Consider the following 42766-nt stretch of genomic DNA (forward strand, 5'->3'; position numbering starts at 1 on the left):
GGGCGAAGACCTCCAAGGCGCCGATCTGGTAGGCCACTTCGGCCGCCAGCTCGTCGGGCGGCACGTCCATCGCGCGCCGCCCGAAGCCCGCCAGGTCGCGGTAGGAGACCTGTGCGCCGATCCGTACCCCGCGCTCGGCGGCCAGGTCGCACACCGTGCGCATGGTGACCGGGTCCCCGGCGTGGAAGCCGCAGGCCACGTTGGCGCTGGTGACGACGGACAGCAACTCCTCGTCGTCGGTCAGGTGCCAGCGGCCGAAGCCCTCGCCGAGGTCGGCGTTCAGATCGATGGAGGTGGTGCTCATCTGCGGAGGTCTCCTGGGGTTCTTGACGGCCAGGTGGTGGCAGGTGGTTGTCGTCGGTCAAGCCACGCGGTACTGCTCGTCCCGGGCGTCGGTGATGAACATCCGGCCCGGGGCGTGCGTGATCGCGAAGGGCGGCCGCGATGCCATCACGGCGGCCTGCGGTGTCACCCCGCACGCCCAGAACACCGGGATGTCGTCCGGCTCGGCGGCCACCGGGTCACCGAAGTCGGGCCGGCCCAGATCCTCGATGCCGAGCCCGGCCGGTTCGCCGCAGTGCACGGGGCCGCCGTGCACCGCCGGCATCAGCGCGCTCTCCTTGATGGCGTCGGCGAGACGGCCGGGCGGGACGGGCCGCATCGACACGACCAGGGGGCCGTGCAGCCGCCCGGCGGGGCGGCAGGGGCGCGCGGTCACGTACATCGGGACGTTGCGGCCCTGCTCGATGTGGCGCAGCGGAACCCCGGCGTCGGCGAGCGCCCACTCGAAGGTGAAGCTGCACCCGATGAGGAACGACACCAGGTCCTCGCGCCACCGGTCGACGACGTCCGTGGGCTCGTCGACCAGTTCGCCGTGCTCCCACACGCGGTAGCGCGGCAGATCCGTGCGGAGATCGGCGTCCGGGGCGAGCGGTGTGACCCAGGAGCCCGCGTCCGTGACGTCGAGCACCGGGCAGGGCTTCGGATTGCGCTGGCAGAACAGCAGCATCTCGTACGCCCAGTCGGCGGGGACGGAGATGAGGTTGGCCTGTGTGCGGCCCGCCGCCCAGCCGGCGGTCGGACTCGTCTCGCCCGCACGGAACGCCGCACGGGCCTGCTCGGCGGTACGGGTCGCGCGGTCGCCCACGCGCGCGTGCTCGATCACAGCGGTTTCCCTTCCTCGCGTCACAGCAGTTCCCTCCCTCGCGTCTCGGGGAGGCCGAACAGCGCGATAACGGCGAGGCCGTATCCCACCGCTCCGAAGACCAGCGCGCCGCCGACGCCCCAGCTGTCGGCGAGAAAGCCGACCATGGTGGGGAACACGGCGCCCACCGCCCGTCCCGTGTTGTACGTGAAGCCCTGTCCCGTGCCGCGCACGGCGGCCGGATACAGCTCGCTCAGGAAGGAGCCGAAGCCGCTGAAGATGGCCGACATACAGAAGCCGAGCGGGAAACCGAGCACAAGGAGAAGGCCGTTGGCCCCGTCCGGGATGTTCGTGTAGGCCAGGATGCTGGCCGCGGAGAGGAACGCGAAGAGCGCGATGTTCCGTTTACGGCCGAGCCTGTCGGTGAGGTAACCACCCGTCAGGTAGCCGATGAAGGCACCGGAGATCAGGAAGGTGAGGTAGCCGCCGGTGCCGACGACGGTCAGGCCGCGCTCGGTCTTCAGATACGTGGGAACCCAGGTGGCCAGCGTGTAGTAACCGCCCTGCACTCCGGTGGACAGGAGCACCGCGAAGCACGTGACGCGCAGCAGCCCCGGCTTGAAAATGGCCGTGAACGACCCCCTGTTCGCGCTCTTCCGGCGCTCCGCCGCCGCCTCGGGGGCGTCGTGCACATTGCGGCGCACATAGATCACCAGGAGGGCGGGCAGCGCGCCGGTCCAGAACATCACGCGCCAGGCGAGGTCGTCGTCCAGGAACTGGAACACCACGGTGTAGACGATCGCGGCGAGGCCCCAGCCGACGGCCCAGGAGCTCTGGATCGCGCCGAGCGTACGGCCGCGGTTCTTGGCGGTGGCGTACTCGGCGACGAGGATCGCGCCGACCGCCCACTCGCCGCCGAACCCGAGGCCCTGGAGGGCGCGGAAGACCAGCAACGTCTCGTAGTTGGGCGCGAAACCGCAGGCGACGGTGAAGACCGCGTACGTGATGACCGTGATCATCAGCGCCTTCACGCGGCCGATGCGGTCGGCGACCACGCCCGCGACGGCGCCGCCGACCGCGGAGACGACCAGGGTGACGGTGGTGAAGAGCCCGGTCTGGCCGCTGTCGAGGCCGAAGTACGCGGCGAGCGCCACCATGCTCAGCGGCAACGTGAAGTAGTCGTAGGAGTCGAGGGCGTAGCCCCCGAAGGCCCCGGCGAAGGCGCGGCGGCCGCGTGGACCGAGCGCCCGCAGCCAGCCGAACGCGCCGCTGTCGTCGATGAGTTCGTTCTGGGGGGCGTGCATGCCGGCGCGTGGGCCCGGGCCTGTCTCGGCCGGGGCGGCCTTGGGCGGTGGGGTCGTGCTCATGGGCACCTCGCAGGAGAGGGACGGGAGGGTGCTGGAGCGTGCGGTGCGTAAGCGTGCGGTACGGGGCGTGCGGTGCGGGGCCGTGGGGTTCAGCCGTGCCGACAAGGTAGAGGATCGTTGAACGATCCCTCAATACCCATGTTGTCTCGTTCTTGTATCTGCGATTGAATCCGGGCATGGCTGAGGGGATGGCTGAAGTGAGCGGACTGGCCGACGACCGTGCGCTCCTCGGGCGCACCAGCACCGCGGAGAGGGTCTCGGACATCCTCAGGAGCCGCATCGCCGAGGGCTTCTTCCCGCCCGGCACGCGCCTGTCCGAGGACAGCATCGGCGGGGCGCTCGGCGTCTCCCGCAACACGCTCCGCGAGGCCTTCCGGTTGCTCACGCACGAACGGCTCCTCGTCCACCAGCTCAACCGGGGCGTCTTCGTACGGATCCTCACCGTCGAGGACGTCGAGGACATCTACCGCACCCGCCGCCTGGTGGAGTGCGCCGTCGTCCGAGGACTCGGTGAGCCTCCGTACCCCCTCGACGCGGTCATGGGAGTCGTCGCCGAAGGCGTGCGCGCCGCCGCCGAGAAGGACTGGACCGGCGTCTCCACCGCCAACATCCACTTCCACCGCGAGCTCGTCGCCCTCGCCGGCAGCGCCCGCACCGACGAACTGATGCGCAGCGTCTTCGCCGAACTGCGCCTGGCCTTCCACGTGGTGGACGACCCGCGCGGCCTCCACGAGCCGTACCTCGAACGCAACCAGCAGATCCTGGAGACCCTGCGGGCGGGCCACGCCGCGCGGGCCGAACGGCAGCTCGCCGCCTACCTGGAGGACTCGCTCGCGAACCTCGTCGAGGTGTACCGGCGGCGGGTGGGCGAGGGCGGCTGAGGCGGACGCGCCGCCGGGCCCGCCCCCGGCGGCGGAGCCGGTCGCTTCTGCGCCGTTTCGACCGTTGTCAGACTGAGGACCTAGTCTGTGCACCGTGACTTCGCCTGCCGTTACGGACACCGCTCCGCCCCAGCTCAGCGCGGGGCCGCGGCCCGCTCTGGGCCCGGCCGCCGACGAGGGCCTGGCGCGCCGCCTGCGCGCCCTGGCCTGCACGGCCCCGCTGCACGACCTCGACGTGCGCAAGGCCAACCTCGCGGGCGAGTACACGGTGTACGCGATGGCCGAGGTGGCCCTGTCCGCCATCGACCTCGTCACGCTCAACATGGACTTCGACACCGGCGCCGATCACGAGCAGATCGTCGCCAGGCTCCTCCCGCGTGTCGCCGCGCAGGCCCCGCAGCGCCCCGCCGCCGAGCACGAGCGCGTGGCCCGCTGGGTCCTGGAGAACCTGATCAACGTCGGCAGCGTCGACCGCGGCTTCCGCGCGGTCTACGGAACCTTCGCACCTGATGGGACATATGTCCGCAGGGACTACGACTTCAAGCTCCTCGAAGAGGTCCCCGGTTACGGCGGCAGCGTCTACCTGCGCACGACCGACGAGGCGGTCAACGTCCTGGTGGGCGCCCTCGACACCGACGTCACCAGCGCCCAGATCGCCGCCGAGGTGAAGCTGGAGGTCCTGATCAGCCGCGGCAGGCTCGCCGACGCGCAGCTCGCCGCCGAACAGGCCCGCTACCGCACCGTGCAGTACTCGGAAACGCTCCGCAAGGCCCTCGACGCCACCCGGCGCAACGTCCGCGCGGTCGACTGGCTCCAGAGCGTCCCCGACATGATCGCGGAGGCGCTCGACCACGTCGCCGACCGCTACCGCCACGAGAACGCGATCCTGACCAACATCCGCAAGGCCCGCGACGAGTCCGAGGACCCCGAGCACAAGCGCCGCGCCGCAGAGCTGGTCGACATCGTCAAGGACTGCATCCGCCGCCACACCCAGCTCCAGTCCCGCCTCCTCGAAGCGGGCCCGCTGTTCCGTGCCGAGCAGGACCGGCAGGCGTTCGCGACGCCCACCGCCCGCGCGGGCCTGGATCTGTACGGTCAGCTCCTCGCACCGCTCCTGCCGCTCCCCGCGGAGCAGGCGACGCGCGTGACGGACGCCTTCTTCGCGCGCGGGACCGGCCTGCGTACGCCCGTGTCCGTCCGGGTCGGGGATCTCGTCGACATACTGCTGACGCCGCCGATGGAGCGGGAGCACCTCGGCGCGGAGATGCCCGAGCCGGACCTGATCGCCACCCCCGACGACAGCCGCTTCAGCGAGGAGCAGCTCGCGAGCGCCATGGAGCTGCTCGACCTGCCATCCGACGCGCCGCGCCGCCTCTCGGGCCTGCTCGCGGAGGCCCGGCTCCGCGACCCCGAACTGCCGTACCTGGTGGCCCTGCTGGCCGTCCACGCGGCCAGCCCGCCGGTCGGCACCGCCTACCGTCAGGGCGAGGAGAAGCTGCTCTTCGCCGTGGACGACGGAACGGAACTGAAGGACGAGGAGTTCGGCGGCGCCGACCTCATCGTCGGCACGGCCCTCCTGGATGCCGCCGGCATGGCGGCCGACCGGAAGGAGGCGGCGTGACCACGACCCTCGTGAGCCGCTTCGGCGCTTTCACCCCCTGCCACCCCGCTGACCGCAGCCGCATCGCCCCGCACCACCCCACCAAGGAGCACACGCCGTGACCGAGCACCCCGCAGAGCACGCCGCGTGGGGCGAGCCGGAGTCGGCCACGGCGCCAGTCGGCCCCGCGCCGCTCACCCCGGGCGACGCCGCGGACGCCGCGCGGCTCGTCGCCTTCGGGCTACAGCCGAAGCTCCAGCCCTCCCGCGACCAGGAGTACGCCGAACTGCTGCGCCGCTACCGCGAGGACCCGCCCTTCGCGCGGCTCGCCGACGCCGTCGCCGCCGGGCTCGGACTCGTCGTGCTGGAGGTGTCCCCGCGCGCGGGGATGGCCGTGACCGCCGCCGAGGACTCCGTCTTCGCCGTCCGCATGGGCGACTACGCCCGCCGCGCCGCGACCGACTCCACCGACCGCTTCCTGCACGGCCTCGCGCACCTCGCCGTCGCCGCCATGGCCTTCCCGCGCCCCGAGGACCTCGCCGACGACGGCTACATCGGCCGCGTCACGGTCAACGGCGTCGACGCCTTCGTACGCCAGGCCTGCCACCGCCTGGAGGAGCGTGCCGAGGAACAGGGCGAGAACACCGACCCCGCCACCGACGCCCCTGGGCTGGAGGCCGCCTGGCGGATCTGGGCGCGGCGCAGCTCGACCGGAGCCACCAAGGACGCCCGCCGCCTCGCCGGCTCGACCACCGGCATCGTCGGCAAGGCCGTCGCCTTCCTCACCGACTCCGGGTTCCTCCAGCGCACGGGCGACGACTCCGGAGGGACGTACCGCACCACGGCCCGCTATCAGTTGCAGGTACGCGACATGGCGGGCAGCGCGGCCATGGCGGAGCTCCTGGAGCTCGGCGTCGTCCCGGTCACCGACGGCTCGGCGACGCTGCTGCCCCCCGAAGACACCGACGACCTGGAGCTGGCCGCCGACGCGGGACTGCCCTTCCACTCCTGACGCCGCAGGCCCGCTTCCCCCACCTCCCCGCCGTTCCCCACGACTTACTTACGACGAGAGTCCGCCGCCATGTACGAGCTGTCCCGGATCCGCCTCTACTCCATCGGTCCGGCCGGTGCGCGCTACGCCGACACCGTGCTCGACCTGCGCGGTGTGGGCGCCGAGGTGCCCGACCCCGCCCCCACCCAGGCGGAGTTCTTCCAGGACGAGCCGACCGGCCCGCCGCGCCGCCCCGCCCCCGCGGGCGTGCTCTTCCTGGAGAACGGCGGCGGCAAGTCCGTCCTGCTCAAGCTGATCTTCTCGGTGATGCTGCCGGGTCACAGGAACACGCTCGGCGGCGCCAGCTCCGGCGTACTGCGCAAGTTCCTGCTCGCCGACGACTGCGGACACGTCGCCCTGGAGTGGCAGCACACCCTGACCGGCGAGTGCGTGGTCGTCGGCAAGGTCAGCGAATGGCGGGGCCGGCAGGTCTCGAACGACCCGCGGAAGTTCGCCGAGGCCTGGTACTCCTTCCGGCCAGGGCCCGGCATGAGCCTGGACTCGCTGCCGGTCGCCGAGTCCACCGCCGTGCGGCCCTCCGCGGAGGGCGCCTCGGGCGCGCAGGGGCGGCGGCGCACCATGAAGGGCTTCCGGGACGCCCTGACCGAGGCGACCAAGGCGTACCCCCACCTCGAAGTGCACTGGGAAGAGATCCACGACCGCTGGAACGAACACCTCGGCGACCTGGGCCTCGACCCCGAACTCTTCCGCTACCAGCGGGAGATGAACGCCGACGAGGGCGAGGCCGCGGGCCTCTTCGCGGTCAAGAAGGACTCCGACTTCACCGACCTGCTGCTGCGTGCCGTCACCGACACCCGCGACACGGACGGCCTCGCCGACCTCGTCCACGGCTTCGGCAACAAGCTGGGCCGACGGGCCGAGCTGATGGCCGAGCGGGACTTCACCGCGGGCTCCGTCGACCTGCTCGGACGCATCGTCGAAGCCGCCGAGACCCGGGCACGCGCGCGTGACGTGCACGCGGCCGCCGAGCGCCGCACGCGGACCCTGGCCCGCCGCCTCTCCGCGCGCGCCGTCGAGGAGCGGGGCCGCGCCGCGACGCTCGCCGAGCAGGTCACCGCCGCCGCCCACACCGTCACCGAGGCCGAGCGAGCCCGCGGCAAGAGCGCCCTGATCTCCGCCGAACTGGCCTACCGCCACGCCTCCTTGGCGCTCACCGTCGCCGAGAAGGCCGCCGCCGCGCAGCGCCGCGAGCTCGCCGACGCGCGGACGCTGCACGCCGCCTGGCAGGCCGCCGAAGCCGTCCTGCGGCACCGCGCGGCCGCCGACCGCTCCGCGCGCGTGGCCGCCGCGATCCGAGAGGCCGAGCGGGACGCCGCCCCCGCGCTCGCCGCCCGCGCGAAGGCCGCGTCCGACCTCGTCCGCGCCCTGCACACCGCCGCCGAAGGCGCCGAGAACGTCGCGAACGAGGAGGAGGAGCGCTCCGCCGCCCTCCAGGAGACCGGCGAGGCCGCGCACCGCGACGCCACCGCCGCCGCCACCGAGGCCCAGCGGGCCCGCAGCGAGGCCGGACACCTCCGCCAGCGTCTCACCGAGGTCGAGCAGGAGACCGCGGAGGCCGTGCGCGCGGGCTGGCTCGACGACACCGCCCCCGACGCCGACCCGGCCCGCGCCGCCCTCGCCGCGAGCGACGCAGAGAAGACCACCGTCGCCGCGTGGGACACCGCGCGTGAGGCCGCCCGCCGGGCCGCCGACCACGCCAAGGAGGCCGCCGCCGCCGAGGCCCGCGCCGAGCTGACCGCCGCCCGCGCCTCCGACGCCGCGACCGCCGCCGAGGCCGCCCACGACGCGGAGCGCCGCGCCGCCGAGGCCATCGCGGGGGACGAGCGCCTCGCCGAGCTGCTGAGCCTGCCCACCGGCAGGAGCGCCGTACCACAGCCGCGCGGCGCCGAGAACGGAGACTCCGCCACAGCGGGAAGCGCCCTCTCCGTAGCGGCAGGAACCGCCCTCTCCGTAGAAGAGCTCGACCGCTCCGCCGACGACCTGCGCGCCCTCCTCGACGACAGCGTCGCCTCCGCCGAACGCCAGCTCTTCGACCTGCGCACCGCCGCCGCCGACGACTCCCGCATCCTCGGCGCCCTCGGTGACGGCGGGCTGCTCCCGCCCGGCCCCGACGTCCTCGCCACCGTCGAGTTCCTCGGCGAGCACGGCATCCCCGCGCTGCCCGGCTGGCGCTATCTCGCCCAGGCCGTCGACCCCGCCGACCACGCGCGCGTGCTCGCCGCCCGGCCCGAGCTGGTCGACGGCGTGGTCATCACCGACCCGGACACCCACGCGCGCGCCCGCGACGCCCTCGCGGACGCCGCCCTGCTGCCCCGCTCGGCCGTCGCCGTGGGCACCGCCGCCGCCCTCCTCGCCCCCACGCCGAGTGAGCAGGCCACGGACAGCAGCGCCGGCAGCGTGTTTCTCGTCCCGCCGAACCCCGCCATGCACGACGAGCACGCCGCCGACGAGGAGCGGCAGGCGCTCCGCGCGCGGGCCGCCCAGCGCGACGAGGAGATCCGCGCGCTCGCCGCCCGCCTCGCCAAGGACCGCGAGCTGGCCGCGCGCCTGGCCTCCTGGCGGACCGGCTGCCCGAGCGGCCGCCTCGCCGAACTCGCCACCGCCGCCCAGGAAGCACGTGCCTTCGCCGAGGAGGCCGAGGCGGAGCTGACCGAGGCCCGCACCGCGCGCGCCGAGGCCGACGAGGCCGCGGGCGAGGCGGCACGCGTGCGGGACGAGCGCCAGGAGGCCGCCCAGCGCGCCCGCCGCGCCGCCGACGCCCTCGCGGGCCTCGCCTTCCGGCTCCGCGAGCGGGCCGGCTGGCAGACCAAGCTGCGCGAACTGGCCGACGACGCCGTCGAGGCCGAGGCCCGCGCCCAGGCCTGCCTGGACCGCGCCCGCGCCGCCGACGAGGACCGCCGCGCCGCCCAGCGCGCCGCCGACGACGCCCGCCGCACCGCCCGCGCGCTGCGCGCCGAGCGCGCCGAGATCGCCGGCGCCCCCGAGGACATCCCCGAGGACACCGAGGCCCCGAAGACGTCGCTGCCCGCCCTCCGCGAGGCATACCGCGCGGCGTCGCAGCTCTACGAGAAGGTGGGCGTCGGCGCCGACCTGCGGGCCGAGCAGGCCCGCGCCGAGAGCGACGAGAGCGCGGCCCTCGCCGAGCTGGACCGGCTCAGCAACAAGGTCCGCACCCGCGCCGCCCTGCTCCTCGAAGGCACCGACGGCTCCGACGGCCCCTCCCGGCAGGCCGCCGCCGCGCGCGCGGAGGCGCAGGTCCAGCTCATCGAGGCCCGTGCCGCCACCGCCAGCGAGCAGCTCGGCCGGCTGCGCGGCGAGGCCGAGCGGCATGCCCCGGAGGACGGCGAGGCCCACACCGAGCTGCCCGAAGAGCTCGTCCCCGCCGACGCCGAGCAGGCCCAGGCGCTCCTGCGCACCGCCACCGGCGAACTGGCCGCGCACACCGAGGCCCTGAGCCGCGCCAAGGAGGCGCACGCCGCACTGCTCCAGGCCCACCGCGCCACGGAGGACGCCGCCGGCGGCTTCGACGAGACGGCCGCCCTCCTGCGGGACCTCCTGCGAGAGCACCAGGAAGACCCCGAAGAGGAGCCCGAGCCCTACCCCGGCACCCTCGAAGAGGCCCGCCAGGCCGCCGCGGAGACCCGCCGGTCCCTGCGCGGCTGCGCCGCCGACCTGTCCGCCGCCGAGGCGGCCGTCCGCGAGGCCAGCGACATACTCGTACGCCACGCGAACTCGACCCGCTACGAGCAGGTCCGCACGCCCGCCCGGCAGCAGATCCGGGAGCTGCCCGCCTCCGCGCTGCCCGAGCACGCCAAGAAGTGGGCCGACGCCTTCGCGCCCCGGCTGCGCGTCCTGACCGACGAGCTGGAGCAGCTGGAGCGCAACCGCGACAGCATCGTCGACCGCCTGCGCGGCCTCGTCGAGTCGGCGCTCGCGACGCTCAGGTCCGCCCAGCGCCTGTCCCGTCTGCCCGAAGGGCTGGGGGAGTGGTCGGGCCAGGAGTTCCTGCGGGTCCGCTTCGAGGAGCCCGACCAGGCCACCCTCGTGGAGCGCCTCGGCGAGGTCATCGACGAGGCCACGCGCGCGGCGGTGAAGAAGAACTCCGACATGCGGCGCGACGGCATGTCCCTGCTGCTGCGCGGTGTCCAGGCCGCCCTGGAGCCGCGCGGTGTCGCCGTCGAGATCCTCAAGCCGGACGCCGTGCTGCGTGCCGAGCGCGTCCCGGTCGGACAGATGGGCGACGTCTTCTCCGGAGGCCAGCTGCTCACCGCCGCCATCGCCCTGTACTGCACGATGGCCGCCCTGCGCAGCAACGACCGGGGACGCGACAAGCACCGGCACGCGGGCACGCTCTTCCTGGACAACCCCATCGGCCGTGCCAACGCGACGTACCTCCTTGAGCTCCAGCGGGCCGTCTCCGACGCGCTCGGCGTGCAGCTGCTCTACACGACCGGGCTGTTCGACACGACGGCGCTCGCGGAGTTCCCGCTGGTCATCCGCTTGCGGAACGACGCGGACCTGCGGGCGGGCCTGAAGTACATCAGCGTCGAGGAGCACCTGCGCCCGGGCCTGCCGCAGCGCGACCCCGAGGACCCCGACGGCGAGACGGTGCACGGGCAGATAACGGCCACCCGGATGTACAAGCGCCCGACGACCACTCCCTAGCGAGCTGCCGCGTACCCCGAGCGTGCCGCTATGTAGCGAGCGTTTTGGTGAGCCACTCGTGGAAGTGCCCGATGTGGTGCTCGGTCGGCACCAGCACCCCGCCCTCGCGGTAGGCGCGTGACGCCATCGCGGGCTGGGTGCGCTCGCAGGCCGCGAAGTCCTGGGTGTTGACCCGGTGGAAGAGCTCCACGGACTTCGACAGGTCGGCGCCGGACGCGACGACGTCGGGTGCGTACAGCCAGTCGCACTCGACGATCGTGCGGTCCTCGGCCGTAGGGAACATCCGGTGCAGGATCACGTGGTCGGGGACGAGGTTGACGAAGACGGCCGGCTTCACGGTGATGGCGTAGTAGCGGCGGTCCTGGTCGTCCGCGACCTCGGGGAGGCGGCCGAATCCCGCGCTGCCGTCGACCGTGAAGCCGCCGACCTCCTCACCGAACGCGGCGCCGTGCCCTACGTAGTACTGCGCGGCGAAGCCGTCGGCGAACTCCGGCAGCACGTCCGTCAGCTCGGGGTGGATCGTCGCGCAGTGGTAGCACTCCATGAAGTTCTCGACGATCAGCTTCCAGTTCGCCCGTACGTCGTACGTGATGCGCCTGCCGAGGGCGAGCCGCTCGGTGCCGTACCGCTCGATCGATGCCGCGTCGCCCAGCCGTTCGACCGCCGCGCCGATCACGGTCTCCTCGAAGGAGGGCGGTTCATCGGCCAGACACACCCACGCGTAGCCGAGCCACTCCCGCAGGGCGACCCTCACCAGGCCGTACGCGGAGCGGTCCACGTCCGGCATCTTCACCAGGTTGGGCGCGGCGATGAGCTTGCCGTCGAGGTCGTACGTCCAGGCGTGGTACGGGCATTGCAGGGCGCGGCGGACCTGCCCGGACTCCTCCGTGCACAGGCGGGCACCGCGGTGTCGGCAGACGTTGAGGAAGGCCCGCAGCTCCCCGGTGCGTGAACGGGTGACCAGAACGCTCTCCCGGCCGACCCGGACCGTCCGGAAGGCGCCCGGCGCGTCGAGGTCGGCGGCGCGCACCGCGCAGAACCAGAGGGCTTCGAAGACGTGTTCCTGCTCCTGCCGGAAGACTTCCGGGTCGGTGTAGTAGTGGCCGGGAAGCGTCGCGATGAGGCTCTGCGACGGGAACTGGGGTGTCGTCGTCACGGTGGCGTACTCCTCAAGCGGGCGCGGCGGTGAGGCGGCTGGGGTCGAAGAGCTCGATGGGGTGCGCGGTGGCGCCGTCCAGGGCCAGGTCGGCGACGATCTCGCCCACCACGGGCACGAACTTGAAGCCGTGCCCGGAGAATCCGGCCGCGACGGTGACCGACCCGGGGTGCGCCGGGTGGCGCGCGATGACGAAGTGCTCGTCGGGGGTGTTGGAGTACATGCAGGTCGCGGCCTTGAGGAAGTGGCCGGGGAGCGACGGGATGAGCCGTCCCACCTGCTCGGCCATCGCGGCGACCTCCTCCTCGTGCACCGTCCGCTCGATGGTCCGCGGAGTGCAGGGCGTGCCCTTGCGGAAGAAGGCGACCTTGGCTCCGAGCTCCGGACCGTCGATGGACGGGAATCCGTACACCTGTACGCCGTGCGCGTCCTCCCAGATGTAGATCGGGTGGTTCTCCGGGAGGAACGGCCGTACTCCGCCGGTCGGCTGGAACCAGTACATGACCTGCCGCTCGATGCTGAACGGCACGCCCAGATCGGTGAGCAGCTCAGGTGCCCACGCGCCCGGACAGATCACCAGGCCGCCCGCCGTGTAGGTGTCCTCCGCGGTGTGCACGCGCACACCGTCCCGGCAGGGCTCCCAGCGTGTCATCGGCTCCTCGAAGTGGAGGTCGGCGCCGTCGCGGGTGGCGAGCTGGAGGTGGGCGGCCACGGTGTTCTCGGGGCGCACGAGCCCCGCCCGCGCCTCGTAGAGCGCCACTTCGTCGTCGTGCGGGGTGAGGGTCGGGAAGCGGCGGCGGATCTCCTTGGCGTCGAGCATCTCGTGGGGCAGGCCCCACCGCTCGGCGGAGAGCAGCGAGCCGGAGACGGGGCGGCTGTCGGGGCGCCCGAGCATCACACCGCCGCACAGGGTGGCGATGTCGCGGCCCGTGTCCCGTTCGAGGCGGTCGTAGAGCTCGTACGCGCGCAGCAGCAGCGGTACGTACGCGGGGTCCTCGAAGTAGGACTGCCGGGTGATGCGCGAACCGCCGTGACTGGAACCGCGGTTGTGCACCGGGCCGAACCTCTCCAGGCCGAGGACGCGGGCGCCGCGCGCGGACAGGTGGTGGGCGGCGGCGCTGCCCATGCCGCCGAGGCCGATCACGATCACGTCGTAGGTGGGGGACACCGGGCGCCTCCTGGCGGCTACGGGTCGATACGGGACATCAGGGGGAGCAGCCTCTCGAACCGGCCGGCGGCTAGCGGCGGATGCGGGTCATCTCCGGGTCGAACAGAGGCTCGACGGCGACCGTCGCCGGCACCTTCTCGCCGAAGTACTCCACGTGCACTCCCGTGCCCGTCTCCAGAGGCGGCAGCCAGGCGTACGCCACGCAGCGGCCCAGCGTGTAGCCGTACGAGGCGCTGGTGACGTACCCGACGGGGGCGCCGTCGACGTAGACGGGTTCCTTGCCGAGGACGACGGCGGCCGGGTCGTCCAGGAGGAGGGCGGTGAGCCTGCGGGTCGGCGCCCCGAGCTCTTCGAGTGCCGAACGCCCCACGAACTCCCCCTTGTTCATGCGGACCGCGAAGCCGACGCCCGCCTCGTAGGGGTTGTGTTCGCTGGTCATGTCGTGGCCCCAGGCGCGGTACCCCTTCTCCAGGCGCAGACTGTTGAAGGCCGAGCGCCCCGCCGCGATCACGCCGTGCGCCCGTCCCGCCTCCCACAGCGTGTCCCACAGGCGCAGCCCCAGGTCGGCGGTGGTGTACAGCTCCCAGCCCAGTTCACCGACGTAACTCAGGCGCATCGCGGTCACCGGGACGTGCCCGATGTACGTCTCCTTGGCCTTGAAGTAGCCGAACGCCTCGTGCGAGAAGTCGTCGCGGGTGAGCGGCTGGACGAGCGCGCGGGCCAGCGGGCCCCAGACGCCGACGCAGCAGGTCCCCGAGGTGATGTCCCTGAGCTGTACGTCGTCCGGGGCGTGCCGCAGCAGCCAGTCCAGGTCGGCGGGGGAGTTGGCGCCCACCTGGAAGCGGTCGGGAGCCAGCCGCGCCACGGTCAGGTCGGAGCGGATGCCGCCTGCCTCGTTGAGCAGCAGGGTGTAGGTGACCGAACCGGGCTTCTTGGCGAGGTTGTTGCTGGTCATGCGCTGGAGGAAGGCGAGCGAGCCGGGCCCAGTGACCTCCAGGCGGCGCAGGGGCGTCATGTCGTACAGGGCGACCCCCTCGCGCGTGGCGCGCGCCTCGGCCGCCGCGATCGGGGACCAGTGACAGGCCGCCCAGGCATCGCGCGGCGGCACCTCGATGCCCTTGGCCAGGGGCGCGTTCGCCTCGTACCAGTGCGGACGCTCCCAGCCGCCGCCCTCCAGGAAGACCGCGCCGAGATCCTGCTGGCGGGCGTGGAAGGGGCTGACCCGTAGGGGGCGCGGCTCGGCCGGGGGCTGGAGCGGGTGGATGACGTCATAGACCTCGATGAACTGCCGTGCGCCGCGCTCGGCGACGTACGCGGGGGAGCGCTGGGCGTCCTCGAACCGGGTCAGCTCGCACTCGTGCAGGTCGAGCGAGGGCCGGCCCTCGACCATCCACTCGGCGACGGCCTTGGCGACGCCCGCGGAGTGCGTGACCCAGACGGCTTCGGCCAGCCAGAAGCCGCGCAGCGCCCGCGACGGGCCGAGCAGCGGCATGCCGTCGGGGGTGAAGGAGAAGACGCCGTTGAAGCCCTCCTCGATCTCGGTCTCCTTGAGGGAGGGCATCAGCCATCGGCACTCCTCCCAACTGGGCGCGAAGTCCTCCTCGGTGAAGGGGTACGACGACGGCATGTCCTCGGCGTCGTCGTACGCGGGCACGGTGAACGGGTCGACGGGCAGCGGCCGGTGGGCGTACGAGCCGATGCCGATGCGGTCGGCGTGTTCACGGAAGTACAGGTCGCGGTCCTGGAAGCGCAGGATGGGCCGCGACGCCTCGGCGTCCGGGCCGGTGACGCCCGCCGTCCCGGGCAGCGGACCCGTCTTCGCGTACTGGTGGGCGAGCGGCAGCAGTGGTACGTCCACACCGGCCATCCGCCCGACCACCGGTCCCCAGAAGCCGGCCGCCGAGACGACGTGGTCGGCGGGGAAGGTGCCGCGGTCGGTGACGACGGCCGCCACGCGATCGCCGTCCCGTTCGATGCCGGTCACGGTGTGCCGGTCCAGAAAACGTGCTCCACGCGCGCGTGCCCGTTCCATCTGCGCCCGGCAGGCGGGCACGGCACGGGCCAGGCCGTCGTCGGGCGTGTACAGGCCGCCGTGGAGCCGGGTCGCGTCGACGAGCGGCCACAGTTCCTTGCACCGCTCGGGGCCGACGAGCTCGGCGCGGACGCCCCACGAAGCGGCGAGACCGGCCTTGCGGTGCAGATCGGCCCAGCGCTCGGGCGTGGTGGCCAGCTCCAGGCCGCCGACCGGCAGGAAGCAGGAGAGCCCGTCGACCTCCAGAGAGGTGAACTTCTCCACCGTGTACGCCGCGAACGCGGTCAGGGTCTTGGAAGGCCCGGTCCGGAAGACCAGCCCCGGCGCGTGTGACGTGGAGCCGCCCGGCGCGGGCAGCGGCCCCTGGTCGAGCACGGTGACATCGGTCCAGCCGCGGGCGGTCAGCTCGTCGGCGAGCGAGCAGCCGACGATCCCGGCGCCGATGACGACCACGCGGGGCCGTGCCGTCGGCCCCACCGTGGCGTGCGCGGCGGAGCGCCTCACAGGACCACCACCGAGCGCAGCACCTCACCGCGCCGCATGCTCGCGAAGGCCTCCTCCACCTGGTCCAGGGTGATCGTCTCGGAGACGAAGCCGCCGAGGTCGAGACGGCGGCTGAGGTACTGGTCGACGAGGATCGGGAAGTCCCGCGTGGGCAGGCAGTCGCCGTACCACGACGACTTGAGGGCGCCGCCGCGCGAGAAGAGGTCGATCAGCGGCAGATCGACCGTCATCTCCGGATCAGGCACCCCCACCTGCACCAGCACACCCGCGTGGTCGCGCATGTAGAACGCCTGCTTGTACGTCGACGGGGTGCCGACCGCGTCGATCGCGACATCGACCCCGTGCCCGCCGGTCAGCTCGCGCACGGCCACCACGGGGTCGGTGCCGCGGGAGTTGACGGTGTGCGTGGCGCCGAACCGGGTCGCCCCGTCCAGCTTCGTGTCGTCGATGTCGACGGCGATGACGCGCCGCGCCCCGGCCAGGGACGCCCCGGCGATCGCGGCGTCGCCGACACCGCCGCAGCCGATCACGGCGACGGTGTCGCCACGGCCCACCCCGCCGGTGTTCACGGCGGCCCCGTACCCCGCCATCACGCCGCAGCCGATCAGGCCCACGGCCTCGGGGCGCGCCGCCGGGTCGACCTTCACCGCCTGGCCTGCGGCGACCAGCGTCTTCTCCGCGAAGGCGCCGATGCCGAGCGCGGCGCTCAGCGGTGTGCCGTCGAGAAGCGTCATCGGCTGGTCGGCGTTGCGCGAGTCGAAGCAGTACCAGGGGCGCCCGCGGAGACAAGAGCGGCAGGTCCCGCAGGGCGCCCGCCAGGCGATCACCACATAGTCGCCGAGGGCGAGATCGGTGACGTCCGCGGCGACCGCCTCGACGGTGCCCGCCGCCTCATGGCCGAGCAGGAACGGGAATTCGTCGTTGATCGCGCCCTCCCGGTAGTGCAGATCCGTATGACAGACCCCGCAGGCCTGCACGGAGACGAGCACCTCTCCGGGGCCGGGATCGGGCACGACGATCGTCCGCACCTCCACGGGTGCGCCCTTCTTCACGGCGACGACGGCACGGACCTCATGGGGCACGGCCAGCCTCCTCTGCGCTTGCGCACGGCTCGACGGCATGGATGCGTACGGCACGGCGGTGCTGTTGCGTAGTGCACGATCGGTTGCGCTATGAGAGACATAGTGGGAACGCCATCAAGAGGCCGTCAAGAGGGCGTGGTCAACCCTTCGCAAAACAGCGGAGGCGTGCCGGAACATGGCCGATACGCGCGTGGGCGGGACCAGGAACTCCTGGTCCCGCCCACGGGGTGCTCTCCGGTCAGAAGCCGTATCCCATCCGCCGGGAGAGCTCCACGGCCGCCGCGACCGTGCGCTTGGCCAGCTCGGTGAGGCGGTCCTCGGTCAGCCGGTACACCGGCCCCGACGCGCTGAGCGCGCCGATCACCTTGCCGTCGTGCGCGCGCACCGGCGCGGCGACCGCGGCGAGGCCCACCTCCAACTCCTCGACGGCGACCGCGAAGCCCTGCCCCACGACGGCCTCCAGCTCGCCGCGCAGCGCCGCCGTGCCGGTCACCGTGTGCTCGGTCAGGCGGGGCAGCGTGCGGGCCAGCAGCCCCTCCCGCAGCGTCGTCGGCAGGTGCGCGAGGAGCACCTTGCCGCTGGACGTGGCGTGCAGTGGCGTGCGCCGGCCGAGCCAGTTCTGCGCGGTCACCGACGCCGGGCCGCGCGCCTGCATGATGTTGACCGCCGCGTCGTCGTCCAGGACCGCGATGTTGACGGTCTCACCCACCTCGTCGGCGAGTTCGCGGCAGACCGGGCCGCCCTCCTGGGAGATGTCCATGCGCACTGCCGCCGCCCCCGCGAGGCGGAGTACGCCCGCACCCAGGAAGTACTTCCCGCGATCCTTGGCCTGGCCGACCAGGCCGCGGTTCTCCAGCACCCCGAGGAGCCGGAACGCCGTCGACTTGTGGACGCCCAACTCGTCGGCGATCTCCGTCACCCCGGCCTCGCCGTGCCGCGCGAGGATCTCCAGGACGCTCACCGCGCGGTCCACGGACTGCACGGATCCGGCGGTCGTCCTGGGCGGCCCCTCCCGTGGCTCGCCCTTCGGCCCACTGCTCTGATCAGGCTGTTTCCGCGTGCCGGTCATGACTCGACTCTCACCACCTGGCGGCCTGTAGCAGCCGCGTCTTCGGGAAGCCCTTGACGCGACGGGCACCCCGACCGGATTCTGTTGCGCATAGCGCTCCCTCGTGCGCCATGCGAAACATCATGTTACCGAAGGGTCCTGGCCCGAGAAGGGGCGAGGACCGGGCCTAACGACATCAGAGGGGGGCCCATGATTCCCGTATGCCGCCTCGAAGACCTCCCCGCGGGCGAGTCCGTCCGCCTCGACACCACGCCGCCCGTCGCGGTGTTCAACGCCGACGGTGAACTCTTCGCCATCGACGACACATGCAGCCATCAGGACGCCTCCCTCTCGGAGGGGTGGCTGGAGGGCTGTCTGGTCGAATGCCCGCTCCACGCCGCGTCATTCGATCTCCGCACCGGGCGACCCACCTGTCTGCCCGCCCGCAGGCCCGTCCGCACCCACCAGGTGTACGTCGAGGACGGCGTCGTCCACGTGCGCCTGGCCGCCGCCGAGGAAGGCTCCGCCGCATGAGCTCTGTCACCGGGGGCCGCATGGGCTCTGTCACCGCGGGCCGCATGAGGACCGTCACCGTGGTCGGGGCCTCGCTCGCGGGGCTGTACGCGGCGCGGGAACTGCGCGCCCAGGGGTTCGACGGGCGCCTGGTCGTCGTCGGTGCCGAGCCGCACCGGCCCTACGACCGGCCGCCCCTGTCCAAGGGCTTCCTCACCGGAGGCGGCGCCGAGGACCAACTCGCCCTGGCCGAACCGGAGGAGACGGCGGAGCTGGCCGTCGAGTGGGTCCTCGGCACGCGCGCGCGGGCCCTCGATGCGCGTGGCCGCATGGTCGTCCTCGACGACGGCCGCACACTGGCGAGCGACGGCGTGGTCATCGCTACCGGGGCGTCCGCGCGGCGCCTGCCCGGCCCGGCTCTCACGGGCGTCCACACCCTGCGCACCCTGGACGACGCCCGCGCGCTGCGGGTGGAGTTGGTCCGTGGCCCGCGGCGCGTGGTCGTGATCGGCGGCGGCTTCATCGGCGCCGAGACCGCGTCCTCGTGCGTGGCGCTCGGCCATGACGTCACGGTCGTCGAGGCCGCGCCCCTGCCGCTCGCCGCCCACCTCGGGACGGAGATGGCTGCCGCGTGCGCGGGGCTGCACGCGCGCGGTGGCGCACGGCTGCTGACGGGAACGGGGGTGGCCGCACTCCGGGGCGACGCGCCGACACCCGCCCGTGGCGGCGCCGTCACGGGCGTGGAGCTGTCCGACGGGCGCCTGCTGCCCGCGGACGTGGTCGTCGTCGGCATCGGGGCCACGCCCTGCACCGACTGGCTCGCGGGCTCGCCCCTCGCCCTGGACGACGGCGTCCTGTGCGACGACGGCTGCGTCACCGCGCTGCCGCAGGTCGTCGCGGTGGGCGATGTGGCCCGCGCGGGCGGGATCCGCGCCGAGCACTGGACGAGCGCCACGGAGCAACCCCGCGTGGCGGTCAGGAACTTGCTCGCCGGGCACACGGTCGAGACGCTCCGCCCACTGCCGTACTTCTGGTCGGATCAGTACGGCTCCCGTCTCCAGTTCGCCGGGCGGCGCCGCGAAGGCGACACCGTACGGATCGTCGAGGGCTCCGCGGAGGCCGTGGGGGAGGGCGGCTTCCTCGCCGTCTATGAGCGCGCCGGCCGCAGGACCGCCGCCCTCGCGGTCGATCGCGCCCGGCCGTTCATGAAGGTGCGCAGAGAACTTGTGGCCGCTGCCGAAGAGGCCTCGGAGGAACCCGAGACCTCCGAGGAACCCACTGCCCGGACCGCGAGGCCGCCCGTACAGGTCTGAGCCGGCCGGAGCGGCGTCCCGTACAGGCCTGAGCCGACCGGGCGGGACCGGGATCCTCCGTCGGCCCCAGGGCTGTCCGGCGCGGGAGCGCGGCCGCCCCGCGCGCCGCCACGACGACACCGTCCGGCGAAGCCCGCGGCAGGGTGACGCCCCCTCAGGAATGCGAGAGCTGGCCCGCGCCGCCCCGCCTGCGTATGCGCACCTTGCCGCGCGCCGCGACCCGCGCCTGCCGTCGGGCCCGGCGCCGCTCGCGCCGCAGCTGTCGCGCCGTGCTGCTCGGCATGGACACCACGCCGTGCCGTTGCTTCCACACCTGCCGGGTCACCCATACGTCGAGCACGCCCCAGGTGGCCACGATCGTGCTCGCCACGCTGCTCAGCACCATGGGGAAGGAGAGCCAGGACCCCGCGAGGGCGGCGAGGAAGGCGACCATCGCCTGCACCAGGGTCACCGCCACCAGGATCACGGCCCGGACGGCCGCCGTCCGGACCGGATCGGGCAGCCGCCTCCTACGGGCGGGCTCCTCGACCCACAGCGGCGGACGGGACGCCGGGCGCTCGTCGTCCCCCTGCGGGGCGGCTACGCGCGCCGCTGTCCTCTCGTCCCCGCCATTGCCTGACACCGACGCCTCGTGGCGCTCTGCCGTGCCCATCATTTCGTCACTCCCCCGCTGCTTCGCGGCCGTTCACGAACATCTTCCGGGGACGCCTCTGGCCCAACTCACCTGTGGCTGCCCGGTTTACTGCGCTTTATGCCGCCTGCCCCGCGGCCCGCCCTCTCCCCGAGGACTCTTGACCGTCTCTCCTGATCGACGAACGAGAGATCGGAAAGATTCCCGTTCCGGTTCCGCGAAGCGAAGTATTCCGGCCAACTGGCGTACGTACGACGGGGGATGGACCCCGGCGGCAGGCGTCACGGGCTGGGACGCAATCTCCCGTAATGGAGGGACAACTGCGGACGTCTCTTTCGCGTCACGGCCGAAAAGCGCTCGGAAGCGTCTTCGAGTTGCTCGTGTGTCAGTAGTAGGCTCGCGCCGTTTGTTGACGCACATGTGTGCCCCTGGCCCGTGCAACGGCCGCAGGGGGCCGATCTGGGGGAGGCCATGCGCTTTCGCGGGAAGTCCATCCGCCGGAAGATCGTGGCACTGCTGCTCGTGCCGCTGGTTTCCCTGACCGCCATCTGGGGCTTCGCCACCGTCATCACCGGCCGCGAGGCGAGCGCCCTGCTCGACACGGCCAACGTCGTCGACAAGCTCGGATACCCGATCGAGGACACGGTCCGCGTCGTCCAGCAGGAGCGCCGCCAGACCCTCGTCTACCTCGCCGACCCGCGCGCGTCCGACGCCCTCGCGGCCCTGCGCCGCAGCCGCGACGCGACCGATGACATGATCGCCGAGGTCCGTACGAACGCCAAGGACCCGGACCTGCGCGACAGCATCGACGAGAGTTCGCGCAAGCGGCTGACCTCGCTCCTCGACGCCTTCGACGGCATCGAGTCGCTGCGCCGCACCGTCGAAGAGGGCACCATCACCAGGGCCGGCGCCCTGAAGATGTACACCAAGCTGATCGACCCCTGCTTCGGCCTGCTCACTACCCTCAACGGCTTCGCCTACCTCGACGACGTCAGCCTCGACCAGCAGGGCCGCGCGCTCGTCGGCGTGACACGCGCGCGTGAACTGCTCTCCCGCGAAGACGCGTTGCTCGGCTCCGCGCTCGTCGCGCGGCGCCTCACCAGGTCCGAGATCCGGCAGGTCGCCGAACTCAGGGCGCAGCGTTCCCTGCTGTACGAGGTGAACCTCGCGCCGCTTCCGGAGGACGACCGCGGCCGCTACGAGCGCTATTGGAACGGCGCCGACACCACACAGCTGCGCAAGGCCGAGAAGGACGTCATCGAGTCCGCGCCCGGCACCCCGCGCGCGGTGACGTCCGCACACTGGGACGCCGCCGCGGGCCGGGTCCTGAAAGACCTCGCCGAGCGCGACGTCGAAGCGAGCGACCGCTTGAGGGACCGCGTCGAACCGGCCGCCGTCGGCGTGGTCGTGCGTGTCGTCCTGGCCGGCGTCCTCGGGCTCCTCGCGCTGCTGGTCTCGGTCTTCCTGTCCGTACGCATCGGCCGCGGTCTCATCCGTGACCTGCGCCGTCTGCGACTGGAGGCCCACGAGGCCTCCGGAGTCCGGCTGCCGGGCGTGCTGCGCCGCCTGGCAGCCGGCGAACAGATCGACGTGGAGACCGAGGCGCCCCGGCTGACGTACGACAAGGACGAGATCGGCCAGGTCGGCCAGGCCCTCAACACCCTCCAGCGCGCCGCGGTCGAGGCCACCGTCAAACAGGCCGACCTGCGGCGCGGCGTCTCCGAGGTCTTCGTCAACCTCGCCCGCCGCAGTCAGGTCCTGCTGCACAAGCAGCTCACGCTCCTGGACACCATGGAGCGCAGGACCGAGGACACCGACGAGCTCGCCGACCTCTTCCGCCTCGACCACCTGACCACCCGCATGCGGCGGCACGCCGAGGGCCTCGTCATCCTCTCCGGGGCCGCCCCGTCCCGGCAGTGGCGCAAGCCCGTCCAGCTCATGGACGTCGTACGGGCCGCCGTCGCCGAGGTCGAGGACTACGAACGCATCGAGGTGCGCCGCCTGCCGCGCATCGCCGTCACCGGCCCGGCCGTCGCCGACCTCACGCACCTGATGGCCGAACTCCTGGAGAACGCCACGGTGTTCTCGCCCCCGCACACCGCCGTCCAGGTCCTGGGCGAGCACGTCGCCAACGGCTTCACCCTGGAGATCCACGACCGGGGGCTCGGCATGGCCCCCGACGCCCTGCTGGACGCCAACCTCCGCCTCGCGGAGACCCCCGAGTTCGAACTGTCCGACACCGACCGGCTCGGCCTCTTCGTCGTCAGCCGACTCGCCCAGCGCCAGCGGGTCCGCGTCTCCCTGCAACCCTCCCCCTACGGCGGTACGACCGCCGTCGTCTTCATCCCCGAGGCCCTGCTCACCGACGACGTCCCCGACACCGGCGGCGTCGGCTTCCGGCTCGACCGGCCGCAGGCCAAGGAGGCCGCGGCGAGCACCGACAAGGCGGCGGACCGCGCGGCGGCCCTGGCCCAGGTCCCCGTGCAACTGCCCGGCCTGCCCGCCTCCCTGCTCGACGGCCCCGTCGAGCTCGAGGCGCCCGTCGGCATGGCGGACCTCGACGGCTTCCCCGGCGCGCTCGGCGACGACGACAGCGAGCGCGGCGACCTCTTCCGCCCCCGCCGCCGGGCACCCGGCGCGCCGGGCGAACACCAGCACGCCCGCGACGACCGGGAGTCCGGCCACCCCGGGCCCATCCGCCGCGACGTCCCGCAGTCCCGCCTCGACGACGACCCCGCCGATGACACCCGCCCCGGTGATCCCGTGCCGCTGCCGCGCCGCAGGACCCCGAAGCTGGTCAGCTCGCACGGCCGCCCCGTCACGCACGGCAGGTCCCAGGAGGGCAGGCCGCTGGCCCCGGCGGCGGAGGACATGACTCCGGAGCCCTCGCAGCCCCGGCCGCGGTCCGCCTGGCCCGACCTGTCCCCGCCGCACCGCGACGTCACCGCCGCCGAGGGGTCGCTCGACTCGCTCGACCTTCCGCGGCGCACCCGCCGCACCGGCCCGCAGGGCGGCGCCGCTCCGGACCGCACCACCCGAGACCGCACCACCCCGGCAGGGGCCGAGACCAGGCCCCGCCCCGCCCCGGAGCCCCTCGCGGACGTCGACCGGGACCGGAGCACCACCACGACCGTCCTGGGCGGACTGCCCCGCCGGATCCGGCAGGCCAATCTCGCCCCGCAGTTGAAGGACGGACCCGACCGCCGCTCCGAGCGCGCCGAGACCCGGCCGGAGGAGCGGGACGCGGAGGAGGTACGTAGCCGCATGGCCTCGCTTCAGCGGGGCTGGCAGCGCGGCCGCGACGAGAATGCCGCCGGCGACGACGCCACGGACGGCACAGCACCAGGAACGACATCTGAGGGGAACGGTCGATGACCGCACCGAAGGCCGACGCACGCACCGCCACGACCGGGGGGCCGGGTGAGCTGAACTGGCTCCTCGACGACCTGGTGCAGCGCGTCGCCAGCATCCGCAAGGCACTCGTGCTCTCCGGGGACGGCCTGCCCACCGGCGTGTCCAAGAACCTGACGAGGGAGGACAGCGAACACCTCGCCGCCGTCGCCTCCGGGTTCCACAGTCTCGCCAAGGGCGTGGGCCGCCACTTCGACGCGGGCAAGGTCCGCCAGACCGTGGTCGAGCTCGACGACGCGTTCCTCTTCGTCACCGCCGCGGGCGACGGCAGCTGCCTCGCCGTCCTCGCGGAAGCGGATTCCGATGTCGGCCTGGTCGCATACGAGATGACGCTGCTGGTCAAGAGGGTGGGTGTGCATCTGGGCACGGCGCCGCGCACGGACCTGCCCGCGGGAGGGTAGTGGGAGGTCATGAGCGACGACGGCAGAGGAACGCAGAGCACGCAGAGGACACAGAGAACGCAGAGGGCACAGCGCGCGCAGAGGGCACAGAGAGCACAGACCCTGCGGGGCTTACCGGGCACAGCCGCGGCGAGGGGGGCGCCGGAACCACAGCAGACGCCCCGCTGGTTCGACGACGAAGCCGGTCCCGTGGTGCGCCCGTACGCCATGACGCGCGGGCGCACCACGAGCCCCGCACAGCACCGCCTCGACCTGATCGCGGTCGTCATCGCCGAGGACTGGGCCGCCGGCGCCCCGGAGGCGGACCAGACGCTGTCGCCCGAGCACGTGGACATCGTCGAGCTCTGCCGTGACACGCCGCAGTCGGTCGCCGAACTGGCGGCGGAACTCGATCTGCCCATCGGCGTGGTCCGCGTTCTGATCGGGGACCTGGTGGCCCACGAACTGGTGCACGTGACCCGCCCCGTTCCCCCCGCCGAGCTGCCGGACGAGAGTATTCTGCGCGACGTGATCAGCGGCCTCCGGGCGCTCTGAACAGCGCGGAAGCGGGAGTGGGAACGTGACTGGCTGGCAGTTCTGGGTCGACAGGGGCGGCACCTTCACCGACATCGTCGCGCGCCGCCCCGACGGCCGCCTGCTCACCCACAAGCTCCTCTCCGACAACCCCGCCCGCTACCGCGACGCGGCCGTCGCGGGTATCCGCGAACTGCTCGGCCGCGCCAAAGCAGGCGCCGACGACGCGACCATCGACGCCGTCCGGATGGGCACCACCGTCGCCACCAACGCCCTCCTGGAGCGCACCGGCGAGCCCACCGCCCTGGTCGTCACCCGCGGCTTCCGCGACGCCCTGCGCATCGCCTACCAGAACCGGCCCCGGATCTTCGCCCGCGAGATCGTGCTCCCCGAACTCCTCTACGACCGGGTCATCGAGGTCGACGAACGCGTCACCGCCGACGGCGAGGTCCTGCGCCCACCCGACCTGGAGGGCCTGAGCGGGCCCTTACAGGAGGCCTACGACGACGGGATCCGCTCCTTGGCCGTCGTCTGCATGCACAGCCACCTCCACCCCGCCCACGAACGTGCCATCGGTGAACTCGCCGCCCGCACCGGCTTCCCGCAGATCTCGCTCTCCAGTGAGGTCAGCCCCCTCATGAAGCTCGTCCCGCGCGGGGACACCGCGGTCGTCGACGCCTATCTCTCCCCGGTCCTGCGCCGCTATGTCCGGCACATCGCCGACGAACTGCACGGCGTACGGCTCATGTTCATGCAGTCGAACGGCGGGCTCACCGAAGCGGGCCGGTTCCGCGGCAAGGACGCGATCCTCTCCGGCCCGGCCGGCGGCATCGTGGGCATGGCCCGCATGTCGCGCCTCGCGGGCTTCGACCGCGTCATCGGCTTCGACATGGGCGGTACGTCGACGGACGTCTCGCACTACGCGGGCGAGTACGAGCGGGTCTTCACCACGCAGGTCGCCGGGGTCCGCCTGCGCGCGCCGATGCTCGACATCCACACCGTCGCCGCGGGTGGCGGCTCCGTGCTCCACTTCGACGGCAGCCGCTACCGCGTGGGGCCCGGCTCCGCGGGCGCCGTCCCCGGCCCCGCGAGCTACCGGGGCGGCGGCCCGCTCACCGTCACCGACGCCAACGTCGCCCTCGGCCGCGTCCAACCCGCCCATTTCCCCAGCGTGTTCGGTCCCGACGGCGATCAGCCCCTGGACGACGCGCTCGTACGCGACCGCTTCGCCGCGCTGGCCCGCGAGATCCATGAGGCGACGGGCGACGACCGCACCCCCGAACAGGTGGCCGAGGGCTACCTGCGGATCGCCGTCGCCGACATCGCGGGCGCCGTCAAACGCATCTCGGTCCAAAAGGGCCACGACGTCACGCGCTACGCCCTCACCACCTTCGGCGGCGCGGGCGGCCAGCACGCGTGCATGGTCGCCGACTCGCTCGGCATCCGCACCGTCCTCGTCCCGCCGATGGCAGGCGTCCTCTCCGCCCTCGGCATCGGCCTCGCCGACACCACGGCGATGCGCGAGCAGTCCGTGGAGGCGCCCCTGGAGGCCTCCTCGATGCCGCGCGTCCGCACGACCGCGGACGACTTGGAGAGCGCCGCCCGGGGCGAACTGCTCGCCGAGGACGTGCCCGCCGACCGCATCCGCGTCACGCGCCGCGCCCAACTGCGCTACGACGGCACCGACACCGCCCTGACCGTGGAGCTCACGGATCCGGACGACATGACCCGCGCCTTCGAGGCCCGCCACCGCGCCACCTACTCCTTCACCCTGGACCGCCCCGTCATCGTGGAGGCCCTCTCCGTGGAGGCCACCGGGATCACCGATCCGCCGGACCTCTCCGCACTCGCGGGCACCGTGACCCGGGGCACCCCGCGCCGCGTCCGGCTGCATACCGGCGGCGCCTGGCGCGACGTACCGCTGCACCGCCGTGAGGAACTGCCCGCCGGGCAGACCGTCACCGGGCCCGCGATCATCACCGAGGCCGGCGCCACGACGGTCGTGGACGACGGCTGGCAGGCGGCCGCGGCCCCGACCGGGCACCTGGTCATGGAACGCGTCGCGGAACCGGAGAGTTCCACCGCGAGCACCGCCGCCGACCCCGTCCTCCTTGAGGTCTTCAACAACCTCTTCATGTCCATCGCCGAACAGATGGGCGCCCGACTGGAGTCCACCGCCCAGTCGGTGAACATCAAGGAGCGGCTCGACTTCTCCTGCGCGCTCTTCGACCCCGACGGCAACCTCGTCGCCAACGCCCCGCACATCCCCGTGCACCTGGGTTCGATGGGCACCAGCGTGAAGGAGGTCATCGAACGCCGCGGCACCTCCATGCGGCCCGGTGACGCCTACGCCGTCAACGACCCGTACCACGGTGGCACCCACCTGCCCGACGTCACCGTCATCACGCCCGTCTTCGACAGACCGGGGGAGCATGGCACGTCGGGGGAGCGAATCCTGTTCTACGTCGCCTCGCGCGGCCACCACGCCGAGATCGGCGGCATCGCCCCCGGATCCATGCCCGCGAACAGCCGCACCATCGACGAAGAGGGCATCCTCTTCGACAACTGGCTTCTTGTGGAGGGGGGCCGGTTCCGCGAGGCCGAGACCCGGCGTCTGCTCACCGACGCCCCTCACCCGTCGCGCAACCCGGACACCAACCTCGCCGACCTGCGCGCCCAGATCGCCGCCAACCAAAAGGGCGTCGACGAAGTCGCCCGGATGATCGACGACTTCGGCCTCGACGTCGTCCAGGCGTACATGAAGCACGTCCAGGACAACGCCGAGGAATCCGTGCGCCGCGTCATCGACGTCCTGGAAGACGGCGAGTTCGCTTATCAAACCGACTCGGGGGCGACCATCAAGGTGCGCGTCACCGTGGACCGGGACGCACGCTCCGCGACCGTCGACTTCACCGGTACGTCCCCTCAGCTCGCCACCAACTTCAACGCACCCTTCGCGGTGGTCAACGCGGCGGTCCTGTACGTCTTCCGCACCCTCGTCGACGACGACATCCCGCTCAACGACGGCTGTCTGCGCCCCCTGCGCATCATCGTCCCGCCCGGCTCCCTCCTCGCGCCCGAGCCGCCCGCGGCCGTCGTCGCCGGGAACGTGGAGACCTCACAGGCGATCACCGGCGCGCTCTACGCCGCCCTGGGCGTGCAGGCCGAGGGGTCCGGCACGATGAACAACGTCACCTTCGGCAACGCCCGCCATCAGTACTACGAGACGGTGGCCTCCGGGTCCGGGGCGGGCGACGGCTTCGCCGGGGCGTCCGTCGTACAGACCCACATGACCAACTCCCGCCTCACCGACCCCGAAGTCCTGGAGTGGCGGCTGCCCGTCCTCCTGGAGGAGTTCGCGGTGCGGCGGGGCAGCGGCGGCAGCGGGAGGTGGCGCGGCGGTGACGGGGGAGTGCGCCGCATCCGCTTCCGTGAGCCGATGACGGTGTCGACGCTGGCCCAGCACCGCAGGGTCCCGCCGTACGGCATGGCGGGCGGTGCCCCGGGCGCGCTCGGCGCGGGCCGGGTGGAGCGCACGGACGGCACCGTCCTGGAGCTCGGCGGCAGCGACTCGGCCGACCTGGGCCCCGGCGACGTGCTCGTGATCGAAACCCCCGGCGGCGGCGGATACGGACCGGCCCCGCACGACACCCCCGATACAGGTACTGATCCAGGAGAAGTGAGCGATGATCTTCAGGCGTTCTGAGCGAGGCAAGGCCCCCGTCGAGCCGGTCACGCTGAAGATCCTGGTGGCGGGAGGCTTCGGCGTCGGCAAGACGACCCTGGTCGGCGCGGTCAGCGAGATCAAGCCGCTGCGCACCGAGGAGACCCTCAGCGAGGCCGGCCGGCCCATCGACGACACGAGCGGCGTCGCGGGCAAGCACACCACCACCGTGGCGATGGACTTCGGCCGCATCACCCTGCGCGACGACCTGGTCCTGTACCTCTTCGGTACGCCGGGCCAGGACCGCTTCTGGTTCCTCTGGGACGAGCTGGCGACGGGGGCGCTCGGCGCGGTGGTCCTCGCCGACACCCGCCGCCTGGAGGACTGCTTCGCCGCCGTCGACTACTTCGAGCGGCGGTCCATACCCTTCGTCGTCGGCGTCAACTGCTTCGAGGGAGCCGCCCGTTACCCCGCCGAGACCGTCCGCCAGGCGCTGGACCTCGACGAGACGGTGCCCGTCGTGCTGTGCGACGCGCGCGACCGCGAGTCCGTCAAGGAAGTCCTCATCCGCGTCGTCGAACACGCGATGGCGGCCGCCGCGGCGGCCAGGGAGCCCGTGACCACCTGACGTGTGTGCCCACGGCCCGTACCCCCGCCGACCGGGGTACGGGCCGCAGCTCCGCTCGGCTCAGCCCTCGCCGTCCTCCAGCCAGCCGAAGCTCCGCTCCACCGCCTTGTGCCAGTTGTGGAACTCCTTGTCCCGGGTGGCCGCGTCCATCCGCGGCGACCACTCGACGTCCTGCTGCCAGTGTGCCTTCAGCTCGTCGAGGTCGTTCCAGACGCCGGTCGCGAGCCCGGCCGCGTACGCGGCGCCCAGACACGTCGTCTCGGAGACCTTGGGACGGATCACCGGCACCCCGAGGACGTCCGCCTGGTGCTGCATCAGCAGGTTGTTCTTGGTCATGCCGCCGTCCACCTTGAGGGTGGTGATCCGCACCCCGGAGTCCTGGTACATCGCGTCGACCACCTCACGGGTCTGCCAGCTGGTGGCCTCCAGGACCGCCCGCGCGAGGTGCGCCTTGGTGACGTACCGGGTGAGCCCGGTGACGACACCGCGCGCGTCCGAGCGCCAGTACGGCGCGTACAGGCCGGAGAACGCCGGCACGATGTACGCGCCGCCGTTGTCGTCCACGCTCGCCGCCAGTGTCTCGATCTCGTCGGCCGAGCGGATGATGCCCAGCTGGTCGCGGAACCACTGCACCAGGGCGCCGGTGATCGCGATGGACCCCTCCAGGCAGTACACGGGCGCCTCGGAGCCGATCTTGTAGCCCATGGTCGTGAGCAGCCCGTTCTTCGAGGGAACGGGCCGGTTCCCGGTGTTGAGCAGCAGGAAGCTGCCCGTGCCATAGGTGTTCTTCGCCGTCCCGGTGTCGTAGCAGGCCTGCCCGAACACGGCCGCCTGCTGGTCGCCGAGCGCGGAGGCGACGGGCACTCCGGAGAGCTGCCCCACGGCCGTGCCGTACACCTCTGACGACGACCTGATCTCGGGCAGGATCGCCGCGGGGACGTTCATCGCCGACAGGATCGACTGGTCCCACTGGAGCGTCTGGAGGTTCATCAGCATGGTGCGGCCCGCGTTGGTGACGTCGGTGACGTGCTTGCCGCCGTCGGTGCCGCCCGTGAGGTTCCAGATCAGCCAGGAGTCGATGGTGCCGAAGGCGATCTCGCCCCGCTCGGCGCGCGCCCTGAGCCCCGGCACGTTGTCGAGCAGCCAGGCCGCCTTGGGCCCGGAGAAGTAGCTCGCGAGCGGCAGCCCCGTCTGCTCGCGGAAGCGGTCCTGCCCGTCCGAGCCGCCCAGTTCGTTGCAGAGACCCGAGGTGCGGGTGTCCTGCCACACGATCGCGTTGTGCACGGGCTTGCCCGTCGCGCGGTCCCACAGGACCGTCGTCTCACGCTGGTTGGTGATGCCCAGCGCGCTCACCTGGTCGGCGCGGAGCCCGGCCTTGGCGATCGCTCCCGCGACCACCGCCTGCACCTTGGACCAGATCTCGGTGGCGTCGTGCTCCACCCAGCCGGGCTTGGGGAAGATCTGGCGGTGCTCGCGCTGGTCCACGGCGACGATCGCGCCGTCCTGGTCGAAGATGATGCAGCGGCTGGAGGTGGTGCCCTGGTCGATGGCGGCGACGAATTTTTCGGAGCTGTCCGGCATGGCTACCCCTTGATGAGCTCGATGAGAGGACTCAGAAGGCTGCACTCAGAAGGCTGCGTTGTAGATGAGGCCCGCGAGGGCTCCGCCGATCAGCGGTCCGGCCACCGGAATCCACGCGTAGCTCCAGTCGGACGTGCCCTTGTTGGGGATCGGCAGGAAGGTGTGCACGATGCGCGGGCCGAGGTCACGCGCGGGGTTGATGGCATAGCCCGTGGGCCCGCCGAGCGAGAGACCGATGCCGACGACGAGGAAGGCCACGATCAGCGTCTGGGTGCCGGACTCGCCAAGGCCTTTGGTGAGGCCGAAGGCGAGGATCGGCAGCACCAGCGCGACGGTCGCGATGACCTCCGTGACGAGGTTGGCGACCGGGTTGCGGATCTCCGGGATGGTGGAGAAGATCCCGAGCGTCGGCGTCGGCTCGTGCGCCCCGGCCACCTTGTCCTTCACGCTCCGCGCGACATTGGCGTTGAACTGCGCGAGATAGACGAGATACGCGAGGACGGCGCCGAGCATCGCGCCGACCAGCTGCCCGAGCACATAGACCCAGACCTTGCCCCACTCGCCGGTGTCGACGGCGATGCCGAGCGTGACGGCCGGGTTGAGGTGGCCGCCGGAGAGCGGGCCCGCGGTGTAGGCGCCCGCGAGCACCCCGAAGCCCCATCCGAAGGCGATGACGACCCACCCGGAGGCCTTCGCCTTCGAATGGCTGAGCGTGACGGCGGCGCACACGCCGGCGCCGAGCAGAATCAGAATCGCGGTGCCGATGACCTCACCGACGAAGATGTCCCCGTTCGCGTACATGGCGGCTCCTAGGCCCTCGCCCGGGGCGGTGCGCCCCGGTCCTCCGTGCAGGGTGCGTTTCCCACGACTACTGCCTGGATGCGCCCGGCTGACGCAGCCGGAGGCAGGGAGTCTCCCGCGCCCCGCCCGGCGTCCATGACGAGCGTGCCGTCGCAGTCGTATCGCCCATGGGGGATGACCTGTTGACCAGGCCCTTCACGCTGACCCTGCACGCGCACAGAGGCTCTGAGCGCCGTGGAGCCGGGGTGCGGCGACGCCGACTGACACCCGGAAGTGTTCACCGGTGGTGATGGAGCGTCAAGGTCGCGGACGGCAACGGTTAACCGGTGCCGCGCCTTCCTCCCGAGCGCCCGCGTGGCGGATCAGCGCACCGCGACGACGGCGGAGCCATGGCCGAACAGACCTTGGTTCGCGGTGATCCCCACGCGCGCGCCCGCGACCTGTCGCGCCCCGGCCGCTCCCCGCAACTGCCAGCTCAGCTCGCATACTTGCGCGATCGCCTGGGCCGGCACGGCCTCCCCGAAGGACGCCAGGCCCCCACTGGTGTTCACCGGCACGCGCCCGCCGGCGGCCGTCGCCCCGTCACGCAGCAGCTTGGCCCCCTCACCCTCGGCGCAGAGCCCCAGATCCTCGTACCACTGGAGTTCGAGAGCGGTGGACAGGTCGTACACCTCCGCCAGGGATATGTCCTCGGGGCCGATGCCCGCCTCTTCGTACGCCGCTCGCGCGATGGAGGCGCGGAACGTCTCCTCGGCGGGGGCCACGGCGGCCGCGGAGTCCGTGGCGATGTCCGGCAGGTCCAGCACGGTGACCGGATACGTCGGCGTGACGGTGGACACCGCGCGGATGCGCACCGGATCCGGCGCCCCGTGCCGCCGGGCGAACTCCATGCTGGAGAGCACCAGGGCCGCGGCCCCGTCCGAGGTTGCGCAGATGTCGAGCAGCCGCAGCGGGTCGGCGACGACGGCGGATGCGGCGACCTCCTCGGCCGTGACGGCCTTGCGGTAGCGGGCGTTCGCGTTGAGGGCGCCCGCGGCGGCGTTCTTCACCTTGACCTGGGCGAAGTCCTCCAGGGTGTCGCCGTGCACGGCCATCCTGCGACGCGCGTACAGACCGAAGTACGTGGGGTTGGTCGCGCCGAGCACCCGGAACCGCAGCCAGTCGGGATCATCGGGCCGCTCACCGCCGGCGGGCCGGAAGAACCCCTTGGGGGCCGCGTCGGCACCGACCACCAGGACGACGTCCGCCATGCCGGCGAGGATCTGCGTGCGCGCGGTGCCGATCGCCTGGGCACCGGACGCGCACGCCGCGTACACGCTCGTGACGCGCGCCCCCTGCCAGCCCAGAGCCTTGGCGAAGGTGGCCCCGGCGACATACCCTGGATAGCCGCCACGGACTGTGTCCGCGCCGACGATCGAACCCACGTCCCGCCAGTCGACCCCGGCATCCGCGAGGGCGGCACGGGCAGCCACCACTCCGTACGCGACGAAGCTGCGCCCCCACTTGCCCCAGGGGTGCATGCCCGCGCCGAGCACCGCCACCTCGCCGGTCATGCGCTCACCTCCACGGGCCGCCAGTGCCACGTCGTCCACGTCGTCCCGTCGTCCTCATTGAGCACTCCGGGGACGACCTCCACCTCCATGCCGACCTCCAGATCGGCGACGGAGACACCGGGAACCGCCTGGCCGAGCACCACCATGCGCTCCGCTGCCAGCTCCACAGCGATCAACGTGTAGGGATGCCACGGAAGTTCCGCGTCGGAGACGTAAGGCGCGGGGGGCCGGTAACGCCCGTCGGTGTACGACCACACGCGCCCGCGCCGTGACAGCGGCACCTCGGTCAGCTCCCCGCCCGCGCAGCCGGGATTGCGGCAGAAACCGTCCTCGCGCGGGAAGAAGACGGCGGCACAGGCCGAGCAACGTGTCCCCAGGAGGCGGAAGTTCTCCCCCTCGCCGGCGAACCAGTCGGCCACTACGGGTGTGCGCGTACGCGACAAGGTTCCTCCATGGCGCTGAGTGACACTGAATCTGACGCTCAGTCAGAAGTGTGCCATGGGCCCTGCCCCGACAGCGACCTCGGCGAGACAGGGAAGTCGAAGTAGGTGTCCGGGAACAGCTCCGGCTTGTGGGTGAAGTGCCACCACTCCTCCGGCAGATTGACGAAGCCCTCCTTGGCCAACGCGCCCCTCAGGAGGTCCCGGTGGGCCCGCTGCTGCTTCGTGACGCGCGGATCGTCCGTGTGCGACAGCGTGTCGAAGCAGTCGAAGCCCGTCCCCATGTCCACGGAGTTGTCCGGGAAGCGCTCACTCCGAGGGCCGTAGCACGGCGTCAGCGGCTCCCCGGGCACATAGGGCCGCGTCGGCGCCGCCGGAAGCTTCACGACGGTCAGATCCACCGTCGAACCGCGACTGTGCCCGGACTTCTCCGCGATGTAACCGTCCGCGAACAACCGGGACTTGTCGACAAGGGGATAGAACTCCTCCTTCATGCGCTCGTCCCTCAGATCCTTCGCCCACCGCACGAAGTGGTCGACGGCCCGCTGCGGCCGGTAGCAGTCGTACACCTTCAAGGAATAGCCCTTGCGCAGCAGCGCGCGCTGCGCCTTGTGCAGCGCCTTCGCCGCGGGCTCGGTCAGGATGCACATCGGCTTCTTGTAGCCGTCGATCGGCTCACCCACGAAGTTGTGCGGCGTGATGTACCGCATCTCCTGGATGATGGTCGGGTCGACGTCACGGAGCGCCACGAACTCCTCCGGAGCCTTCGGCTCGGGCTTCGCGTGCGCGGGGGAGGGGGCGACCGCCACGGCCAGCAGGGCGGCGGCCGAGACCATGAGTTTCCGCAGAACGGGGGCAAATGCTGTCATGCCCCTGCATCTATCAGGATCACTGCCGACCAGGGAAGACCGACGCCGAGGTGATCGGATACAGTCCGCGGCGTGTCCGAATCCCCACACCTCGCCAACTCAGCCCCGGGCTCCCACTGTTCGAGCTGCGGAGCGTCCTACGAAGACCAGCCTTCGGGCCGGCCCCGCACCTGTGCCGCCTGTGGAGCCGTGGCCTACCGCAACCCGCTCCCCGTAGCGGTGGCCCTCCAGCCCGTCTACGACACACAGGGCACCGGCCTGGTCGTCGTCACGCGCGCCATCGCTCCCGCCCTCGGAGGCATAGCCCTGCCCGGCGGCTTCATCGACGACAGGGAGGACTGGCGGCACGCGGTCGTACGCGAACTCAAGGAGGAGACCGGCATCACGGCGCAGAGCCGCGACGTCCGCCTCATCGACGCCATGAGCGCCCCCGACGGATACCTCCTGCTCTTCGGTCTCCTCCCCGAGCGCCCGGCCGCCGACCTGCCCGCCTCCGCGCCGACGGACGAGACCGAGGGCTGGGACGTGCTGCGCCAGGCCGACGAACTCGCCTTCCCGCTCCACACGCTGGCGGCACGCGCGTGGTTCGAGGGCCGCTACATCTGACCTCCCGACCGCCGGCCCGGCCGAGCCTCGAACGGGCCGCGGAACGCCCCAGGCCCGAGAGACACGGGCCGGCGGCACAGCGGCCCGAGCCCGGCTCCGCCGCAGACCTCACCCGACGAGCCCCCGCACCCGCACCGGCCGCTCCGTCGCGCCTCCGCCCTCGCCGCTGTCCCGCTCGACGACCACACGCCGCCCGCTCCACCGCGTCGTGAACCGCTCGATCTCCGCCTTCCCCCACCCGTCACCGGTGTCGGCGATGACCAGGCCCCCGCCCACGCGTCCCTCGGCAGGCGCCCACACCTCCAGCTCAAGGCCACCGTCGCGCCCCCGCACGGGCAGCACCGTGCCCGCGCGCGCCAGCACCGGAACACGCGACAGCGGAGCGTCCACCAGCACCTGCCCCGGACCTTCGTACGCCTTCCCGGTCGCCGTGTCGTACCACCGCCCCGGCGGCAGCCGCAGCGCCCGCACCCGAGCACCGCTCTCCAGGACCGGCGCCACCAACAAGGAGTCGCCCAACAGGAACGCGTCCTCGCAGTCGCGCAGCGCCCTGTCCTCGGGACAGCCCCACCACAGGGGCCGCGCATACGGCGCGCCCGTGAGACGGGCCAGATGGGCGAGCGTCACGAAATACGGCAGCAGCCGCCTGCGCTCGACGAGCGCCACGCGCGCGTGCCCGAGCACCTCCTCGCCGAACTCCCAGGGCTCACGCCGCCCGGCAGTGATCGCCGCATGCGTACGGAACAGCGGCAGATACGCCCCGAGTTGGAACCACCGCAGATACAGCTCCGGAGAGGGACTGCCGTCGAACCCGCCCACATCAGGGCCCGAATACGGCACGCCGCACAACCCGAGACCCAGCACCAGCGACAGCGACGCCCGCAGTCCGGGCCAGCCGGTGGACACATCACCGGACCACGTCCCTCCGTAGCGCTGCATCCCCGCCCACCCGGAACGCGAGAACAAGAAGGGCCGCTCCTCGTAGAGACGGCCCCACCACTTCCGCGCGCGCGGGTCGGTGAAGTCCGGATACACCGCCTCACCGGGCCATACGACACCGCGCACCAGCCGCCCCGCCGCGTCCCGCACGAAGGCGTCGGCCGCCACCCCGCGGTCGTACGTCCCGACGCCCGGCTCCGCCTTCACCGCCGGATCGACGATCGAGACGAGCCGGATCCCGTCCTTGCGCAACTCATCCGCCAACCGCGGCAGCTGCGGGAAGCGCTCCTTGTCGACCGTGAACACCTGATGCGCTTCGTAGTGGTCGATGTCCAGGTGCATCGCGTCCAGCGGCAGTCCATGCTCCCGATAACCCGCGACGATCCGCCGCACCTCCTCCTCACTGCCGAACCCCCACCGCGCGTGATGGTGCCCGAGCGCCCATGAGGGCGGCAACGCAGGGGGACCCGTGAGCGACGCCCAGGTGTGCAGCACGCGCGCGGGAGTGCCGGCCATCACCCAGCACCGCAGCGGCCCGCCGCCCATCCGCACCTCGCACGAACCCACCCGGTCGTGACCCGACCCCGCCCCCTCCTCGCCCTCCCGCACCAGGACCTCGCCCTCCCACGTGTTGTCGTGGAAGACCAGATGCGCACCGGCGTCGGCCACCACCATCTGCACCGGCATCGTGATGTACAACGGATCGTCGCCAGGTCCGAAGGAGCCGCCCGGATCGGTGTTCCACAGCCGGTACGTGCCGTTCCGCAACCGGGGCCCACCGGAGCGACCGCCGAGTCCAAAGAACCGCGCGTCCGCCGGCACCTGAGACCGCTGCACCCAGCGCGCCGTACCCCCCTCGACCGGTTCCCACCAGCGCGGCGGCAGATCACGCCGCAGCATGACGCCACCGGGCGTACGCAACTCCACGGCCCCCTGGCGCGACACCACCAACGTCGCGCGCTCCGACACCACCCGCCAGCCGCCCTCCTTGTCGGGCTCAAGGACCGCCCGCGGATCCGGCTCAGGACTCCCGCACGCCAGCGCGTACGACGGCTCAGGCTCCGCGCCGTCCCACCCCCAGAAGACGGCCCCACCGGTGGTCACCCGCACCCGCAGCTCGGACCGGGCGAACCGCACCACACCCCCGCCCGGCCCCGGCTCCACCTCCGTCACGGGGCCGGGCACCCGCGCACGCTCGGCACGCCGCGGAGCCAGCCCTGTCGCGTCCGCCCTCCACCTGCGCCACGAGGAGCGCACCGTGCGCAACCCCTGCGCCGTGCCGACCATCCCCACCGCCTTCACCGAACGCACCAGGTCACGACCGTTCATGCTGCTCACCCTGCCACCGAAAACACTGCGCGTGTGCTTCGTTCAACTGCCGTTCACCTGGGGGGATGGCACCTGGCCGCCGGGCCGACCGTGCGGAATCGACCCTGGTGCGGAAGTCGATCACGTGGCATCGTCCTTTTCAGCCGTGTTCACGCGCACACCCAGCACGTGCGCACCCCACACGCATACGACGCGTCCAGTCCGGGAGCCGCCCCATGACGTCCTCAGCGAACCCTGCGCCGCTCTGGCAGCCGAGCCCGGAGAGGATCGCCGACGCGCAGGTCACCCGATTCCAGACCTGGGCCGCCGAGCACTACGGAGCACCGGCCGAGGGGGGCTACGCCGCACTGCACCACTGGTCGGTGACCGAACTCGAGACGTTCTGGAAGGCCGTCACCGACTGGTTCGACGTCAAGTTCTCCACCCCCTACGCGCGCGTGCTCGGCGACCGCTCGATGCCCGGCGCCCAGTGGTTCCCCGGCGCGACCCTCAACTACGCGGAACACGCTCTGCGCGCGGCCGACGACCCCGCGCGCGCGGACACCCCCGCCCTCCTCCACGTCGACGAGAACCATGAACCGCGGCCCGTCACCTGGTCCGAACTGCGCCGCCAGGTCGGCTCCCTGACCGCGGAACTGCGCGCACTCGGCGTACGCCCCGGAGACCGCGTCAGCGGCTACCTGCCGAACATCCCCGAGGCCGTCGTCGCCCTCCTGGCCGCCGCCGCGGTCGGAGCCGTCTGGACCTCCTGCGCCCCCGACTTCGGCGCCCGCAGCGTCCTGGACCGCTTCCAGCAGGTCGAGCCCGTCGTCCTCTTCACCGTCGACGGCTACCGCTATGGCGGCAAGGAGCACGACCGCCGCGAAACCGTCGCCGAGCTCCGCTCCGAACTGCCGAGCCTCCGCGCGGTCGTCCACATCCCGCTGCTCGGCACCGACGCCCCCGAAGGCGCCCTGGAATGGTCGGCCCTCACCTCGGCCGACGTGGCGCCCGTCTTCGAAGCGGTGCCCTTCGACCACCCCCTGTGGGTGCTGTACTCCTCCGGCACCACCGGCCTGCCCAAGGCGATCGTCCAGTCCCAGGGCGGCATCCTCGTCGAACACCTCAAGCAACTGGGCCTGCACTGCGACCTCGGCCCCGACGACCGCTTCTTCTGGTACACCTCGACCGGCTGGATGATGTGGAACTTCCTCGTCTCCGGCCTCCTGACGGGCACCACGATCGTCCTGTACGACGGCAGCCCGGGCTACCCCGACACCGGCGCCCAGTGGCGCATCGCCGAACGCACCGGAGCCACCCTCTACGGCACGTCCGCCGCCTACGTCATGGCCTGCCGCAAGGCCGACGTCCACCCGGCCCGCGACTTCGACCTCTCACGCGTCAAATGCGTCGCGACGACCGGCTCCCCGCTGCCCCCCGACGGCTTCCGCTGGCTGCACGACGAATTCGCCGACAACCCAGGCACCCCGGGAGGCCTGTGGACGGCCTCGGTCAGCGGCGGCACGGACGTCTGCTCCTGCTTCGCGGGCGCCGTCCCCACCCTCCCCGTCCACATCGGCGAACTCCAGGCCCCCTGCCTGGGCACCGACCTCCAGTCCTGGGACCCCCAGGGCAAACCGCTGACCGACGAGGTCGGCGAACTGGTCGTCACGAACCCCATGCCGTCCATGCCCATCCACTTCTGGAACGACCCGGACGGCACCCGCTACCACGACAGCTACTTCGACACCTACCCCGGCGTCTGGCGCCACGGCGACTGGATCACCGTCACCTCACGCGGCTCCGTGATCATCCACGGCCGTTCCGACTCCACGCTCAACCGCCAGGGCGTCCGCATGGGCTCCGCCGACATCTACGAGGCCGTCGAGCGGCTCCCCGAGATCCGCGAATCCCTCGTCATCGGCGTCGAACTGCCCGACGGCGGCTACTGGATGCCGCTCTTCGTCCACCTCGCCCCCGGCGCGGCCCTCGACGACGCCCTGCGCGACCGCATCAAGCTGACCATCCGCGAGCAGCTCTCCCCGCGCCACGTCCCCGACGAGGTCATCGAAGTCCCCGGCATCCCGCACACCCTCACCGGCAAGCGCATCGAGGTCCCGGTCAAGCGCCTCCTCCAAGGCACCCCGCTGCACAAGGCGGTCAACCCCGGCTCGGTCGACGACCTCGACCTCCTCCGCTTCTACGAGGACCTCGCCGCCAAGCGCACCTGACCGCGGTTTCCCAGCTCAGCGCCCGTTGTCAGTGCCCATGGTTACTCTGAGTGAGCATTGATCGCCGAGCGCAGGGGGAATCATGGCGCACACCCGACACGACACGATGCGACGTGCTCTACGCCGCGAAGTCGCCGGAACCATCGGCCTGTTGGCCGATGAGGAGGACTTCGCGGCGATGCGTCGCTACCGCACCTTCACCTTCGACGACCACACGACCTACCTCCAGCAGGTCGAAGCCCTGCTCAAGACGCTCGCGTCCCAGGGCAGGCACACCACAGTCGCCCTCTTCGACCCCGAGGAGTACGAGGCGTACTGCGCGGACGCGGGCCTCGACCCCGACGCCGCGGGCAGCCGCAGCCGCTTCACCGCCGAACTGGCATCGGGCGGCCCCACCGTGCCCTACGAAGGCCAGCCCCTCGCCGATCTCCTCCCCGACCTCGTCGACGAGGCGGTCCGCAAGGCCACCTGGGAGTACGCGACGACGGTGCTCGCCCGCACCGGCGCCTGCGCGACGTGCGGCGAGGACATCGGACGAGCCGCCTTCGCCCGGGCCTCGGAGCTGATCACCCGAGCCCTCGACACCTCGGGCCCCGGCACCCGGCACCTGGTGTGCAGCGTGCCCTGCGAAGCGGAGACGCTCCTCGCCGCCCTGCACGTCGAGATCGACGCGGACGGCAGCGCCCTGCTCGATGAGACCGAGGCCCTGGAGGTCGCGACGGTCCTCGCCGTCGGCATCGCCACCCACCGCGCGGCCGGCATGGTGCTTCGCTGCACCGCCGAAGGCACCCGCGACCGCGTCCAGGGCTGGCGCATGAACGGCGGCCGCCTCCAACCCCTCACCGCCGCCGAGGTCTTCGACGCGTACTGCACCGACGCCATCTCAGGCGAGCTGGTCGCCCCGGAATCCGGCGTCGACTACTGCGCGGCACCCCACCTCGAAGGCGACGAACCGGAAAGGGGCCACACCCACTGAACGCCCGAGGGGCGCCCCACCGCATCGGTGGGACGCCCCTCGGAACAACGACCGTACGGCTACTCGCCGGACAGCACCGCCTGGGCGGCCTGCCGGGCCTCCTCGGCGGTGTCCGCGGCACGAGCAGCCGCCGCCGCGCGCTCGCACTGCGCCAGCGTGTACTTGCCGAGCGTCGCCCGCACGTAGGGAATCGACGCCGCACCCATCGACAGGGAGGTGACACCCAGACCGGTCAGCACACAGGCGAGCAGCGGGTCGGACGCGGCCTCACCGCACACACCACAGCTCTTGCCCTCGGCCCGCGCCGCCTCGGCGGACAGCGAGACCAGGTCGAGCAGCGCGGGCTGCCACGGATCCTGGAGCCGCGACACGGCACCCACCTGACGGTCGGCGGCGAACGCGTACTGCGCGAGGTCGTTGGTCCCCAGCGAAAGGAACTCGACCTCCTGAAGGATCGAGCGCGCCCGCAGCGCCGCCGACGGGATCTCGACCATCGCACCGAACTTGGCCCGCAGCCCGGCCTCTCGGCACGCGTCCGCGAACGCCTTGGCGTCGGTGCGGTCCGCGACCATGGGAGCCATGACCTCGAGGTAGACCGGCAGCCCCTCGGCAGCCTTGGCCAGCGCGGTCAGCTGGGTCTTGAGCACCTCCGGGTGATCCAGCAGCGACCGCAGACCCCGCACGCCCAGCGCCGGGTTCGGCTCATCGGCCGGCGTCAGGAAGTCCAGCGGCTTGTCCGCACCGGCATCCAGCACCCGCACGACCACACGGCCCTCGGGGAAGGCCTCGAGCACCTTGCGGTACGCCTCGACCTGCTTCTCCTCCGACGGCGCCTTGGTGCTGTCGTCCAGGAAGAGGAACTCGGTACGGAAGAGACCGACGCCCTCGGCTCCCGCCTCGACGGCGGCCGGCACATCGGCGGGACCGCCGACATTGGCGAGGAGAGGAACCTTGTGCCCGTCGGACGTCGCGCCCGGGCCGGTCGATGCCGCCAGCGCGGCCTTGCGCTCGGCAGCGGCCGCCTCCAGCTGCTCCCGCTTCTCCATGCTCGGGTCGACGAAGATCTCGCCGGTGCTGCCGTCGACAGCCACGACGGTGCCCTCCGCGAGCTCACCCGCGCCCGGCAGCGCGACGACGGCCGGGACACCGAGCGCCCGCGCGAGGATCGCGCTGTGGCTGGTGGGCCCGCCCTCCTCCGTCACGAAGCCGAGCACCAGAGCCGGGTCGAGCAGCGCGGTGTCCGCGGGTGCCAGGTCCCGCGCGATCAGTACGTACGGTTCGTCGCTGTCCGGAACACCCGGCATCGGAACGCCGAGCAGCCGGGCGACGATGCGGTTCCGCACGTCGTCCAGGTCCGCCACCCGACCGGCCATGTACTCACCGGCACCGGCCAGCAGCTCACGGTAGTGCGAGAACGCGTCGTAGACGGCGCGCTCGGCCGTGCTGCCGACGGTGATGCGCCGGTCGACGTCGGACATGAGCTCCGGGTCCTGGGCGATCATGGCCTGCGCCTCGAGCACCGCCTGTGCCTCGCCACCGGCCAGATTGCCGCGTGCAATCAGGTCGGCCGCCACAGCTTCCACGGCCTGGCGGGCGCGCCCCTGTTCGCGCTCCGCCTCCTCCGCGGGAATCTGCTTGGCCGGCGGCTCCAGGACCGCCGTCCCCATGTGCCGAACCTCGCCGATCGCCACACCGTGGCTCACACCGACGCCTCGCAGCGTTGTCTCCATCTCACCCGTCTCCGATAGTGCGGCGGACTCGGCCGCCGCGGTGGTTGTCCTGCCTGCCGTCAACGACGGCGATGACGTCACTGCCAGCTGAAGAGCGCGTCGCCGGCCTTCACGTCGCCGTCCTCGATGAGCCCGGAGAGGGACTCGGCCGTGGCCTCGAGCGCCACGACCGGGCACACGGGAGACTTGCCGGCGGCCTCGACGGCGGCCGGGTTCCAGCGCACCACGGCCTGACCGCGCCGCACCGTGTCGCCCTTGTTGATGAGAAGCTCGAAGCCCTCGCCGTTGAGCTGGACGGTGTCGATGCCGAGGTGCGTCAGGACGCCATGACCCTGATCGTCGACCACCACGAACGCGTGGGGGTGGAGAGAGACGACGATGCCGTCCACGGGAGAGACGGCCTCGGAAGCCTCACGTACGGGATCGATGGCCGTACCAGGGCCGACCATGGCACCTGAGAAGACGGGATCCGGTACTGCGGAGAGCCCAATGGCGCGTCCAGCAAGCGGGGACGAAACACTGGTCATGGCAAGCCTCCCAGGGGGTGGAGATTCGTAGCCGCCGTCGCTACCTGTCCTGGACGACGCGCTGCTCAGAAGCGTAAGTCATAAGAAGTCCCGGTTCCGCACGAGAGATCCCGGTTGACGGACGTAGGAGCACAGCACGAACGATTTGCGCCTGCCCGGGCGGCGATGTAGAGTCGGACTCTGCCTGAGGCCACGGGGCGCGGCAAGCGTCCAGGCTCGGCGACATCCTTCACGTCAGATCCTATCCCTGAGTCTGGTTCCGCATGTCATGCGGTGACCGTGGTCAGAGAGTCGAATGAGACCTGATAAAGTCGGAGCCGCCGGAAAGGGAAACGCGAAAGCCGAAAGGCCGGAGCGGGAACCGGAAAGGCACCGAGGAAATCGGACACGAAAGAGTCTGATAGAGTCGGAA

General features: G+C 72.1%; 31 protein-coding genes (1 of these 31 running past the window's edge). 14 read left to right on the forward strand and 17 right to left on the reverse strand.

The window, feature by feature from the left end; all coding sequences use genetic code 11:
* The 3 genes in view from ACF062_RS29330 to ACF062_RS29340 are tightly spaced (at most 57 nt apart) and all read right to left on the reverse strand, a layout consistent with a single transcriptional unit that may run on beyond the window.
* Positions 1-304, reverse strand: partial view of a LamB/YcsF family protein gene (locus ACF062_RS29330; protein ID WP_392142651.1) — the 5' end (the start) only. 461 nt of this gene lie to the left of the window's left edge; 304 of the gene's 765 nt are visible here — the first part of the coding sequence; it begins with the start codon at positions 302-304; its stop codon lies beyond the left edge, outside the window.
* Positions 305-361: 57 nt separating this feature from the next.
* A complete protein-coding gene (locus ACF062_RS29335) occupies positions 362-1165 on the reverse strand; it encodes a putative hydro-lyase (protein ID WP_392142652.1) in 804 nt (267 codons plus the stop codon).
* Between the two features lie 20 nt (positions 1166-1185).
* Positions 1186-2511: an MFS transporter gene (locus tag ACF062_RS29340; RefSeq protein ID WP_392142653.1), complete on the reverse strand. Its 1326-nt coding sequence runs from the start codon at positions 2509-2511 to the stop codon at positions 1186-1188.
* Positions 2512-2699: 188 nt separating this feature from the next.
* On the opposite strand from ACF062_RS29340, the gene ACF062_RS29345 reads away from it, so the two are divergent.
* The 4 genes from ACF062_RS29345 to ACF062_RS29360 all read left to right on the forward strand — a co-directional run bounded on the left by ACF062_RS29345 (position 2700) and on the right by ACF062_RS29360 (position 10729).
* The gene (locus ACF062_RS29345; RefSeq protein ID WP_392142698.1) at positions 2700-3392 is read left to right on the forward strand and encodes a GntR family transcriptional regulator; all 693 of its coding nucleotides are present in this window, start codon (positions 2700-2702) and stop codon (positions 3390-3392) included.
* A 94-nt stretch (positions 3393-3486) separates the two neighbouring features.
* Positions 3487-5013, forward strand: a complete 1527-nt coding sequence (locus tag ACF062_RS29350; RefSeq protein WP_392142654.1) for a hypothetical protein — start codon at positions 3487-3489, stop codon at positions 5011-5013.
* A gap of 97 nt (positions 5014-5110) precedes the next feature.
* Positions 5111-6004 (forward strand): hypothetical protein, encoded by an 894-nt coding sequence (locus tag ACF062_RS29355; RefSeq protein WP_392142655.1) that lies wholly within the window; start codon positions 5111-5113, stop codon positions 6002-6004.
* 69 nt (positions 6005-6073) lie between these two features.
* Positions 6074-10729 (forward strand): hypothetical protein, encoded by a 4656-nt coding sequence (locus tag ACF062_RS29360; protein ID WP_392142656.1) that lies wholly within the window; start codon positions 6074-6076, stop codon positions 10727-10729.
* A gap of 28 nt (positions 10730-10757) precedes the next feature.
* Here ACF062_RS29360 and ACF062_RS29365 read toward each other — a convergent pair whose 3' ends face one another.
* From ACF062_RS29365 to ACF062_RS29385, 5 genes are all read right to left on the reverse strand, one after another.
* On the reverse strand, positions 10758-11885 hold the full coding sequence (locus ACF062_RS29365) for an aromatic ring-hydroxylating dioxygenase subunit alpha (RefSeq protein WP_392142657.1): 1128 nt from the start codon (positions 11883-11885) through the stop codon (positions 10758-10760).
* A 13-nt stretch (positions 11886-11898) separates the two neighbouring features.
* A complete protein-coding gene (gene solA, locus ACF062_RS29370) occupies positions 11899-13053 on the reverse strand; it encodes an N-methyl-L-tryptophan oxidase (protein ID WP_392142658.1) in 1155 nt (384 codons plus the stop codon).
* A gap of 70 nt (positions 13054-13123) precedes the next feature.
* On the reverse strand, positions 13124-15589 hold the full coding sequence (locus ACF062_RS29375; protein WP_392142659.1) for an FAD-dependent oxidoreductase: 2466 nt from the start codon (positions 15587-15589) through the stop codon (positions 13124-13126).
* Entirely contained in the window at positions 15586-16671 is a 1086-nt protein-coding gene (locus ACF062_RS29380) for an S-(hydroxymethyl)mycothiol dehydrogenase (protein WP_392142660.1), read from the reverse strand. Before ACF062_RS29380 ends, ACF062_RS29375 begins: the two co-directional genes overlap by 4 nt.
* 238 nt (positions 16672-16909) lie before the next feature.
* On the reverse strand, positions 16910-17653 hold the full coding sequence (locus ACF062_RS29385) for an IclR family transcriptional regulator (protein ID WP_392142699.1): 744 nt from the start codon (positions 17651-17653) through the stop codon (positions 16910-16912).
* 276 nt (positions 17654-17929) lie between these two features.
* Between ACF062_RS29385 and ACF062_RS29390 the strand changes: the two genes are divergently transcribed.
* Both ACF062_RS29390 and ACF062_RS29395 read left to right on the forward strand, forming a co-directional pair.
* Positions 17930-18253, forward strand: coding sequence for a bifunctional 3-phenylpropionate/cinnamic acid dioxygenase ferredoxin subunit (locus ACF062_RS29390; RefSeq protein ID WP_223773444.1), 324 nt, complete (start codon positions 17930-17932; stop codon positions 18251-18253).
* Between the two features lie 44 nt (positions 18254-18297).
* Positions 18298-19545, forward strand: a complete 1248-nt coding sequence (locus ACF062_RS29395; protein ID WP_392142700.1) for an NAD(P)/FAD-dependent oxidoreductase — start codon at positions 18298-18300, stop codon at positions 19543-19545.
* Between the two features lie 154 nt (positions 19546-19699).
* On the opposite strand, the gene ACF062_RS29400 is transcribed toward ACF062_RS29395, so the two are convergent.
* The gene (locus tag ACF062_RS29400; RefSeq protein WP_392142701.1) at positions 19700-20197 is read right to left on the reverse strand and encodes a hypothetical protein; all 498 of its coding nucleotides are present in this window, start codon (positions 20195-20197) and stop codon (positions 19700-19702) included.
* Between the two features lie 450 nt (positions 20198-20647).
* Here ACF062_RS29400 and ACF062_RS29405 point away from each other — a divergent pair, with 450 nt between their 5' ends.
* The 5 genes from ACF062_RS29405 (at position 20648) to ACF062_RS29425 (ending at position 28793) form a co-directional block, all read left to right on the forward strand.
* Positions 20648-23551 carry a nitrate- and nitrite sensing domain-containing protein gene (locus ACF062_RS29405; protein ID WP_392142661.1) on the forward strand — a complete coding sequence of 968 codons (2904 nt, stop codon included), beginning with the start codon at positions 20648-20650 and terminating at the stop codon, positions 23549-23551.
* Positions 23548-23988 (forward strand): roadblock/LC7 domain-containing protein, encoded by a 441-nt coding sequence (locus tag ACF062_RS29410; protein ID WP_223773441.1) that lies wholly within the window; start codon positions 23548-23550, stop codon positions 23986-23988. The genes ACF062_RS29405 and ACF062_RS29410 overlap by 4 nt, the downstream gene beginning before the upstream one ends.
* Positions 23989-24090: 102 nt before the next feature.
* Complete coding sequence (locus tag ACF062_RS29415; protein ID WP_392142702.1) at positions 24091-24522, forward strand: DUF742 domain-containing protein; 432 nt, start codon at positions 24091-24093, stop codon at positions 24520-24522.
* 25 nt (positions 24523-24547) lie between these two features.
* On the forward strand, positions 24548-28207 hold the full coding sequence (locus tag ACF062_RS29420; RefSeq protein ID WP_392142662.1) for a hydantoinase B/oxoprolinase family protein: 3660 nt from the start codon (positions 24548-24550) through the stop codon (positions 28205-28207).
* Positions 28188-28793, forward strand: coding sequence for an ATP/GTP-binding protein (locus ACF062_RS29425; RefSeq protein ID WP_392142663.1), 606 nt, complete (start codon positions 28188-28190; stop codon positions 28791-28793). Before ACF062_RS29420 ends, ACF062_RS29425 begins: the two co-directional genes overlap by 20 nt.
* A 60-nt stretch (positions 28794-28853) precedes the next feature.
* Here ACF062_RS29425 and glpK read toward each other — a convergent pair whose 3' ends face one another.
* The 5 genes from glpK to ACF062_RS29450 form a co-directional block, all read right to left on the reverse strand.
* Positions 28854-30374, reverse strand: a complete 1521-nt coding sequence (glpK, locus tag ACF062_RS29430; protein WP_392142664.1) for a glycerol kinase GlpK — start codon at positions 30372-30374, stop codon at positions 28854-28856.
* A 45-nt stretch (positions 30375-30419) separates the two neighbouring features.
* Positions 30420-31175 (reverse strand): MIP/aquaporin family protein, encoded by a 756-nt coding sequence (locus ACF062_RS29435; RefSeq protein WP_392142665.1) that lies wholly within the window; start codon positions 31173-31175, stop codon positions 30420-30422.
* A gap of 362 nt (positions 31176-31537) precedes the next feature.
* Complete coding sequence (locus ACF062_RS29440) at positions 31538-32728, reverse strand: lipid-transfer protein (RefSeq protein WP_392142666.1); 1191 nt, start codon at positions 32726-32728, stop codon at positions 31538-31540.
* The gene (locus ACF062_RS29445; protein ID WP_392142667.1) at positions 32725-33171 is read right to left on the reverse strand and encodes a Zn-ribbon domain-containing OB-fold protein; all 447 of its coding nucleotides are present in this window, start codon (positions 33169-33171) and stop codon (positions 32725-32727) included. Before ACF062_RS29445 ends, ACF062_RS29440 begins: the two co-directional genes overlap by 4 nt.
* 38 nt (positions 33172-33209) lie before the next feature.
* Positions 33210-34037: a M15 family metallopeptidase gene (locus tag ACF062_RS29450; protein ID WP_392142668.1), complete on the reverse strand. Its 828-nt coding sequence runs from the start codon at positions 34035-34037 to the stop codon at positions 33210-33212.
* A 72-nt stretch (positions 34038-34109) separates the two neighbouring features.
* Between ACF062_RS29450 and ACF062_RS29455 the strand changes: the two genes are divergently transcribed.
* Complete coding sequence (locus tag ACF062_RS29455; RefSeq protein WP_392142669.1) at positions 34110-34643, forward strand: NUDIX domain-containing protein; 534 nt, start codon at positions 34110-34112, stop codon at positions 34641-34643.
* 108 nt (positions 34644-34751) lie between these two features.
* Here ACF062_RS29455 and ACF062_RS29460 read toward each other — a convergent pair whose 3' ends face one another.
* Positions 34752-36911 (reverse strand): glycoside hydrolase family 31 protein, encoded by a 2160-nt coding sequence (locus ACF062_RS29460; RefSeq protein WP_392142670.1) that lies wholly within the window; start codon positions 36909-36911, stop codon positions 34752-34754.
* Positions 36912-37126: 215 nt separating this feature from the next.
* Here ACF062_RS29460 and ACF062_RS29465 point away from each other — a divergent pair, with 215 nt between their 5' ends.
* Both ACF062_RS29465 and ACF062_RS29470 read left to right on the forward strand, forming a co-directional pair.
* Positions 37127-39121, forward strand: coding sequence for an acetoacetate--CoA ligase (locus ACF062_RS29465; RefSeq protein ID WP_392142671.1), 1995 nt, complete (start codon positions 37127-37129; stop codon positions 39119-39121).
* Positions 39122-39203: 82 nt separating this feature from the next.
* Entirely contained in the window at positions 39204-40097 is an 894-nt protein-coding gene (locus tag ACF062_RS29470) for a hypothetical protein (protein ID WP_392142672.1), read from the forward strand.
* Positions 40098-40156: 59 nt separating this feature from the next.
* Here ACF062_RS29470 and ptsP read toward each other — a convergent pair whose 3' ends face one another.
* Positions 40157-41827 carry a phosphoenolpyruvate--protein phosphotransferase gene (ptsP, locus tag ACF062_RS29475; RefSeq protein ID WP_392142673.1) on the reverse strand — a complete coding sequence of 557 codons (1671 nt, stop codon included), beginning with the start codon at positions 41825-41827 and terminating at the stop codon, positions 40157-40159.
* Between the two features lie 77 nt (positions 41828-41904).
* Positions 41905-42354 (reverse strand): PTS glucose transporter subunit IIA, encoded by a 450-nt coding sequence (locus ACF062_RS29480; RefSeq protein ID WP_392142674.1) that lies wholly within the window; start codon positions 42352-42354, stop codon positions 41905-41907.
* Positions 42355-42766 lie beyond the last annotated feature (412 nt).

It is taken from the genome of Streptomyces sp. NPDC015345, from assembly GCF_043078805.1.
Taxonomy (GTDB): Bacteria; Actinomycetota; Actinomycetes; order Streptomycetales; family Streptomycetaceae; genus Streptomyces.

Coding starts and splice junctions, on each gene's coding strand:
- ACF062_RS29340 (WP_392142653.1), bottom strand. CDS start 2,511: ATGAGCACGACCCCACCGCCCAAGGCCGCCCCGGCCGAGACAGGCCCG.
- ACF062_RS29345 (WP_392142698.1), top strand. CDS start 2,700: ATGGCTGAAGTGAGCGGACTGGCCGACGACCGTGCGCTCCTCGGGCGC.
- ACF062_RS29360 (WP_392142656.1), top strand. CDS start 6,074: ATGTACGAGCTGTCCCGGATCCGCCTCTACTCCATCGGTCCGGCCGGT.
- ACF062_RS29390 (WP_223773444.1), top strand. CDS start 17,930: ATGATTCCCGTATGCCGCCTCGAAGACCTCCCCGCGGGCGAGTCCGTC.
- ACF062_RS29395 (WP_392142700.1), top strand. CDS start 18,298: ATGAGGACCGTCACCGTGGTCGGGGCCTCGCTCGCGGGGCTGTACGCG.
- ACF062_RS29400 (WP_392142701.1), bottom strand. CDS start 20,197: ATGGGCACGGCAGAGCGCCACGAGGCGTCGGTGTCAGGCAATGGCGGG.
- ACF062_RS29405 (WP_392142661.1), top strand. CDS start 20,648: ATGCGCTTTCGCGGGAAGTCCATCCGCCGGAAGATCGTGGCACTGCTG.
- ACF062_RS29410 (WP_223773441.1), top strand. CDS start 23,548: ATGACCGCACCGAAGGCCGACGCACGCACCGCCACGACCGGGGGGCCG.
- ACF062_RS29425 (WP_392142663.1), top strand. CDS start 28,188: ATGATCTTCAGGCGTTCTGAGCGAGGCAAGGCCCCCGTCGAGCCGGTC.
- glpK (WP_392142664.1), bottom strand. CDS start 30,374: ATGCCGGACAGCTCCGAAAAATTCGTCGCCGCCATCGACCAGGGCACC.
- ACF062_RS29435 (WP_392142665.1), bottom strand. CDS start 31,175: ATGTACGCGAACGGGGACATCTTCGTCGGTGAGGTCATCGGCACCGCG.
- ACF062_RS29440 (WP_392142666.1), bottom strand. CDS start 32,728: ATGACCGGCGAGGTGGCGGTGCTCGGCGCGGGCATGCACCCCTGGGGC.
- ACF062_RS29450 (WP_392142668.1), bottom strand. CDS start 34,037: ATGACAGCATTTGCCCCCGTTCTGCGGAAACTCATGGTCTCGGCCGCC.
- ACF062_RS29460 (WP_392142670.1), bottom strand. CDS start 36,911: ATGAACGGTCGTGACCTGGTGCGTTCGGTGAAGGCGGTGGGGATGGTC.
- ACF062_RS29465 (WP_392142671.1), top strand. CDS start 37,127: ATGACGTCCTCAGCGAACCCTGCGCCGCTCTGGCAGCCGAGCCCGGAG.
- ACF062_RS29470 (WP_392142672.1), top strand. CDS start 39,204: ATGGCGCACACCCGACACGACACGATGCGACGTGCTCTACGCCGCGAA.
- ptsP (WP_392142673.1), bottom strand. CDS start 41,827: ATGGAGACAACGCTGCGAGGCGTCGGTGTGAGCCACGGTGTGGCGATC.
- ACF062_RS29480 (WP_392142674.1), bottom strand. CDS start 42,354: ATGACCAGTGTTTCGTCCCCGCTTGCTGGACGCGCCATTGGGCTCTCC.